Origin of the sequence: Mixta tenebrionis, from assembly GCF_006517625.1 — a bacterium.
Classification (GTDB): Bacteria; Pseudomonadota; Gammaproteobacteria; order Enterobacterales; family Enterobacteriaceae; genus Mixta; species Mixta tenebrionis.
Genome location: NZ_VHQI01000001.1, coordinates 114,601 through 172,271, shown reverse-complemented (window position 1 = coordinate 172,271; position 57,671 = coordinate 114,601). Strand labels below are relative to the sequence as shown.

At 57.3% G+C, this 57,671-nt stretch carries 49 protein-coding genes, 2 tRNA genes, 1 other RNA gene and 1 other annotated feature (1 of these 53 running past the window's edge); of the genes, 29 read left to right on the top strand and 23 right to left on the bottom strand.

All coding sequences use genetic code 11. The annotated features are described in order from the left end of the window. Window positions 1-243: 243 nt before the first annotated feature. Window positions 244-1,005 carry a DUF481 domain-containing protein gene (locus FKM52_RS00750; RefSeq protein WP_141174292.1) on the top strand — a complete coding sequence of 254 codons (762 nt, stop codon included), beginning with the start codon at window positions 244-246 and terminating at the stop codon, window positions 1,003-1,005. Window positions 1,006-1,047: 42 nt separating this feature from the next. On the opposite strand, the gene FKM52_RS00745 is transcribed toward FKM52_RS00750, so the two are convergent. The 5 genes from FKM52_RS00745 to fdhF all read right to left on the bottom strand — a co-directional run bounded on the left by FKM52_RS00745 (window position 1,048) and on the right by fdhF (window position 7,726). After that, window positions 1,048-1,764 carry a DUF554 domain-containing protein gene (locus FKM52_RS00745; RefSeq protein WP_141174291.1) on the bottom strand — a complete coding sequence of 239 codons (717 nt, stop codon included), beginning with the start codon at window positions 1,762-1,764 and terminating at the stop codon, window positions 1,048-1,050. A gap of 185 nt (window positions 1,765-1,949) precedes the next feature. Then, the gene (locus FKM52_RS00740) at window positions 1,950-2,903 is read right to left on the bottom strand and encodes a cytochrome d ubiquinol oxidase subunit II (protein ID WP_181407869.1); all 954 of its coding nucleotides are present in this window, start codon (window positions 2,901-2,903) and stop codon (window positions 1,950-1,952) included. Further along, window positions 2,900-4,276: a cytochrome ubiquinol oxidase subunit I gene (locus tag FKM52_RS00735; RefSeq protein WP_141174289.1), complete on the bottom strand. Its 1,377-nt coding sequence runs from the start codon at window positions 4,274-4,276 to the stop codon at window positions 2,900-2,902. The genes FKM52_RS00740 and FKM52_RS00735 overlap by 4 nt, the downstream gene beginning before the upstream one ends. Next, window positions 4,269-4,754, bottom strand: coding sequence for a helical membrane plugin domain-containing protein (locus FKM52_RS00730; RefSeq protein WP_141174288.1), 486 nt, complete (start codon window positions 4,752-4,754; stop codon window positions 4,269-4,271). The genes FKM52_RS00735 and FKM52_RS00730 overlap by 8 nt, the downstream gene beginning before the upstream one ends. Beyond that, on the bottom strand, window positions 4,754-7,726 hold the full coding sequence (gene fdhF, locus FKM52_RS00725) for a formate dehydrogenase subunit alpha (RefSeq protein WP_141174287.1): 2,973 nt from the start codon (window positions 7,724-7,726) through the stop codon (window positions 4,754-4,756). The genes FKM52_RS00730 and fdhF overlap by 1 nt, the downstream gene beginning before the upstream one ends. 209 nt (window positions 7,727-7,935) lie before the next feature. Between fdhF and FKM52_RS00720 the strand changes: the two genes are divergently transcribed. Together FKM52_RS00720 and FKM52_RS21600 are read left to right on the top strand one after the other, a co-directional pair. Beyond that, window positions 7,936-8,232 (top strand): hypothetical protein, encoded by a 297-nt coding sequence (locus FKM52_RS00720; RefSeq protein WP_141174286.1) that lies wholly within the window; start codon window positions 7,936-7,938, stop codon window positions 8,230-8,232. Further along, a complete protein-coding gene (locus FKM52_RS21600; RefSeq protein WP_160250321.1) occupies window positions 8,225-8,380 on the top strand; it encodes a hypothetical protein in 156 nt (51 codons plus the stop codon). Before FKM52_RS00720 ends, FKM52_RS21600 begins: the two co-directional genes overlap by 8 nt. Before the next feature lie 56 nt (window positions 8,381-8,436). Here FKM52_RS21600 and glgX read toward each other — a convergent pair whose 3' ends face one another. From glgX to treZ, 3 genes are all read right to left on the bottom strand, one after another. Next, on the bottom strand, window positions 8,437-10,512 hold the full coding sequence (glgX, locus tag FKM52_RS00715) for a glycogen debranching protein GlgX (RefSeq protein ID WP_141174285.1): 2,076 nt from the start codon (window positions 10,510-10,512) through the stop codon (window positions 8,437-8,439). Window positions 10,513-10,584: 72 nt separating this feature from the next. Then, on the bottom strand, window positions 10,585-13,119 hold the full coding sequence (gene treY, locus FKM52_RS00710) for a malto-oligosyltrehalose synthase (protein WP_141174284.1): 2,535 nt from the start codon (window positions 13,117-13,119) through the stop codon (window positions 10,585-10,587). Then, window positions 13,116-14,903 (bottom strand): malto-oligosyltrehalose trehalohydrolase, encoded by a 1,788-nt coding sequence (treZ, locus tag FKM52_RS00705; RefSeq protein ID WP_141174283.1) that lies wholly within the window; start codon window positions 14,901-14,903, stop codon window positions 13,116-13,118. Before treZ ends, treY begins: the two co-directional genes overlap by 4 nt. Window positions 14,904-15,776: 873 nt before the next feature. Between treZ and thrS the strand changes: the two genes are divergently transcribed. From thrS to FKM52_RS00640, 13 genes are all read left to right on the top strand, one after another. Further along, the gene (thrS, locus tag FKM52_RS00700) at window positions 15,777-17,705 is read left to right on the top strand and encodes a threonine--tRNA ligase (RefSeq protein WP_141174282.1); all 1,929 of its coding nucleotides are present in this window, start codon (window positions 15,777-15,779) and stop codon (window positions 17,703-17,705) included. 3 nt (window positions 17,706-17,708) lie between these two features. Continuing rightward, window positions 17,709-18,251 (top strand): translation initiation factor IF-3, encoded by a 543-nt coding sequence (gene infC, locus FKM52_RS00695; RefSeq protein ID WP_038626364.1) that lies wholly within the window; start codon window positions 17,709-17,711, stop codon window positions 18,249-18,251. Window positions 18,252-18,348: 97 nt separating this feature from the next. Further along, window positions 18,349-18,546, top strand: coding sequence for a 50S ribosomal protein L35 (gene rpmI / locus FKM52_RS00690; RefSeq protein ID WP_038626362.1), 198 nt, complete (start codon window positions 18,349-18,351; stop codon window positions 18,544-18,546). Between the two features lie 40 nt (window positions 18,547-18,586). Then, the gene (gene rplT, locus FKM52_RS00685) at window positions 18,587-18,943 is read left to right on the top strand and encodes a 50S ribosomal protein L20 (RefSeq protein ID WP_010616241.1); all 357 of its coding nucleotides are present in this window, start codon (window positions 18,587-18,589) and stop codon (window positions 18,941-18,943) included. Between the two features lie 112 nt (window positions 18,944-19,055). Then, window positions 19,056-19,182, top strand: a sequence feature (Phe leader region). A 73-nt stretch (window positions 19,183-19,255) separates the two neighbouring features. Beyond that, window positions 19,256-20,239 (top strand): phenylalanine--tRNA ligase subunit alpha, encoded by a 984-nt coding sequence (gene pheS, locus FKM52_RS00680; RefSeq protein ID WP_141174281.1) that lies wholly within the window; start codon window positions 19,256-19,258, stop codon window positions 20,237-20,239. A 14-nt stretch (window positions 20,240-20,253) separates the two neighbouring features. Then, window positions 20,254-22,641 carry a phenylalanine--tRNA ligase subunit beta gene (gene pheT / locus FKM52_RS00675; RefSeq protein WP_141174280.1) on the top strand — a complete coding sequence of 796 codons (2,388 nt, stop codon included), beginning with the start codon at window positions 20,254-20,256 and terminating at the stop codon, window positions 22,639-22,641. A gap of 4 nt (window positions 22,642-22,645) precedes the next feature. Then, the gene (gene ihfA, locus FKM52_RS00670) at window positions 22,646-22,945 is read left to right on the top strand and encodes an integration host factor subunit alpha (protein ID WP_038626354.1); all 300 of its coding nucleotides are present in this window, start codon (window positions 22,646-22,648) and stop codon (window positions 22,943-22,945) included. Window positions 22,946-23,254: 309 nt separating this feature from the next. Further along, the gene (btuC, locus tag FKM52_RS00665) at window positions 23,255-24,238 is read left to right on the top strand and encodes a vitamin B12 ABC transporter permease BtuC (protein ID WP_141174279.1); all 984 of its coding nucleotides are present in this window, start codon (window positions 23,255-23,257) and stop codon (window positions 24,236-24,238) included. 34 nt (window positions 24,239-24,272) lie between these two features. Next, the gene (locus FKM52_RS00660; protein WP_141174278.1) at window positions 24,273-24,818 is read left to right on the top strand and encodes a glutathione peroxidase; all 546 of its coding nucleotides are present in this window, start codon (window positions 24,273-24,275) and stop codon (window positions 24,816-24,818) included. A 2-nt stretch (window positions 24,819-24,820) separates the two neighbouring features. After that, window positions 24,821-25,570: a vitamin B12 ABC transporter ATP-binding protein BtuD gene (gene btuD, locus FKM52_RS00655; RefSeq protein WP_141174277.1), complete on the top strand. Its 750-nt coding sequence runs from the start codon at window positions 24,821-24,823 to the stop codon at window positions 25,568-25,570. 71 nt (window positions 25,571-25,641) lie between these two features. Further along, complete coding sequence (locus FKM52_RS00650) at window positions 25,642-26,103, top strand: C40 family peptidase (RefSeq protein ID WP_141174276.1); 462 nt, start codon at window positions 25,642-25,644, stop codon at window positions 26,101-26,103. A 370-nt stretch (window positions 26,104-26,473) separates the two neighbouring features. Continuing rightward, window positions 26,474-27,166, top strand: a complete 693-nt coding sequence (locus FKM52_RS00645; RefSeq protein ID WP_141174275.1) for an EAL domain-containing protein — start codon at window positions 26,474-26,476, stop codon at window positions 27,164-27,166. A 123-nt stretch (window positions 27,167-27,289) separates the two neighbouring features. Continuing rightward, window positions 27,290-28,729 carry a protein adenylyltransferase SelO gene (locus FKM52_RS00640; RefSeq protein ID WP_141174274.1) on the top strand — a complete coding sequence of 480 codons (1,440 nt, stop codon included), beginning with the start codon at window positions 27,290-27,292 and terminating at the stop codon, window positions 28,727-28,729. A gap of 65 nt (window positions 28,730-28,794) precedes the next feature. On the opposite strand, the gene FKM52_RS00635 is transcribed toward FKM52_RS00640, so the two are convergent. Further along, complete coding sequence (locus FKM52_RS00635) at window positions 28,795-29,841, bottom strand: 3-deoxy-7-phosphoheptulonate synthase (protein WP_141174273.1); 1,047 nt, start codon at window positions 29,839-29,841, stop codon at window positions 28,795-28,797. Window positions 29,842-29,987: 146 nt separating this feature from the next. Continuing rightward, window positions 29,988-30,821 carry a posphoenolpyruvate synthetase regulatory kinase/phosphorylase PpsR gene (gene ppsR, locus FKM52_RS00630; RefSeq protein ID WP_141174272.1) on the bottom strand — a complete coding sequence of 278 codons (834 nt, stop codon included), beginning with the start codon at window positions 30,819-30,821 and terminating at the stop codon, window positions 29,988-29,990. Between the two features lie 481 nt (window positions 30,822-31,302). Between ppsR and ppsA the strand changes: the two genes are divergently transcribed. Next, window positions 31,303-33,678, top strand: a complete 2,376-nt coding sequence (gene ppsA, locus FKM52_RS00625; RefSeq protein WP_141174271.1) for a phosphoenolpyruvate synthase — start codon at window positions 31,303-31,305, stop codon at window positions 33,676-33,678. A 68-nt stretch (window positions 33,679-33,746) separates the two neighbouring features. On the opposite strand, the gene rprA is transcribed toward ppsA, so the two are convergent. Further along, window positions 33,747-33,856, bottom strand: an RNA gene (rprA, locus tag FKM52_RS00620) — antisense sRNA RprA. Between the two features lie 246 nt (window positions 33,857-34,102). Next, window positions 34,103-35,233: an AI-2E family transporter YdiK gene (gene ydiK, locus FKM52_RS00615; protein ID WP_141174270.1), complete on the bottom strand. Its 1,131-nt coding sequence runs from the start codon at window positions 35,231-35,233 to the stop codon at window positions 34,103-34,105. Window positions 35,234-35,447: 214 nt separating this feature from the next. Here ydiK and ydiJ point away from each other — a divergent pair, with 214 nt between their 5' ends. Further along, on the top strand, window positions 35,448-38,501 hold the full coding sequence (gene ydiJ, locus FKM52_RS00610; protein ID WP_141174269.1) for a D-2-hydroxyglutarate dehydrogenase YdiJ: 3,054 nt from the start codon (window positions 35,448-35,450) through the stop codon (window positions 38,499-38,501). Next, on the top strand, window positions 38,501-38,932 hold the full coding sequence (locus FKM52_RS00605; protein WP_141174268.1) for a hotdog fold thioesterase: 432 nt from the start codon (window positions 38,501-38,503) through the stop codon (window positions 38,930-38,932). The genes ydiJ and FKM52_RS00605 overlap by 1 nt, the downstream gene beginning before the upstream one ends. A gap of 2 nt (window positions 38,933-38,934) precedes the next feature. Here the strand turns inward: FKM52_RS00605 and FKM52_RS00600 are convergent, their stop codons facing one another. Beyond that, window positions 38,935-39,339, bottom strand: coding sequence for a hypothetical protein (locus FKM52_RS00600; protein WP_141174267.1), 405 nt, complete (start codon window positions 39,337-39,339; stop codon window positions 38,935-38,937). 390 nt (window positions 39,340-39,729) lie between these two features. On the opposite strand from FKM52_RS00600, the gene sufA reads away from it, so the two are divergent. The 7 genes from sufA to FKM52_RS00565 all read left to right on the top strand — a co-directional run bounded on the left by sufA (window position 39,730) and on the right by FKM52_RS00565 (window position 46,422). Next, window positions 39,730-40,104 (top strand): Fe-S cluster assembly scaffold SufA, encoded by a 375-nt coding sequence (gene sufA / locus FKM52_RS00595; protein ID WP_141174266.1) that lies wholly within the window; start codon window positions 39,730-39,732, stop codon window positions 40,102-40,104. Window positions 40,105-40,111: 7 nt separating this feature from the next. Continuing rightward, complete coding sequence (gene sufB / locus FKM52_RS00590) at window positions 40,112-41,608, top strand: Fe-S cluster assembly protein SufB (protein ID WP_141174265.1); 1,497 nt, start codon at window positions 40,112-40,114, stop codon at window positions 41,606-41,608. Window positions 41,609-41,655: 47 nt separating this feature from the next. Continuing rightward, window positions 41,656-42,402, top strand: a complete 747-nt coding sequence (sufC, locus tag FKM52_RS00585) for a Fe-S cluster assembly ATPase SufC (RefSeq protein ID WP_141174264.1) — start codon at window positions 41,656-41,658, stop codon at window positions 42,400-42,402. Further along, the gene (gene sufD, locus FKM52_RS00580; RefSeq protein WP_141174263.1) at window positions 42,377-43,654 is read left to right on the top strand and encodes a Fe-S cluster assembly protein SufD; all 1,278 of its coding nucleotides are present in this window, start codon (window positions 42,377-42,379) and stop codon (window positions 43,652-43,654) included. The genes sufC and sufD overlap by 26 nt, the downstream gene beginning before the upstream one ends. Then, the gene (gene sufS, locus FKM52_RS00575) at window positions 43,654-44,877 is read left to right on the top strand and encodes a cysteine desulfurase SufS (protein ID WP_141174262.1); all 1,224 of its coding nucleotides are present in this window, start codon (window positions 43,654-43,656) and stop codon (window positions 44,875-44,877) included. Before sufD ends, sufS begins: the two co-directional genes overlap by 1 nt. Window positions 44,878-44,905: 28 nt before the next feature. Further along, the gene (gene sufE, locus FKM52_RS00570) at window positions 44,906-45,322 is read left to right on the top strand and encodes a cysteine desulfuration protein SufE (RefSeq protein WP_141174261.1); all 417 of its coding nucleotides are present in this window, start codon (window positions 44,906-44,908) and stop codon (window positions 45,320-45,322) included. Window positions 45,323-45,435: 113 nt separating this feature from the next. After that, the gene (locus FKM52_RS00565; protein ID WP_246085486.1) at window positions 45,436-46,422 is read left to right on the top strand and encodes a L,D-transpeptidase family protein; all 987 of its coding nucleotides are present in this window, start codon (window positions 45,436-45,438) and stop codon (window positions 46,420-46,422) included. Between the two features lie 88 nt (window positions 46,423-46,510). On the opposite strand, the gene FKM52_RS00560 is transcribed toward FKM52_RS00565, so the two are convergent. The 6 genes from FKM52_RS00560 to FKM52_RS00535 form a co-directional block, all read right to left on the bottom strand. After that, on the bottom strand, window positions 46,511-46,747 hold the full coding sequence (locus tag FKM52_RS00560; protein WP_002908860.1) for a major outer membrane lipoprotein: 237 nt from the start codon (window positions 46,745-46,747) through the stop codon (window positions 46,511-46,513). A gap of 299 nt (window positions 46,748-47,046) precedes the next feature. Next, window positions 47,047-48,459 (bottom strand): pyruvate kinase PykF, encoded by a 1,413-nt coding sequence (gene pykF / locus FKM52_RS00555; protein ID WP_141174259.1) that lies wholly within the window; start codon window positions 48,457-48,459, stop codon window positions 47,047-47,049. A 628-nt stretch (window positions 48,460-49,087) separates the two neighbouring features. Next, on the bottom strand, window positions 49,088-49,606 hold the full coding sequence (locus FKM52_RS00550) for a ClbS/DfsB family four-helix bundle protein (RefSeq protein WP_141174258.1): 519 nt from the start codon (window positions 49,604-49,606) through the stop codon (window positions 49,088-49,090). A 245-nt stretch (window positions 49,607-49,851) separates the two neighbouring features. Continuing rightward, window positions 49,852-49,928: transfer RNA gene (locus FKM52_RS00545), tRNA-Val, on the bottom strand. A 4-nt stretch (window positions 49,929-49,932) separates the two neighbouring features. Then, window positions 49,933-50,009 (bottom strand) — tRNA-Val (locus FKM52_RS00540). A gap of 138 nt (window positions 50,010-50,147) precedes the next feature. Continuing rightward, window positions 50,148-51,521 carry an MATE family efflux transporter gene (locus tag FKM52_RS00535; RefSeq protein ID WP_141174257.1) on the bottom strand — a complete coding sequence of 458 codons (1,374 nt, stop codon included), beginning with the start codon at window positions 51,519-51,521 and terminating at the stop codon, window positions 50,148-50,150. A 221-nt stretch (window positions 51,522-51,742) separates the two neighbouring features. Between FKM52_RS00535 and FKM52_RS00530 the strand changes: the two genes are divergently transcribed. Then, window positions 51,743-52,396, top strand: coding sequence for a riboflavin synthase subunit alpha (locus tag FKM52_RS00530; RefSeq protein WP_141174256.1), 654 nt, complete (start codon window positions 51,743-51,745; stop codon window positions 52,394-52,396). Window positions 52,397-52,455: 59 nt separating this feature from the next. Here the strand turns inward: FKM52_RS00530 and cfa are convergent, their stop codons facing one another. Both cfa and punC read right to left on the bottom strand, forming a co-directional pair. Then, window positions 52,456-53,604, bottom strand: coding sequence for a cyclopropane fatty acyl phospholipid synthase (gene cfa, locus FKM52_RS00525; protein WP_141174255.1), 1,149 nt, complete (start codon window positions 53,602-53,604; stop codon window positions 52,456-52,458). 288 nt (window positions 53,605-53,892) lie between these two features. Continuing rightward, on the bottom strand, window positions 53,893-55,092 hold the full coding sequence (gene punC / locus FKM52_RS00520) for a purine nucleoside transporter PunC (RefSeq protein WP_141174254.1): 1,200 nt from the start codon (window positions 55,090-55,092) through the stop codon (window positions 53,893-53,895). Between the two features lie 110 nt (window positions 55,093-55,202). Between punC and punR the strand changes: the two genes are divergently transcribed. Further along, complete coding sequence (punR, locus tag FKM52_RS00515) at window positions 55,203-56,138, top strand: DNA-binding transcriptional activator PunR (RefSeq protein ID WP_141174253.1); 936 nt, start codon at window positions 55,203-55,205, stop codon at window positions 56,136-56,138. Window positions 56,139-56,148: 10 nt separating this feature from the next. Here the strand turns inward: punR and purR are convergent, their stop codons facing one another. After that, the gene (gene purR, locus FKM52_RS00510) at window positions 56,149-57,174 is read right to left on the bottom strand and encodes an HTH-type transcriptional repressor PurR (protein ID WP_141174252.1); all 1,026 of its coding nucleotides are present in this window, start codon (window positions 57,172-57,174) and stop codon (window positions 56,149-56,151) included. 159 nt (window positions 57,175-57,333) lie between these two features. On the opposite strand from purR, the gene cydH reads away from it, so the two are divergent. Continuing rightward, complete coding sequence (cydH, locus tag FKM52_RS00505; protein WP_141174251.1) at window positions 57,334-57,549, top strand: cytochrome bd-I oxidase subunit CydH; 216 nt, start codon at window positions 57,334-57,336, stop codon at window positions 57,547-57,549. Window positions 57,550-57,608: 59 nt separating this feature from the next. On the opposite strand, the gene FKM52_RS00500 is transcribed toward cydH, so the two are convergent. After that, window positions 57,609-57,671, bottom strand: partial view of a C40 family peptidase gene (locus tag FKM52_RS00500; protein ID WP_141174250.1) — the final stretch only. 774 nt of this gene lie beyond the right edge of the window; 63 of the gene's 837 nt are visible here — the last part of the coding sequence; the start codon falls outside the window, past its right edge — the gene reads right to left on this strand; its stop codon occupies window positions 57,609-57,611.

Below are 57,671 nucleotides of genomic sequence, written 5' to 3'. Positions count from 1 at the left end.
TGTAGTGAGTGATTTATCCAGATAAAAATATTTATTGCCGCCTGGCTGTTAAGCAAGCTGGTACGCATTTATAATGCGCGCCGTTAATCAGAATAATCCTATTAAGCGCAATTTTTACCAGCGTGCTCAGGTATTAGGGCTTTTTAACGCCTGTTTACAATATTTACGCTAAATGACGTTGATCGGCGCGTAAAACGCTTCAGACTCTTCCTTTTTTAAAACTGTCGTACGGATCACACAATAATGAAAGTGCTTAATAAGCTGTCTGCCGCGCTGTTGCTTTCCGCCAGCGCATTTTGTCACCAGGCCTTAGCGGATAATAACGTTTTTACCGTCATGGACGATCCTTCTACGGCAAAAAAGCCGTTTGAGGGCAATGCGGCGGCAGGCTACCTGGCGCAAACCGGGAACACCACCAGCTCGTCGTTAACCGCCCAAACCAATATGACCTGGTATCAGCCCAATACCGCCTACAGTTTGTGGGGCAACGCGGCTAATACCTCATCCAACGATGAACGCTCTTCTGAAACCTACCAGATTGGCGGGCGCACGCGCTATAACATGAACGCCAGCGACTACCTGTTTGGTCAGGCAAGCTGGCTCAGCGATCGCTTTAACGGTTATGATTCACGCGATGTGCTGGCGGTGGGTTATGGGCGCCAGATCCTGAACGGCCCGGCGCACTCGCTGCGCGTGGAGCTGGGTCCGGGCGTGCGCTATGATGACTTCCACGACGGCGGCTCTGAAACCCAGGGGCTGGGCTACGGCGCGCTGAGCTACCAGTGGCAGCTGACCGACACCACCAAATTTATTCAGGGCGTCTCGGTGTTGAGCAGCTTCAACGATAACACCACCGTTAACTCCGAAACCGGCCTGCAGGTGGCGATCAATGCGCACTTCGCGCTGAAGCTGGCGTATAACGTCACCTGGAATAATAACCCGCCGGAATCGGCCTCGGAGCATACCGATACCAAAACGCAGATTCTGCTCTCCTACGCGATGTAAGCTGAGCGGGCCGCCAGCCGCGGCCCGTTTTTTCGGCGCCGGCTAACCGGGCAGCATAGCCCACAGGTAAGAGAAGGGCATTACCAGGAACAGGCCAGGCAGCATATTTACCACCGGAAACAGCCTGATGTTGCAGATGCGCAGGCCGGCCGCAATCATAATCAGGCCGCCCGCACAGGAGAAATCGCCCATCATCGCCGGCGAAATCAGCGGTAAGATGACCACGGCCAGCATCGCCAGCCCTACCTGAATCAACACCTGCGGAATGGCGATAGCGATCACCGCATAGCCGAGCATGGTGGCGAAAACCGCAGCGGTAAACAGATCGAGCACCGTTTTGATATACAGAATGGATGGATCGCCAGTCATTCCTTCATGCATCGCCCCGAAGATACCGGTTCCGCTGGCGCAAAACAGCACCAGAATCGCGACGAAATTTTCGGTAAAGTTCTCGGCGCCGATACCTTTCACCGGCGGCAGAAAGCGGTTAATCAGGCCGCGCGTCAACCCTGCGGCTTTACCGACGCCTTGTTCCAGCCACAGCAGCTCGCCGATCACCGCGCCAGTCACCATCGCTATCACCACGGCGGGCATAGCGTTTACCTTTATTACCAGGTTAATACCCAGGCCGATGGAGCAGAGACCAAAGGTCAGCGGCAGGGCGGTTTTCACGCGCTCCGGAATATGGCGGCCCAGGACGGCTCCGAGCAGTCCGCCAATAATTATCGCCGCGCCATTAACGTATGGGCCAATCAGCATACTTTTTCCTTAGTATTTTCAGCGGGCCCGTTGCTTTCATCCCGGCAGGGAAGCTCTGTCTGCCTGAAACGACAGAGCCTTAGTGCCACGCTGTCAGTGATTCTTCTCCCGCCGCCAGCGACGGAAGAAAGATTATGCCTCTCATAGCGTTAACATGCAGCATATTACATACAGCTTCGATAAAGCTAACGCACCCTGGCGCGAAATACCCAGAAGGCCCAGCTGTTATAGGCGAGGGTAACCGGCAGGATCAGCGCATAGCCGCCCAGCAGAAACAGCTGCGTCGCCGGCGCGGCTGCCGCCTGCTGAATCGTCAGCCTGCCCGGCAGCAGCCAGGGGTAGAGGCCGATAATCAGCAAGCCCCAACATAAGGTTATCAGACTTAATGACAGCATCAGCGCCAGCACGGGGCGCCGGCGCGCCATGGCGAACAGCAGGCCCGCCAACGTCAGCAGCATTAACAACAGCGCTATCCGGCCCGGCGGCCGCTGCCAGGCCTGCAGCAGAGCGCGGCTGTCCAGCAAATTAATCGCCGTCAGCAGCGACAGGCTGAGTACCAGAAACAGCCAGGCCAGATGATGCGCCAGCCGTATCTCCGGCCCTCTGACGCGCCACTGGATCCAGCAGCAGCCGCAGAGCAGATAAGCCGCAATCAGGCCGAAGCCGCACAGCGCCGGATAGAGCGTCAGCCAGGCAAAAGGTCCGGCCTGGGTCTGATTACCCACCACCAGACCAGCCAGCGCGCCCTGCATAAAAGCGGCAACCAGCGAGCTGAGCTGGTGAAGATTATCCAGCGTGCGATGCCAGCGCGGGGCGACATGACCGCGATACTCCAGCGCCACGGCGCGCAGCACCAGCGCCAGCAGCATAATAAACAGCGGCAGATAAATGGCGCTAAACAGCGAACTGTAAGCCAGCGGAAACAGCGCCAGCATGCCGCCCGCCAGCAGCACCAGCCAGGTTTCATTGGCGTCCCAAATGGGCAGGATAGTGGCGGTGAGGCGGCGACGCGAGTCGGCGTCGCGAAAGCAGAACAGCAGCATGCCGACGCCAAGATCGGTGCCGTCCAGCAGCAGATACAGCAACAGCGATACCGCCAGCGTGGCGGCAGAGATATCAGCCAGCGACAGGGCGATCACGATTTATCTCCTGCGGGGTCCATTTCCGGCGCCGGACCCGCTTCTCCGGCGCGCATGGCACGGTTAGCATCGCGCAGCAGGTAACGCAGGCCGATAAAAAAGACCAGCCCGTAGATCAGCAGAATGGCGCAGCCGGAGGCGATCACCAGCCGGGCATCAAGCGGCGAGACGCTGTCGGCGGTACGCAGCAGGCCGTAAACCGTCCAGGGCTGGCGGCCCAGTTCGGTAACCGCCCAGCCGGCCAGCATGGCGATAAAACCTGCCGGCCCCATCAGCACCAGCGTTTTCAACAGCCAGCGCGTTTGCCACAGACGCCCGCGCAGCCGCTGTACCAGCGCCGCGAGGCTGACGGCGATCATTAACATGCCCAGCCCGACCATCAGGCGAAAGGCGAAAAATAGCGGCGCGACCGGCGGGATATCCTGCGGCGGAAATTCGCTGAGGCTTTTTATCTGACCGCTTAAGTTATGGCGCAGATAGAGCGAGCCGATATCGGGAATCGCCAGCTCCCAGCGGTTGCGCTGCTGCTGCTGGTCGGGCAGGGCGAACAGGCGCAGCGGCTCGCCCTGGCCCGGCGGCGGGCGTTGCCAGTCGCCTTCGACGGCGGCAATTTTTGCTGGCTGGTAGCGCAGCGTGTTTTCACCGTGCAGATCGCCCACCAGCGCCTGCAACGGCGTCAGAAAAAGCAGCAGCCACAGGCACATCGAGACCATTAGCCTGCTGCGGCCGCTATCGCCGAAACGCAACAGCTGCCACGCGCCCACCGCCGCCACCATAAAAGCGGTGCCGATCAGCATCGCCAGCGTCATATGCGCCAGCCGCCAGGGAAAGGAAGGGGTAAAAATTATTGCCAGCCAGCTCTGCGGCTGAAAGCGCTGCTGCGCGTCCAGCACGAAGCCGGCGGGCGTCTGCATCCAGGCGTTGGCGGCCAGGATCCAGAACGCGCTAATCAGGGCGCCCAGCGCCACCAGCGCCGTTACCATAAAATGCAGGCGTGGGCCGATGCGATCCATGCCGAACATCATCACGCCCACCATACCCGCTTCCAGAAAGAAGGCGACCAGCACTTCGTAGAACATCAGCGGGCCGATCAGCCCGCCGACCCGCTCAATAAAGGGCGCCCAGTTGGTGCCGAACTGAAATTCCATCACCACGCCGGAAACCACGCCGACCGCCACGTTCAGCGCAAAAATCTTCAGCCAGAAGTTATAGACGTCGAGATAGCGCTGCTCTTTACGCCGCAGCCACAGCCCTTCCAGCACCGTCAGCCACAGCGCCAGGCCGAAGCTGAAGCCCGCCAGAATAATATGCAGGCCGATGGTTACCGCGAACTGAGCGCGGGAGAGCAGCAGCGTCAGCCCGGCATCAGGCATGGCTGTCTTTGCCGCTGAAGGCGCTAATCGGCTTCTCCGGCGCCGGCTGTTCCATCGCGCCGGCAAAAGCTTTCAGCCCGGCAACTAACGGCATGACCGCATGCCAGAGATCTTCATCATGCAGCAGCTTCCAGGTGCCGCTGACGCCCGGCGCCGCCTGCTGCTGCTGGGTTTGCGCATGGTGATTCACCGCGTTTAACGCGGCCTTAACGGCAGAAATCGTCTTATAAAACTCTCCCGGCGGAATATCCGCCAGCGCCATCAGCAGTGCCGACAGATTTTGCAGCGCATTTTGCGAACCCGGCTTATTCAGCCCGTCCACCAGCACTTTCGCAATCTGGGTATTGGCGCAGACCATATCATTGGCCAGACGTAAAAAGCCGTGGCGGTGCAGGCTGTGCAGCAGCTCGTGCAGCGCGTCATGCGCGTCGGGGGCGGTTTTGGGCGGCGGCACCTCGTAGCTCATTCGTTCAGCCATTAAAATTTCTCCGGGTGTTGGGTATGTTCCGGCGGCAGGGTATAGCCTTCCTGGCGCCACTTCTCTTCGACAGGCAGATGCGGCAGCGGCGTGCGGCTGCCGTGGCGGAAGTTTTGCTGCGGCAGCACCTCCGCCTGCGGCGGACGCGGCAGTTTCTGCATCTTCACGGCAATCTCTTTATAGGCCGGGGTGTTGACGTCGGGATCGTGATGATCGCCGGTCAGGCTGTTAATACCGGGTTTGCCGTGGTGGATCGGGATAAACAGTACGTTCCCCGCCGCGCGCGCAGTGATGGTGACCGGCACCTGCAGCGCGCCGCGCCGTGAGGCGATATTGACCCAGTCCCCTTCGCTGAGCTGGCGTTCGCGGGCGAGCTGCGGGCTGATTTCAACAAACCAGTTCGGCGAGAGATTAAACATGCGGCCTCCGCGGCCGCTCTGGTTGGTAGACTGGAAATGCTCCAGCATGCGCCCGTTGTTCAGCAGCAGGTCGTACTGTTCGTCCGGTTCTTCCTGCGGCGGCTGCCACTCAACAGGCCACAGCACCGCTTTGCCGTCGGGGAATTTAAAGCCGTCGGTATAGAGCAGCGGCGTGCTGCTGCCGTCCGCCTTTACCGGCCACAGCTGCGATTGCCAGCCGCTGAGACGCGCATAGCTGACCCCGGCGAAAAGCGTGGCGATGCTCGCCGCTTCGGCCATGATGTCGCCCGGATGATGGTAAGGCCAGGGATGTCCGAGGCGCGCCGCCAGCTCGGTCAGAATGCGCCAGTCCGGGCGGCTGTCGCCCAGCGGCGGCATCACTTCATAAAAGCGCTGAATGCGGCGCTCGGTGTTAACATAGCTGCCCTCTTTTTCCACGCTGGGGCAGCCGGGCAGCACCACGTCGGCAAATTCGGCGGTGCGGCTCATAAAGATATCCTGCACCACCATAAAATCGAGTTTGCTGAAGGCCTCATGCACTTTGCTGGAATCGGCATCGGAGAAGGCGGTTTCTTCGCCGATAATCATCATCGCCTTCAGCGAGCCTTCATGGGCCTGCTGCACCATCATAAAGTTATCGGCGCCGACCTTAGCGGAGAGCGCCGTCGGCTCAACGCCCCAGGCGCGCGCCCATTTTTCCCGTACCGCCGCGTCGGTGACTTTTTCATAGCCGGGATAGAGGTTGCTCAGGCAGCCGAAATCGCTGGCGCCCTGCACGTTGTTATGGCCGCGCATCGGATAGCCGCCGGTGCCGGGGCGGCCATAGTTGCCGGTCACCAGCAACAGGTTAGAGAGCGCGGTGCTGGTATCGGCGCCGTGGCTGTGCTGGGTGATGCCCATCGCCCAGAGCAGACAGACGCGCTGCGCCTGGCCGATCATTTCCGCCGCCTCGATCAGCTGCCCGACGGCGAGATCGGTGCGCTCGCTGGCGTAATGCAGGCTATAGGGCGCCAGCGAGGCGCGATACGCGGCTACCTGATTGACCCTGTCATTAAGAAAGGCGGCGTCGGCGTAGCCGTGATCGAACATATAGCGGGACATAGTACAGGCCCACAGGCTGTCGCTGCCGGGGCGGATACGCAGCCAGAGATCGGCGCGCTCCGCCATCTCGTTCATGCGCGGATCGACCACCAGCAGTTTCTGCCCCTTGTGCTTCTGCGCCGCCTTGATGCGCGAGGCGATCACCGGATGGTTCTCCGCCAGGTTGCTGCCGACGATGACGATCAGATCGGCCTGCTGTAAATCTTCCAGCGTGCCCGCATCGCCGCCGTAGCCCACGGTGCGGAACAGGCCCTGGGTGGCCGGGTTCTGACAGTAGCGCGATGAGTTATCGACGTTGTTGGTGCCGAAAATCAGCCGGGCGATTTTTTGCGTCAGGTAGGCTTCTTCATTGCTGCCCTTACTGGAGCCGATAAAACCGATGCTGTCGCCGCCGTGTTGCGCGGCGATCTCTTTTAGCCGCCGCGCCACCAGATCCAGCGCCTCATCCCAGCTGGCGGGGCGGAAGCGGCCCTGTTCGCGGATCAGCGGCGTGGTCAGGCGCTGCGGGCTGTTGACGAAATCCCAGCCGAATTTGCCTTTCAGACAGGTGGAAATGCCGTTGACCGGCGCATCGACCACCGGCTGTACCTTAAGAATATGCCGATCGCGCGTCCACATCTCAAAGCTGCAGCCGACGCCGCAGTAGGTGCAGACCGTTTTAGTTTTTTTGATCTCTTTCTGGCGCATCGCCATATCCATCAGCGACACGCCGGTAATCGGCGGCGCGCCGATGGTGTTTTCCAGCGCTTTCACCAGATCGATCATCGGCCGTTTCAGATCTTCCGGCATGGCGGTAAAAGGCCCGGCGTCAGGCTGCATGGTTTTTTCCAGCAGCGCGTTGCAGGGGCAGACGGTAACGCAGTGGCCGCAGCTGACGCAGCTGGAGCCGGCGATCTGCGTGCCGCCGTCCCACAGTACGCGCGGGTGATCGGCGCGGTAGTCGATAGAGAGCGTTTCATTGACCTCGACGTTCTGGCACGCCTCGACGCAGCGCCCGCACAGAATGCACTGATCGGGATCGTAGGTATAGAAGGGGTTGCTTTCATCCTTCTGATAAGGCTTGCGCTGGTAGGGATAGTACTGAATCGGAATATGCATATCGGCGACGGTGTTATGCAGCGTACAGTCGCCGGTGTTGTGTTCGCACAGCGTACAGTAAAGCTCATGGCGCGCCAGCAGGCGATCCATCCCTTCTTCCTGCGCCGCCAGCGCCTCTGGCTGACGGCTGGAGATGGTCAGCCCCTCTTCGCTGCGCAGCGTACAGCCGCGTACCAGCTCGCCCTGATGCTCAACCCAACAGACGTCGCAGGATTGCAGCGGAGGCAGCGCCGGGTGATAGCAGACGTGCGGCAATATTTTGCCCTGCGCCTGGAGAAAATCGATCAGCGGAATATTGGCTTCGCCGTGCAGCGGCTCACCGTTATAGATAATGGTGCAGGTGTGTTGGCTCATTAGGTGTTCTCATAACGACATGCGCGGTAGCCACTTCCTGTGCGTTATCCCTGTTTTGGTAAAGTTATGTCATTGAAGGTAGACCCTAACCGTCAACGCGGCAAAGCGAAGCGGCTAAATGGTTGTCAAATAAAATATTTTCAGAAGCCTTGCAGGGCGACGCTGGCCGCCTACGCTTTAAAGAAAAAGCGCGAGCGGAGGGCCTGACCATGAGCGAGATAATGTCGTTGTTGTCCGGGGGCTGGAGTTGGGTAGTGGGCGGGCTGGCGGTGATCGTCGGGCTTGCCGGCTCTTACTTCGGCGGAAAAAAGATCGGTAAAACACAGGAGAGGGCGAAGGCGGACGTGGCGGCGGCCCAGCGGCAAACGCGTCAGGCAGAAGCCGTTGCGCATAAACAGGCGGAAAATATTAAGGTGGCTAAAAATGTGGAAACGTCTAATGCTAATCTCAGCGACGCTGCTGCTCGCGACAAGCTGCGCCGGTCGAAATACAACGTCAATGATTGATCGCGCCAGCGTGGACTCCTCCTGTACGCTGTTTCAGCCGATTTATACGCACGGCAACGATGTGGAAGTGATGGATGCGCGCACGGTGCGGGCGATCAATACCCATAACGAATTGTGGGATCGGCTATGCAGCGATAAGCACCCTTAGCCGCTGGCGAGGAGCGCGCACGCCGCGGCGCGCGCGCTGTTTTACTACCCTGGCGCTTAAGGACGGCGGAACAGGGCGATACTGCGTCCTTCCAGTTCGAAATCCATCTCTTTGGTGATCACCAGCCCGCGTTTTGCCGTATCGGAGGTGGTGATTTCCAGCACCCAGCCGCCTTCGCCAAACTGCGGAATACGGAACGGCACATTGCCTTCAAACGGGTTAAACAGCATCAGCACATCATGCCAGATCCCTTCCTCCGGCTGCAGATCCGGGCGACCGAGATAGACGCCGAGCGTGGAGCCTTCATCCCACTGTTCCGGCTGCTGGAAACCGCCTCCGGCGTTAAACCATTTGATATCCATGCCGTCACGCCAGTTTTCCCGACGCAGCAGCGGCTGTTCGGCGCGTAATTTGATGACCTGGCGCGTAAACTCGCGCAGCGCCTCGCAGCTTTCCGGCAGATCGTCCCAGTGTACCCAGGAGATCTCGCTGTCCTGGCAGTAGCCGTTGTTGTTGCCCATCTGGCTGCGGCCGAACTCGTCGCCCGCCAGCAGCATCGGCGTGCCGTGGGAAAAGAGGATAGTGGCGAGGAAATTACGCTTCTGCCGCTCACGTACCGCGTTGATGCCTTCATCGTCGGTTGGCCCTTCGGCGCCGTAGTTACAGGAGCGGTTATCGTTATGGCCGTCGTTATTATCTTCGCCGTTGGCCTCATTATGCTTTTCGTTGTATGACACCAGGTCATTGAGGGTAAAGCCGTCATGGGCGGTGATAAAGTTGACGCTGGCCCAGGGGCGGCGTCCGCGCTGATCGTAAAGGTCGCCGGAGCCAAGCAGGCGCGCGGCGAAATCGGTAGAGACGTTATCGCCTTTCCAGTATTCGCGCACCGTATCGCGATATTTATCGTTCCATTCGGCCCAGCCCGGCGGAAAGCCGCCAACCTGATAGCCGCCGGGGCCGATATCCCAGGGTTCGCCGATCAGTTTCACCTTCGACAGTACCGGATCCTGCATCACCGCATCGAAGAAGCCGCCGCGCTGGTCAAAGCCTTCCGGCTCGCGGCCGAGGATAGTGCCGAGATCGAAGCGGAAGCCGTCGATATGCATCGATTCCGTCCAGTAGCGCAGCGAATCCATGATCATTTGCAGCACGCGCGGGTGCGAGGTGTTTACCGTGTTGCCGGTGCCGGTATCGTTAATGTAGTAGCGATGCTGGTCGGGCATGGTGCGGTAGTAGGAGAAGTTATCGATCCCCTTGAACGATAGCGTCGGGCCAAGCTCATTGCCTTCCGCCGTGTGGTTATACACCACGTCGAGAATGACTTCGATCCCGGCGTCATGGAACGAGCGCACCATATCGCGGAAGCCCTGAATGCCGTTCGGCCCGTAATAGCGCGTGGCCGGGGCGAAGAAGCCGAGCGAGTTATAACCCCAGAAATTTTTCAGCCCCTTATCCAGCAGATGCTGATCGTCCGGGAACCAGTGAACCGGCAGCAGCTCCACCGAGGTAATGCCGAGGCTTTTAATATAATCAACCGAAGCCTTATGGCCCATGCCTTCAAAAGTGCCGCGCAGCTCCGGCGGCAGGGCGGAGTTGAGCTGGGTAAAGCCCTTCACATGGGTTTCGTAAATCACCGAGCGCGGCCAGGCGATGGCGGGACGCTGGCTATCCTGCCAGTCGACGGCGTGGGGATCGATAACCCGGCATTTCGGGGTAAAAGGGGCGCTGTCGCGCGTATCGAAAGTCAGGTCTTTATCTTCATGCAGCAGATCGTAAGCGAAGTGCGCCTCGTTCCATGCGATATCGCCGGCCAGCTCGCGCGCGTAGGGATCGATTAACAGTTTGTTGGCGTTGAAACGATGGCCGTTTTCCGGATCGTAAGGGCCGTGAACGCGGTAGCCGTAGAGCGCGCCCGGTTTCAGGCCCGGCACGTAGCCGTGCCAGACTTCATGGGTATATTCCGGCAGATCGAAACGGGCGATTTCGTTTTGTCCGCTGGGATCGTAGAGGCAAAGCTCTACGCGCTCCGCATGGGCGGAGAAAATAGCGAAATTGACGCCTTCGCCATCAAAGTTGGCGCCGAGCAGGTGGCTGTACCCCGCCGTAATTTCAAAGGGCTTACCGTTTGACATGCATTCTTCTCCATTGAATGTACAGGTTGTCGCCGACAGCAGCGATGCATAACAAGGTTATTTTTTTCATCATTAAACGCTTAAAAACGAAACCGGCAGGCAGCGATCGAAAGTATCCAGCGCGATGCGATCGGTAACCGCGCGCTCTTCGCCGCTCAGCATGTCGCGATAGCGGCGGTTGGCGAGCCGTTCTGGCAGCGCCAGCTCGGTTCCCGCCCAGTGCGCGCTATGCGGCAGCGCCAGATTATCCGGCAGCAGGTGAAAGACCAGACGGGGAGCGATGACGATCAGCGCCGCCTCTTCGTCTACCCTGGCGAAAGCGATGACGTTCTCTTCATGCTCGCCGACGGCGTTAAGCGGCAGATAGTCGCCGCGGCGGAACAGCGCAGGCTGCTGCTGGCGCAGATGCAGCAGCCGGGCGACGATACGCTGTTTCAGCGCGCCGCTGCGCCAGCCTTCTTCGCCGGTGATGGCGGACATGTCGTCGTCGTCCAGCATCTGTTGCAGCGCGGGAAAATCGGGATCGCGTCGGTTATCGGGATCGACCAGGCTAAAATTAAGCGCCTCGCTGCCCTGATAGATATCCGGCACGCCCGGCGCCGTCAGCTTCAGGATGGTCTGGGTCAGGCTGTTGACCAGGCCGGCGCGAATAAACGGCTGCAGCGCGGCGGAAAAATCGTGCAGGAAGGGCGCGTTGTCGGGGGAGAGCAGATGACTGGCGTAGTCAAGCACCGCCTTCTCATAGCTGTCGTTGCTGTCGCCCCAGTTGGTGCGCTGCTTCGCCTCACGCAGCGCTTTTTCGGTAAATTCCAGCAGGCGTTCTTCCAGCGCCCGCAGGCCCGCGCGATCCTGCGGCTGTAGCATGGTAGGCCAGACGCCCGCCAGCGCCTGATACAGCATCCAGGCGACCGCCGGCTTCGGCGCCGCGCCATCCTCCAGCGTCACCACTTTTTGCTGATTCATCTGACGCCAGCGGGTTACGCATTCGGCCCACTGCTGCGGCGCTTCGGTCAGCGTGTAGAGCCGGGCGCGGGCATCCTCGCCGCGTTTGGTGTCATGGGTTGAGGTGCCGGACAGCGCATCCGGCTGCCGTTCAAGCCGCGTCTGCATCTCTTTATGGAAGCGGCTGATAGAGAAGGTGCGCGGCAGCGGCTCGGCGCCGACTTCATTCAGCGCCAGATCCATGTTCTGGCGGAAGAACAGCGTATCCTCAACCGATTTCGCCATCAGCGGGCCGGTTAATTGCTGGAAGCGGATGCGGAAGTTAGCGGCTTCAGCGGCGGCGTTCTCAGCGATATCTCCAGCCAGCAGCCGGGTAAGAAAATCGAGCGTCGCCGTATCGGGCGCGTTGCTGCCCGCTTTTATCTTGTCGGCCACGCTGCGCAGCATGGCGCGATCCGCCGGGCGCATCCCCGCCGCGGTGCCATAGGTGCGGTAAACCGGAAAGGCGATCAGCAGTTCGCGCAGCGCGGAGGCGACGGCATCCCGATCCAGAGCCGCATTTTCCGATTCGGCGACCGTCAGCGCGATATGCAGCAGCCGGCTAAATTCGCCTTCAAAGTTTTTATTCGCCATCAGCAGCTTGGCGGCGCGCAGCTCGGCCTTCATATCAACCCGCCTGCCGGTTACCTCATCCCAGGCCTTGCGCATGGCGCCGAGCCGATCGTTATCCACCAGCACGTCGGAAAGGGATTCGATAAATTCATAGCCGGTGGTGCCGGAGATCGGCCACTCTTCAGGGATTTGCTCGCCTTTGCCGAGAATTTTCTCTACCGTGATATAGCACTCCGGCCCGGCCTGCCGGCGCAGCTGTTCCAGATAGGCCTGCGGATCGGCCAGGCCGTCAACGTGATCGACGCGCAATCCATCCACCGCGCCGGAATGCACCAGTTCAAGGATCAGGTGATGGGTATCATCGAATACCGCCTTATCCTCAACCCGTACCCCCACCAGACCGGTGATTTCAAAGAAGCGGCGATAGGAGAGATCGCGCGGCGCGTCGCGCCACGACATCAAACGCCAGGGCTGCCGATCGTGTAGCTCAGTCAGCGCTCTGGCGTCAGTTAACGCTAAGACTTCCGCTTCGCGCCCCTGCCAGCTTTCCGGCGTCAGCGGGTAAAAGCTGTCGTAACAGGCAAAAGCGGGGCGACCGGTTTGCGGATCGCGCTGGACGCTGATTTCGCCGTTTTCCAGCACTTTTTCAAAGGTATCGCCGAGAAAGGGCAGCGTCAGGCGGCGCGTCCAGTCAATATCAAAATAGTGGGCGTAGCGGCTTTGCGATCCATGCTCTATCACATCGCGCCACCATGCGTTTTCCAGCGAGGCGGCCATATGGTTCGGCACGATATCCAGAATCAGCCCCAGCCCGGCCTGCCGGAGCGCCTTTACCATGCGGTCGAAGCCCGCGCGTCCGCCGATGGCGGGATCGATCTCATTGGCGTCGGTAACGTCATAGCCGTGCGTTGATCCCGCGGTGGCGGTAAAGATCGGTGAGGCATAAAGATGGCTGATGCCGAGCCGCTGCAGATAAGGAACCAGCGCGGCGGCGCGATCGAAGGTCATGCCGTTGCGAAACTGAATACGGTAGGTTGCGGTTGGAATATTCACGCTGCATCTCCTGAAGCAAGGCGGACGATAATGGCGTTTTGCGGCAGTTCAGCGCTCGCCTGCGGCCAGGCAAAAATGGTTGCGCCCGGCAGCGCCGGCAGCGGCTGGGCGGCTGCGCCGATATTGATCGCCATGGAAAGCGTCCCTTGCGGGAAACGCCAGCTTACGGCGACCAATCCCGCTGCGGTTTTCAGTACGCTGCCCGCATTGCCGCCGGCGGTAGCCAGCAGCGGTACGACATGCTGCTGGCGCAGGGCCAGCAGTTCACGCGTGAATGCCAGCCAGGCTTTGCCTTCCTCGCTTTCAGCTTTGTCCCAGTCGAGTTTTGAACGCTTAAAGGTCTCCGGCGCGTTAGGATCGGGCACGCTTTCGCCTTCATGTCCGGCGTGACCGGCAAACTCTTTTGCCCGACCTTCGCGCACCGCCTTAGCCAGATCGCCATGAAAATCGGTAAAGAACAGGAAGGGATTGGTTTCGCCATACTCTTCGCCCATAAACAGCAATGGAATATGCGGCGAGAAAAGCAGCATGGCGAGCAGGACTTTAGTGCGATCGGCGCCGGCCAGGGTAATCAGCCTGTCGCCCTGGGCGCGGTTGCCTACCTGATCGTGGTTCTGAATGAAATCGACAAAGGCGACCGGCGGCTGACCGCTGCTTTTGACGCCCTGCGGCTTGCCGGTTTGCGGGGAAACTTCACCCTGCCAGGCGAAGCCTTCCGTCAGGGTACGGGCCAGCAGTTTTTCCGGCGCGCTGGCGAAATCCTGATAGTAGGCGTGCGTTTCGCCGGTGGCGAAGACGTGCGCGGCATTGTGGAAATCGTCATTCCATTCGCCGGTAAACAGCGGCGCGTTGCCGTTCTCATCGCGCGGATGCAGAAAGATAACGTTACGGTTATCTTCGGTTGTGAGATGAATCGGACGGTCGGTAATCTCAGCGCGGATGCGCTCGGCAATCTCGATCAGTATGTGGCGATCGGAACTGTCTTCTATTTGATCGATAGCGTCGAAGCGCAGGCCGTCAAGGTTAAACTCCTGCAGCCAGTAAAGCGGCGCTTCAGCGATATAGCTGCGGGTAGCCGCCACATCATAGGCGATGCCCGCGCCCCACGGCGTCATGCGCTCTTTATGGAAGAAATCAGGCGCCAGCAGCGGCAGGTAATTGCCCTCCGGGCCGAAATGGTTGAGCACGATATCAAGCACAACCGAGAGGCCGTGATCGTGGGCGGCATCGACGAAAGCTTTAAAATCGTCCGGCGTGCCGTAGGCGGCGTGCGGCGCATACAGCAATACGCCGTCATAGCCCCAGCCGCGCTGGCCGCCGAATTGTGAAACCGGCATGACCTCAAGCATGGTTATCCCCAGTTCGGCAAGCCGGGGCAGCTGGTTAATCGCCGCCTGAAAGGTGCCTTCCGGGGTAAAGGTGCCGATATGCATCTCATAGACGACGGTCTCGCTCCAGGGGCGCCCTTGCCATTGAGTATTGCGCCACCGATAGCGGGTGGGATCGATAACCAGAGACGGGCCGTTGACCTCCGCCTTTTGGGCGCGTGACGCCGGATCCGGCACGCTCATACCGTCGGCCAGCACAAAATGATATTCCGCACCGGGCGCAACGTTAGCGACCTGTAGTTCAAACCATCCGTCACCGATCGGGTTCATCGCTTTTTCTTCGCCGGATAACCTGAGCGCTACCGTCTTTTGCCCGGTCGCCCAGAGGCGAAAGCGCACGCTACCGTCGGCCTGATATTCGGCACCCCAACTTTTTACAAATGATTTGGACTCCATTCAATTGCCTCTTTTATCCAGAAGTGAGCAATGGACGACATCGCGCGGGCTTTATTCCGCTGATGCGATTTTATCGCGTATAAATGTAAGCGCGGGCTGGAGGCGATCGGAAACGGCGCTGTAGCAGGAGCCATTTCAGGCGGCTGCCTGTTCAGCGTGGCGAAATGAAACGGCGTCCGATTGTCCCGGCTCCAGGCAGCGTACAGAGAACAATCATAGACCATTATGCGGGAGTTGAAGGGCGGCGGCGGGGCGTTATAGCGCCGCCTGGCGGGTGAGAAAAATATGTGATTATATTGCGCGCGGCAGCTGCGCTGCGCGACGTATTTGGCCGCTGCTTACGTCGCTTAACGCATTTACCACGCCGGTGAGCGCCATTATTATGGCGGCTATCAGATAATTCTTATCTCGCTTGCGGTAATAAAGCCAAAACAGCAACAGGCTAACCGCTATCGTCGGCTGATGATTGATAACGTTGAGAGCCTGTTTTCGCCAATTTTGCGTCCGGGCAGGAGCCTTTGTTATTCCAGCGCTGGCTGATAATCGGTTTATCAGCAAAGCGCATTATCGCCGCGTAGCGTTGTTCCCGGCCGCCGCCGTGAGGCGCGGCGGCATTAGAAAACAGCGGGCGGCGCGAAAGGGCGATGTTTTACGCCTCTGTTGGGCAAGCGGCTGTTTATCATCATCTCTTTAGCGTGTAAGATGGTCACTCTTTAGTAATCAACCGGTTTGGACACGTTAGAATGCGTGCCGGCCGCGCGCCAAACTGACAATTGTGGGTTGGTATTGGCCGATGACTTACTGAAAATTAACTCAAAATCAATTTTGCATGTAATCTTTCGTGTGGGTTACCACTGCATTTAAGGATATGAAATGCCTGTAATTACTCTTCCTGACGGCAGTCAGCGTAGCTACGATCGCGCCATTAGCGTAATGGAAATCGCGCAGGATATCGGACCGGGTCTGGCGAAAGCCTGCATCGCCGGTCGGGTTAACGGCGAGCTGGTGGATGCGGTCGATCCTATCTCTGAAGACGCCTCCGTGGCGATTATCACCGCTAAAGATGAGGCGGGGCTGGAAATTATTCGCCACTCCTGCGCGCATCTGCTGGGTCATGCGATGAAACAGCTGTGGCCAAACGCTAAGATGGCTATCGGCCCGGTGATCGATAACGGCTTCTATTACGATGTGGATCTCGATCATACCCTGACGCAGGAAGATCTCGAGCGGCTGGAAAAGCGCATGCACGAGCTGGCCGAAACCAACTATGACGTGGTGAAGAAAAAAGTTAGCTGGCAGGAAGCGCGCGACCTCTTCGCCGCACGCGGCGAAAGCTATAAAACGACCATTCTCGATGAGAACGTCAGCCACGACGATCGTCCCGGCCTTTATCACCACGAAGAATATATCGATATGTGCCGCGGGCCGCACGTACCGAATATGCGCTTCTGCCATCACTTTAAGCTGCAAAAAATCGCCGGCGCCTACTGGCGCGGCAACAGCGATAACAAAATGCTGCAGCGTATCTACGGCACAGCCTGGGCGGATAAGAAGCAGCTGAACGCCTATCTGCAACGTCTGGAAGAGGCGGCGAAGCGCGACCATCGTAAGATCGGCAAGCAGCTTGACCTCTACCATATGCAGGAAGAAGCGCCCGGCATGGTGTTCTGGCACAACGACGGCTGGACCATTTTCCGTGAACTGGAAACCTTTGTGCGTAGCAAGCTGAAAGAGTACCAGTATCAGGAAGTTAAAGGTCCGTTTATGATGGACCGCGTGCTGTGGGAAAAAACCGGCCACTGGGAAAACTACAAAGAGGCGATGTTTACCACCGCGTCTGAGAACCGTGAATACTGCATTAAGCCGATGAACTGCCCCGGTCACGTGCAGATTTTCAATCAGGGTCTAAAATCATACCGCGACCTGCCGCTGCGCATGGCGGAGTTCGGCAGCTGTCACCGCAACGAGCCTTCCGGTTCGCTGCACGGCCTGATGCGCGTGCGCGGCTTTACCCAGGATGACGCCCATATCTTCTGTACCGAAGAACAGGTGCGCGCTGAGGTAAACAGCTGCATCAGAATGGTGTATGACATGTACAGCACCTTCGGTTTTGAAAAAATCGTGGTGAAACTTTCTACCCGTCCTGAAAAACGTATCGGCAGCGATGAGTTGTGGGATCGCGCAGAGGCGGACCTGGCCGCCGCGCTGGAAGAGAACGCGATTCCGTTCGACTACCAGCCGGGCGAGGGCGCCTTCTACGGCCCGAAAATCGAATTTACCCTGCATGACTGCCTCGATCGCGCCTGGCAGTGCGGCACCGTTCAGCTCGACTTCTCTTTGCCGGGCCGTCTGAGTGCCTCCTATGTAGGTGAAAATAATGAACGTCAGGTGCCGGTAATGATTCACCGTGCTATTCTGGGTTCAATGGAACGCTTTATCGGTATTCTCACTGAAGAATACGCCGGTTTTTATCCAACCTGGCTGGCGCCGGTACAAGCAGTGGTGATGAATATCACCGACGGGCAGTCTGATTACGTCAACGAATTAACGCGAAAACTACAGAATGCGGGCATTCGTGTAAAAGCAGACTTGAGAAACGAGAAGATTGGCTTTAAAATCCGCGAGCACACATTGCGTCGCGTCCCCTATATGCTGGTCTGCGGTGATAAAGAGGTAGAAGCCGGTAAAGTGGCTGTACGTACCCGCCGCGGTAAAGACCTTGGGTCTATGGACGTGGATGTGCTGATCGAGAAGCTGCAGCAAGAAATACGCAGCCGCAATCTTCATCAATTGGAGGAATAAGGTATTAAAGGCGGAAAACGAGTTCAACCGACGCGTCCCAATCGTATTAACGGTGAAATCCGTGCTACCGAGGTGCGTCTGACTGGCGTCGAAGGCGAGCAGCTTGGTATTGTTAGTTTACGCGAAGCTATTGAAAAAGCTGAAGAAGCAGGTGTTGATTTAGTTGAAATCAGCCCTAACGCCGAACCGCCGGTTTGTCGTATAATGGATTACGGCAAGTTCCTCTATGAAAAGAGCAAGTCTTCTAAGGAACAGAAGAAGAAGCAGAAAGTTATCCAGGTTAAGGAAATTAAATTCCGTCCTGGTACCGACGAAGGCGACTATCAGGTCAAACTACGCAACCTGATTCGTTTTCTGGAAGAAGGCGATAAAGCTAAAATCACCCTGCGTTTTCGCGGACGTGAAATGGCGCACCAGCAGATCGGTATGGAAGTGCTTAACCGCGTGAAAGAAGATCTGAGTGAACTGGCAGTGGTCGAATCCTTCCCTTCGAAGATCGAAGGCCGCCAGATGATCATGGTGCTCGCACCCAAGAAGAAACAGTAGGCTTTCAAGTAACAATGCCGCGCAGCGTTCGCGCTGTGCGGCCGTTGTTCGCCTGCCTGATTCATTTTATTAACAATGCGAAGTGGATATTTTATAAATGCCTAAGATTAAAACTGTCCGTGGCGCGGCTAAACGCTTTAAAAAAACCGGTAAAGGTGGATTTAAGCACAAGCACGCTAACCTGCGTCATATCCTGACCAAAAAATCAACCAAGCGTAAACGTCACCTGCGCCCGAAAGCCATGGTGTCTAAAGGCGATCTGGGTCTGGTTATTGCCTGCCTGCCGTACGCATAAGTTAATTTTTTCCATCAGAATATAGAACAGGAGAGCTCACATGGCTCGTGTAAAACGTGGTGTCATTGCCCGCGCACGTCACAAAAAAATCTTAAAACAAGCTAAAGGCTACTACGGTGCACGTTCACGTGTTTACCGCGTTGCCTTCCAGGCTGTTATCAAAGCTGGTCAGTATGCTTACCGTGACCGTCGTCAACGTAAGCGTCAGTTCCGTCAGCTGTGGATTGCGCGTATCAACGCAGCAGCGCGTCAGAACGGCATCTCTTACAGCCGTTTCATCAATGGCCTGAAAAAAGCGTCCATTGAAATCGACCGTAAAATCCTGGCCGACATCGCCGTATTCGACAAAGTGGCATTCACCGCACTGGTTGAAAAAGCGAAATCAGCGCTGGCGTAAGTCAGATGAAAGAGGGAGCTTGCTCCCTCTTTTATTATCTGTAACCGTAGCAAAAGATTGACTTTTCCGCCTGCTGGCATTTCAATAGAGCCGTTAACGCAAGCGATAAGGTAAAACCAGATATGTACGCTATTTTTCGTTTCTTTTTTTACTTTAGCACCTGAATGTCGGGGGCTGCTGCGCAAAGAAAAGAAACGATAAATCGCGCTGAAAGCCTCCCTCGTGGAGGCTTTTTTGTTTTAAGGCGAATTGATATGGACTTCTGGTCCCCACCTGAAACCGCCCGGCCTTAGGCTGGAAGAAGAGGAAACAATGTCCCATCTCGCAGAGCTGGTTGCCAACGCCAGGGCAGCCATTGAACATGCGCAGGATGTTGCGGCGTTAGATAACGTCCGCGTTGAATACCTGGGCAAAAAAGGGCATCTGACGCTGCAGATGACTACCCTGCGCGACCTGCCGGCGGAAGAGCGCCCGGCAGCCGGCGCCGTGATCAACGAAGCCAAGCAGCAGGTACAGGAAGCGCTGAACGAACGCAAAAACACGCTGGAGTCGGCGGCGCTGAACGCACGCCTGGCGGCGGAGACCATCGACGTTTCTCTGCCGGGACGCCGCGTGGAGAACGGCGGCCTGCATCCGGTAACCCGCACCATTGACCGCATCGAAGCCTTCTTCGGCGAGCTGGGCTTTGCCGTGGTTACCGGGCCGGAAATTGAAGATGACTATCATAACTTCGACGCGCTGAATATTCCGGGACACCATCCGGCGCGCGCCGATCATGACACCTTCTGGTTTGATGCCACGCGTCTGCTGCGCACCCAGACTTCCGGCGTGCAGATCCGTACCATGAAACAGCAGCAGCCGCCGATTCGCATCATTGCGCCGGGCCGCGTCTATCGTAACGATTACGATCAGACTCATACGCCGATGTTCCATCAGATGGAGGGTCTGATTGTCGATAAAGATATCAGCTTTACCAATCTGAAAGGCACGCTGCACGATTTCCTGCGCAACTTTTTTGAGGAAGATCTGCAAATCCGTTTCCGTCCTTCCTACTTCCCGTTTACCGAGCCCTCCGCTGAGGTGGATGTAATGGGTAAAAACGGCAGGTGGCTGGAGGTGCTCGGCTGCGGCATGGTGCATCCGAACGTGCTGCGCAACGTCGGCATCGATCCGGAAGTTTACTCCGGTTTCGCCTTCGGTATGGGCATGGAGCGTCTCACCATGCTGCGCTACGGCGTGACCGATCTGCGCGCTTTCTTCGAAAACGATCTCCGTTTCCTCAAACAGTTTAAATAAGGGCAGGTTATCCAATGAAATTCAGTGAACTCTGGTTACGCGAATGGGTAAACCCGGCCCTTGACAGCGCCGCGCTGGCGGATCAAATCACCATGGCCGGGCTGGAAGTGGACGGTATTGAACCCGTTGCGGGCGCTTTTCACGGCGTGGTAGTGGGGGAAGTTGTGGAGTGCGGTCAGCACCCGAACGCCGATAAGCTGCGCGTAACGAAAGTTAACGTCGGCGGCGATCGCCTGCTGGATATCGTTTGCGGCGCGCCCAACTGTCGTCAGGGCCTGAAAGTAGCGGTGGCGACCGTTGGCGCGCTGCTGCCGGGCGATTTCAAAATCAAAGCGGCTAAGCTGCGCGGCGAGCCTTCGGAAGGGATGCTCTGTTCCTTCTCCGAGCTGGGCATTAGCGACGATCATAACGGTATTATCGAACTGCCGGCGGATGCGCCGATCGGCGCCGATCTGCGTGACTATTTGCAGCTGGACGACAACAGCATCGAAATCAGCGTGACGCCGAACCGTGCCGACTGCTTCGGCATTATCGGCGTGGCGCGCGATGTGGCGGTGCTGAACGGTCTGACGCTGAACGCGCCGGACATGGCGGCGGTTGCCGCTACCATCAACGATACGCTGCCGGTACGCGTTGATGCGACTGACGCCTGCCCGCGCTATCTGAGCCGCGTGGTGAAAAACATCAACGTTAAGGCCGCCACGCCGCTGTGGATGAAAGAGAAACTGCGCCGCTGCGGCATCCGCTCTATCGATCCGGTGGTGGACGTCACTAACTACGTACTGCTGGAGCTGGGCCAGCCGATGCATGCGTTCGATCTGGATCGTATCGACGGCGGCATCGTGGTACGTATGGCGCAGCAGAATGAAACGCTGACGCTGCTCGACGGTAATGAAGTGAAGCTCGACAGCGACACGCTGGTGATCGCCGATCATCACAAGGCGCTGGCGATGGGCGGTATTTTCGGCGGCGAACATTCCGGCGTGAATGACGAGACGTGCAACGTGCTGCTGGAGTGCGCCTGGTTTGCGCCGCTGGCGATTACCGGACGCGCGCGTCGTCATGGCCTGCACACCGATGCCTCCCATCGCTATGAGCGCGGCGTCGATCCGGCGTTGCAGCATCAGGCCATGGAGCGCGCCACGCGTCTGCTGCTCGATATCTGCGGCGGCGAAGCTGGCCCGGTGGTGGATAACAGCGTGCCGGAAAAACTGCCGGTGCGCGCCGAGATTACGCTACGCCGTGAAAAGCTGGATCGCCTGATTGGTCATCATATTGAAGACCGTCGCGTGACGGAAATCTTGCAGCTGCTCGGCTGTGAAGTCAGCGTCGGCGAAGGCGGATGGCGCGCCGTCGCGCCGGGCTGGCGCTTCGACATGGCGATCGAAGAAGATTTAGTGGAAGAGGTCGCTCGCGTTTACGGCTATAACAATATCCCTGACGTGCCGGTAAAAGCTGAACTGGTGATGACCCAACACCGTGAGGCGGATCTGTCGCTGAAGCGCGTCAAAGCGATGCTGGTGGATAAAGGCTATCAGGAAGCGATCACCTACAGCTTCGTCGATCCGAAAGTGCAGTCGCTGCTGCATCCGGGCGAAGAGGCGCTGATTCTGCCCAGCCCGATCTCCAGCGATATGTCGGCGATGCGCCTTTCCCTGTGGACCGGCCTGCTGTCTGCGGTGGTTTATAACCAGAACCGCCAGCAGAACCGTGTACGCCTGTTTGAAAGCGGCCTGCGCTTTGTGCCGGATACGCAAGCGGATCTGGGGATCCGTCAGGATGTTATGCTGGCCGGCGTGCTGAGCGGCAACCGCTTTGAAGAGCACTGGGATCTGGCGCGTCAGACCGTCGACTTCTATGATTTAAAAGGTGATTTAGAGTCGGTGCTGGAGCTGACCGGCAAGCTCGACGCCATTGAGTTCCGCGCTGAGGCGAATCCGGCCCTGCATCCGGGGCAGAGCGCGGCAATTTATTTGCAGGGCGAACGCATCGGATTTATCGGCGTGGTGCATCCGGAGCTGGAGCGTAAGCTTGCTCTCAACGGCCGCACCTTAGTGTTTGAACTGCTTTGGAATAAGGTTGCAGACCGCGTCCTGCCTGATGCGCGCGAGGTTTCGCGCTTCCCGGCGAACCGTCGTGATATTGCCGTTGTGGTCGCTGAAAATGTCCCGGCAGCAGATATCATCGCAGAGTGTAAGAAAGTTGGCGCAAATCAGATAGTTGGCGTAAACTTGTTTGACGTGTACCGTGGTAAGGGTGTAAACGAAGGGTTTAAGAGCCTTGCGATTAGCCTGATTTTGCAAGATACCAGCCGGACACTCGAAGAAGACGAGATTGCCGCAACCGTCGCCAACTGCGTTGCGGCATTAAAAGAGCGATTCCAGGCAACCTTGAGGGATTGAACCTATGGCGCTTACAAAAGCTGATATGTCGGAATACCTGTTTGAAAAGCTGGGGCTGAGTAAACGGGATGCCAAAGAGCTGGTTGAACTGTTTTTTGAAGAGGTCAGAAGAGCTTTAGAGAACGGTGAGCAGGTCAAACTGTCTGGATTTGGCAATTTTGATCTTCGCGATAAAAATCAACGTCCGGGACGCAATCCAAAAACCGGCGAAGATATTCCTATCACCGCGCGTCGCGTGGTGACTTTTCGCCCAGGACAAAAGCTGAAAAGTCGCGTCGAAAACGCTTCCCCGAAAAACAGCTGACTGACTGTCAGGCAAAAGGCCGCTCCCCGGAGCGGCTTTTTTATGGCCCTTAACCAGCGGCGGCCGTGTGGATTTCATTATTGCTGCACAATGTAAGCGACCGGAAAATAAGGTGGAAATCGTCCTTAGCCGCTAGTGACCAGCCGGCGCCGGCGCTATAAAAGCGGGTAACGCACCATAAGGTTATCCTGATGAAAAGTAACAGGGTGAACGAGACGCCGCTCGTCCGCTTGTTCCTCACCTTAGCGCTTTCTTTTTTCCCGTCAGCCACTACAATCAAATCTCTGTTTTTCTTATAAAACCAGGACTATGTCGCTGTTAAATGACCTTTCGCGCCGGGCGGATCGCCGCGCCCGGCGCTGGCTGCTCTGCCTGGCTGCTATAGCGACGCTGATGACGCTAATTGCGCTGTGTGCCGGTGAGACGTGGATTTCGCCCGCCCGCTGGTTCACCCCGCAAGGCGAGCTGTTTGTCTGGCAGCTGCGGCTGCCGCGCACGCTTAGCGTATTGCTGGTTGGCGCCGCGCTGGCGATGGCGGGCTGCGTAATGCAGGCGCTGTTTGAAAATCCGCTGGCGGAGCCGGGGCTGCTGGGCGTATCGAACGGCGCCGGCGTCGGGCTGGTGCTCTGCGTGCTGTTGGGCAACGGAGATTTTTGGGCGTTTAGCCTGGCGGCAATTGCCGGAGCGCTGCTGGTGACCAGCATACTGCTCTGCTTCGCCCGGCGCCATCTCTCTAACAGTCGTCTTCTGCTGGCGGGCGTGGCGTTAGGCATCATCTGCAGCGCGGTAATGACCTGGGTAGTCTACTTCAGCAGCAACCTTGATTTACGTCAGCTGATGTACTGGATGATGGGCGGCTTTAGCGGCATCGACTGGCGCTATCGCTGGCTGATGCTGGCTTTGCTGCCGGCGCTCTGCTGGCTGGGCGCGCAGGCAAAGGTGTTAAACCTGCTGGCGCTGGGCGAAACCAGCGCGCGTCAGCTGGGGCTGGCGGTTTTTCTCTGGCGCAACCTGCTGGTGGTGGCTATCGGCTGGCTGGTGGGCGTGAGCGTGGCGTTGGCCGGTGCGATTGGCTTTATCGGGCTGGTGGTGCCGCATTTGCTGCGTCTCAACGGCCTGACCGACTACCGTACGCTGTTGCCAGCCAGCGCGTTAGCCGGCAGCAGCGTGTTGCTGGCCGCCGATATTATTGCCAGGCTGTTACTCAGCGCAGCGGAATTGCCGATTGGCGTGGTGACCGCCACGCTGGGCGCGCCGCTGTTTATTTGGCTACTTCTCACGCAGCATCGCTAAGCGGGCTGCACTACCCTCAGGAGAGAGATCGCAGATGAGTATTTATGATACCGAACTGGTTATGCTGGATGGCACCCGGACAACGCTGGGGCAGTGGCAGGGCGATGTGCTGCTGATCGTTAACGTCGCTTCAGAGTGCGGCCTGACGCCGCAATATCAGGAGCTGGAAAACCTTCAGCGAGCCTGGCATTCCTCAGGCTTTACCGTGCTGGGCTTTCCCTGCAACGCTTTTCTGGGGCAGGAGCCGGGCAGCAATGAAGAGATCCAGCAATTTTGCTCCTCGCGTTACGGCGTAACCTTTCCCATGTTCAGCAAGATTGAGGTTAACGGCCCGCAGCGCCATCCGCTTTATCAACAGCTGATCGCGGCGCGTCCGGAGGCGGTAGAGCCGGAAAATAGCGGCTTCTATGAGCGTATGGCCAGCAAAGGGCGCGCGCCGAAAGAGAAGGGCGATATTTTATGGAATTTTGAAAAATTCCTGGTAGGACGCGATGGCGAGGTGGTGCAGCGTTTCGCTCCGGATATGACGCCGGAAGATCCTATCGTAATGGAAAGCATTAAGCTCGCGCTGGCGAAATAGCGATGCTGTCGCTGGAACAGGCGGCGGTAGCCGGACGCCTGCATCCCTGCAGCGCTCAGGCCCGCGCTGGCGAAATCATCCATCTGCTCGGTCCTAACGGCGCCGGAAAAAGCACGCTGCTGGCGCGTGCTGCCGGATTGCTGTCGGGACAGGGCGAGGTGCGGCTGGATGGGCGCTTGCTGAAACAGTGGGCGCCCAAAGCGCTGGCGCGGCGGCGGGCATGGCTGCCGCAGCAACAGCCGCCGCCGGGAGAGATGGCCGTCTGGCATTATCTGCAGCAGCATCTTGCCGTCTCCCCGACGTCGGAGCCGTTACTGCCGCCGCTGCTGCGCGCTTTTCAGCTGGAAAACAAGCTGGCGCGCTCGGTGCTGCGGCTCTCCGGCGGCGAATGGCAGCGGGTCAGGCTGATGGCGGTACTGCTTCAGGTATGGCCGCAGGATGGTCAGCCGCCCGGAGTGCTGCTGCTTGATGAACCCTACGGCGGGCTGGATGTGGCCCAGCAGCGCGCGCTGGACAATCAGCTCGGCGCTTTCCGCGCGGCTGGCGGCACGGTAATGCTCAGCGGACACGATCTCAACCATAGTCTGCGCCACGCGCAGCGTGTCTGGCTGATGCGCCGCGGCAAGCTCATTTATCAGGGCGAGGTGGAAACCGTAATGCAGCCCGCGACGCTGAACGTTGTTTATGGGCTCTCTTTTCGTCGGCTGGAAGCCGACGGCGAAAGCTGGTTAATTACTGAGGAGAGCGGCTGAAGCCGTTGCCAGCGCTGCGCTTTTACCGTTACATTTAGCCCGTTGCGTTCATATCAGGAAGGACTCAGGTTATGCGAATCGGCGTGTTGCTGTTGCTTGGTTTTCTTATGGCGGGCTGTAGCCATCGCGCGCCGCCGCCTGATAGCCGCCTTGCCGATTCGATTACCGTGATTGCAGAACTCAACGATCAGCTAAGCCGCTGGCACGGAACGCCTTATCGCTATGGCGGCCTCAGCCGGCGCGGCGTCGACTGCTCAGGCTTTGTTTATTTAACCTTTCGCGAGCGGTTTAATCTTCAGCTGCCGCGCACTACGCGCGCGCAAACCGATATCGGCACGCGCATCGATAAAGATCAGCTGCTGCCGGGCGATCTGCTGTTTTTTAAAACCGGACGTGGCGATAACGGTCTGCACGTGGGTATTTATGACAGCGATAATCAGTTTATTCATGCCTCCACCAGTCAGGGCGTAATCCGCTCCTCGCTGGATAACCGTTACTGGCAGAAAGTTTTTTGGCAGGCGCGTCGCATTTAAACCCCCGCGCTTAATACGGCTGGTGAATCAGATTAAGCATATTTAACCCGCGCCGGAAACGTAGAAAATAGCCTTTTCAGCCGGCAGCGGCAGCGCAGAGAAAAACGCTTTTTATTAGCGCCGCCTGTATTGGCGCTTAAGTAAGATGCGCCCCGCATCGCATAAAAACATCATTTATTCTTATATTTTTGCTGCTGTCAGCGCGGGCTCAGTAGCACGTTTTATACTAAACGTGCCTTATCCTACTGTTTTTCAGTATGTTGCACCTTCAGGGGCGCGGGTTCGTTACCAGGGTAACATTAGTTAAGCTATTGATGGCGCTAAGTGCTTAGTATAGGATGCGCAAACTGCCACTTTTTATGGCTAAAAAATGACGCGCAAAAATTTTGCTGATTATGCTATCCATACGGCTTTCAACCCCATTTATGCTTTAAATGGACGGCTGATCGCCGTGGAGCTGCTGTCCAGTTTTCTCTATTCCGTCCAGCAGGTAACCGTGCCGCAGGATATTCTGCTGAGGCAGTTCAGTGAGCAACAGCGTTTGCAAACCCTGCAAAAGCAGATTGTCATTATTGAGCGTTATCACGATTTCTTACAGCGAAATAGCATCGCGGTACTACTGCACCTTGATGGTTATCTGGCGCGCCTGATTTTATCCAGCGACTTTCTGCGGCGAAAATTACGCTCGCTGCCGGCGCTGGAATTAGCACTGAGCGAAAGCTTCCCCGATTTTAAAGCGGGCAGGGATAACCCGGAATTACGCGCGCTAAGCGCGGATTTTAAATTAACCCTGAATAATTTCGGTTCCGGCAAAGCGCCGGCCAAAGCGGTTTACGATAATCTGTTTACCCGTATTAAGCTGGATCGCGGTTTGTTACAGCAGTTGCTGCAGCGCGATTCTTTTCCTTCGCTGCTGAAGGCGCTTATTGAACAGCTGAGCGATCACTGCCGGCAGTTTATTGCCCAGGGAGTGGACAGCGTCGATATGCTGGAAAAAATATCCTCCTTTGCCTTCAGCGGCCTCAGGGGACGCTGTTTCCACCGGCGCCGGAGAGGCAGCTGATGACGTTAACCGAGCCGCCAGGCGTTTTTTTCGGCGGGCGCTGCTGAGAAAGCGCCGCCTTTCCCTGTTTACCGCATCACTTCAGGTTTACACTTACACCTTAATGCGGTAACCGGAGGAAGCATGAATTTTAACAATACCTGGCATGATGAACTGGGCGGGTTCTATACCGCGTTGCATCCCACCCCGCTTAGCAATGCGCGCCTGCTCTATCACAACGCGGCGCTGGCTGAAGATCTGGGGCTGGATGAAAGCTGGTTTACGCCGGAAAAATCCGCCGTCTGGCGCGGTGAAACCGTGCTGCCGGGCATGCAGCCGCTGGCGCAGGTTTACAGCGGACACCAGTTTGGCGTCTGGGCCGGTCAGCTGGGAGACGGACGCGGTATTCTGCTGGGCGAACAGCAGCTGGCGGATGGGCGGAAATTTGACTGGCATCTGAAAGGCGCCGGCCTGACGCCATACTCGCGCATGGGCGACGGACGCGCGGTGCTGCGATCCACTATTCGGGAGTTTCTCGCCTCTGAAGCGATCTTTCATCTGGGCATCCCCGGCAGCCGCGCTTTAACCATTGTCACCAGCGACGAACCGGTTTACCGCGAAACGAAAGAGCATGGCGCGATGCTGCTGCGCGTGGCGGAAAGCCATGCGCGCTTTGGTCATTTCGAACACTTTTTCTATCAGGGCCAGCCGGAAAAGGTGCAACAGCTGGCGGATTACCTGATTCGTCATCACTGGCCGGAGCTGGAGCAGGAGAGCGATCGCTATCTGCTGTGGTTCAGTGACGTGGTGGAGCGCACCGCACGGCTTATCGCCGCCTGGCAAAGCGTCGGTTTTGCGCATGGCGTGATGAATACCGACAATATGTCGTTGCTGGGGCTGACGCTGGATTACGGTCCCTACGGTTTTCTTGACGACTACCAACCGGGTTATATCTGTAATCACTCTGACTATCAGGGACGCTACGCTTTTGATAATCAGCCGATGATTGGCCTGTGGAACCTTAACCGACTGGCGCACGCCTTATCGCATCTGCTGAGCGCCGATCGGCTGCGTCAGGCGCTGAGCGGCTATGAGCCGGCGCTGCTGGCCGCCTGGGGCGAAAAAATGCGCGCCAAACTGGGGTTCCTGACGCCGCAAAAAGAGGATAACGACCTGCTGACCGGGCTGCTGGCGTTAATGAGCCAGGAGGGCAGCGACTATACCCGTACCTTCCGTATGCTCAGCGAGGTACAGCAGCAGGAGCATCGCTCGCCGCTGCGCGATGAGTTTATCGATCGCGCCGCTTTTGACGACTGGTATCAGCGCTACCAGCAGCGTTTGTTAAAAGATGAGCGCAGCGACGAAGAACGTCAGCGGCTGATGAAGAGCGCAAACCCGGCGGTGATCCTGCGCAACTATCTGGCGCAGCAGGCGATTGACGGCGCGGAGCAGGGCGATATCTCCATGCTGCAACATCTGCACCGGGCGCTCAGCGATCCTTTCAGCGACGCGCCTGAATTTGCCGAGTTAACGCGGCGCCCGCCGGACTGGGGTAAAAAAATCGCCGTCAGCTGCTCCAGCTAACCGCTGCTGAGGTATAAAAAAGCCGGTCGGCGACCGGCTTGCTAACTTCCGCTGCTGCCTGCGCCTCAGAAACGGCTTGCGACCGCCTGCGCCAGCAGCGCCAGCACCGCTTCGCTCTGCTCCCAGCTCAGGCAGGGATCGGTAATCGACTGGCCATAATTCAGCGGCTGACCGCTGACCACCGGCTGGTTGCCTTCCTGGATAAAGCTCTCAATCATCACCCCGGCGATGGCGCGCGATCCATCGCGGATCTGCTGCGCCACCGATTCAGCCACCTCGCACTGACGGCGATGCTGCTTCAGACAGTTGCCGTGGCTGAAATCGACCACCAGTCGCTCAGGCAGATCGAATTCACGCAGGCTGGCCGCCGCCTGGGCGATATCCTGCGGGTGATAGTTGGGCGCCTTGCCGCCGCGCATAATAATGTGCCCGGAGGGATTGCCGCTGGTTTGATAAATCGTCATCTGCCCGTGCTTGTCGGGCGAGAGAAACATATGGCTGACCCTGGCGGCGCGAATGGCGTCAATCGCAATACGCGTATTGCCGTCGGTGCCGTTTTTAAAGCCGACCGGGCAGGAGAGCGCCGAGGCCATTTCGCGATGGATCTGGCTTTCGGTGGTGCGGGCGCCAATAGCTCCCCAGCTGATCAGATCGGCAATAAACTGTCCGATCACCATATCCAGAAATTCGGTGGCGGTAGGCAGCCCCAGCGCGTTAATATCCAGCAGCAGCTTGCGCGCTATGCCCAGCCCTTCGTTAACGCGAAACGAGCCGTCGAGGCCGGGATCGGAAATCAGCCCCTTCCAGCCCACGACGGTGCGGGGCTTCTCAAAATAGGTGCGCATCACGATTTCCAGCCGGTCCTGATAGCGGTCGCGCAGGGCTTTCAGCCGGGCGGCGTAGTCGAGCGCGGCACGCGGATCGTGGAGCGAACAGGGGCCGATAATCACCAACAGTCGCGCATCGTCGCCGTTGAGAATGCGCGCGATGCGCTGTCGGGCGGCCGTTACGTCGGCGGCAATACTCTGCGTAATCGGATACTGTTGCGCCAGCGTCGCGGGCGTCACCAGGCTATCGATGCGCGCGGTACGCAGTTCATCAGTTTTGTTCATTGCAATCTCGAAATAGTGTCTTCGCAGCGGCTGAAGTGCCGGGAAGTGATGGGGATCACAATAAACCAATCCACTATAAATTCAACCGTCTGTAAGGGGTAGAAACCTGCGCCGCATCAACCGACAGTGGCTTTGCGGCGCTGCGCTCAGTACATGCGGCGCGTCAGCCCCATAATATCGAGAATTTTGGTGGCGATCTCTTCTACCGAGTAGTTGGTACTGTTGAGGTAGCGAATTTGATGGGAGCGAAACAGCGCTTCAACTTCGCCCACTTCAAGACGGCACTGGCGCATTGAGGCGTAGCGGGTATTTTCCGCGCGTTCCTGACGAATGGCCGCCAGCCGTTCGGGATCGATAGTCAGGCCGAACAGTTTATGCTGGTGGGGTTTCAGCGCCGGAGGCAGCTTCAGGTTATCCATGTCGTCGGCGATAAACGGATAGTTGGCGGCGCGTACGCCAAACTGCATCGCCAGATAGAGGCTGGTCGGCGTTTTGCCGCAGCGCGAGACGCCGAGTAAAATCACCTGCGCCTCATCCAGCCCGCGCAGCGAGATGCCGTCGTCATGCGCCAGGGTATAATCGATCGCCGCGATGCGCGCGTCATATTTTCCCAGGTTGCTGGCGGTCAGGCCGTGAGTGCGATGCACCACCGGCGCGGGGGCGATCCCCAGCTCCTGTTGCAAAGGGGCCACCAGCATCTGAACGATATCCTGGCAAAACCCTTCGCTTTGTAAAATTACGGCACGCACTTCCGGCTGCACGACAGAGAAAAAGACCAGCGGGCGCAGGCCGCTTTGCTGGAAGATGGCGTTGATCTGCGCTTTTACCGCCTGCGCGCGCTGGACGTTCTCCACGAAGGGCAGAGTAAAGCTGCTGGTGGTGACCGGAAACTGCGACATTACCGCGTGTCCCAGCACCTCAGCGGTGATGGCGGTGCCGTCGGAGATATAAAAAACGCTGCGTTCTGCTGTCATCATCATTCCCTCTTATGCCGGATGGGTTGAGCCTGGCGGATAATTTAGCGGAAGGCAATCGACAATTGTTCGCTATTAATAAAATAAAAATTCCGCCTCAATTAAATATGAATTTTTCATTTTAATTTATTCAATTAATAACGCTATCCGATAAATAAATGAAATAGCGTTTCCATTAATTTATTTTTTTTCTGCGTAACGCTGCGTCGCTTCGTAAAAGAATTTATCTGCAACTTGCGCAACAGAATAAAGCGGTAAAACGCTTACATAAATCTATCTCTCTGATTTATAAAATTTTGTATAAATATGATTCTGTTGCGCAAACGCGCCAAATTGAGCGGAGTTTTCTTAAAATATCTTTTTTTTGCAGCTTGAACGATTCAACAATTTCGCTTTTGCTATGCGCTGTGCCAGGCTAAATAAGCGCAAAAAAGCTATTTTTTTGTTCCTTGTGCCCCCCTTAAATCATCATAAAAGGATTGTCTCAATGTCCAATACAGGCGAAATGCCGCTAGTGCTCTGGTATAGCCAGTTAGGCATGCATGATGTCGATCGCGTGGGAGGCAAAAATGCCTCTCTCGGTGAAATGATTACTAATCTGTCGTCGCTCGGCGTATCCGTCCCGGACGGTTTTGCGACCACCGCTGAAGCATTCAATCTATTTCTCGATCAGAGCGGCGTTAACCAGCGTATCTATACGCTGCTGGACCAAACCGATATTGATGATGTCGATGAGCTGGCGAAAGCGGGCAAGCAGATTCGTCAGTGGATCGTGGAAACGCCTTTTCAGCCGGAGCTGGAAGAGGCGATTCGTCAAGCCTATCAGCAGCTGTCGGCGGATGATGCCGAGGCCTCTTTCGCGGTGCGCTCGTCGGCCACTGCGGAGGATATGCCCGACGCTTCGTTTGCCGGACAGCAGGAAACCTTCCTTAACGTGCAGGGCATTGATGCGGTGATGGTGGCGGTGAAGCATGTTTACGCCTCGCTGTTTAACGATCGCGCTATCTCCTATCGCGTCCATCAGGGCTACGATCACCGCGGCGTGGCGCTCTCCGCTGGCGTACAGCGTATGGTGCGTTCCGATCGCGCCTCTTCCGGCGTTATGTTTACCATTGATACCGAGTCAGGCTTTGACCAGGTGGTGTTTATCACCGCCGCCTGGGGGCTGGGCGAAATGGTGGTGCAGGGCGCGGTCAACCCCGATGAGTTCTATGTGCACAAGCCGACGCTGCAGGCCAATCGTCCGGCGATAGTGCGCCGCAATATGGGTTCGAAAAAGATTCGCATGGTATACGCCGATTCGCAGGCGCACGGCGAGCAGGTGAAAATTGAGGATGTGCCGGAAGCCGATCGCGATCGCTTCTGTCTCAGCGATGATGAGGTGCAGGCGCTGGCGCGTCAGGCGATCCTGATTGAACAGCACTATCAGCGTCCGATGGATATCGAATGGGCTAAAGATGGGCATACCGGTAAGCTCTATATCGTGCAGGCGCGTCCTGAAACCGTCCGCTCCAACGGTCAGGTGATGGAGCGCTATACGCTGCACGGCAAAGGCAAAATCGTTACTGAAGGCCGGGCGATCGGCCACCGCATCGGCGCCGGCGAAGTGAAGGTGATTCATGATATCAGCGAGATGAACCGCATCCAGAAAGGGGATGTGCTGGTTACCGATATGACCGATCCCGACTGGGAGCCGATTATGAAAAAGGCGGCGGCGATCGTGACCAACCGCGGCGGACGTACCTGCCACGCGGCGATTATCGCGCGCGAGCTGGGCATTCCGGCGGTCGTCGGCTGCGGCGACGCCACCGAGCGTTTACAGGATGGCCACAAGGTCACGGTATCCTGTGCCGAAGGCGACACCGGCTATGTTTATGACGATCTGCTCGATTTTGAAGTGAAGAGCTCGCAGGTTGATGAAATGCCCGCGCTGCCATTGAAAATTATGATGAACGTCGGCAATCCCGATCGCGCCTTTGATTTCGCCTGCCTGCCTAACGAGGGCGTGGGGCTGGCGCGCCTTGAGTTTATTATTAACCGTATGATCGGCGTGCATCCTAAAGCGCTGCTGGAGTTCGACCAACAGACGCCGGAACTGCAGCAGCAGATGCGCGATCTGATGAAGGGGTTTGACGATCCGGTAGAGTTCTATATCGCGCGCCTGACGGAAGGCATCGCCACGCTGGGCGCGGCGTTTGCTCCGAAGCGCGTTATCGTGCGTCTTTCCGATTTTAAATCCAACGAGTACGCCAACCTGGTCGGCGGCGAGCGCTACGAGCCGGAAGAAGAGAACCCGATGCTGGGCTTCCGCGGCGCCGGACGCTACGTGGCGGATCGCTTCCGCGACTGTTTTGCGCTGGAGTGCGAGGCGGTGAAGCGCGTGCGTAATGAGATGGGCCTGACCAACGTCGAGATCATGATTCCTTTTGTACGCACCGTGGCGCAGGCGGAAGCGGTGATCGACGAGCTGGCGCGTCAGGGGCTGAAACGCGGCGAGAACGGGCTGAAGGTGATTATGATGTGTGAAATCCCTTCCAACGCGCTGCTGGCGGAGCAGTTTCTGCACTATTTCGACGGCTTTTCCATCGGCTCTAACGATATGACGCAGCTGACGCTGGGGCTGGATCGCGACTCCGGCGTGGTATCCGAGCTGTTTGACGAGCGTAACGAGGCGGTTAAGGCGCTGCTCTCCATGGCGATTCGCGCGGCGAAGCAGCAGGGCAAATATGTCGGCATCTGCGGGCAGGGGCCGTCCGATCATCAGGATTTTGCCGCCTGGCTGATGGCGGAAGGCATCGACAGTCTGTCGCTGAATCCCGACACCGTCGTTCAGACCTGGTTAAGTCTGGCAGAAATAAAGTAAAACATTCCTTAAGGATGCAACTTAAGTTTACCGGCCAGAAATTCTGGCCTTTTTTAGCGGCGAAAAAACAAAAAAAAAGCCCATCACATGGGATGGGCAAAGACTACACACAGCAATTCTTCACTTTACTCAGGGGAAAAAGGTTGTTTAAAAATCATAGGTTTGATCCTAAACATGGCTCTCATAGTATTCAGCAACGCGGGCGTCGTCTCTAAGAATCCTCTTATTAGTTAACGATTCATAATATTTAGTGAGACGTGATCTGTTAATCAGGGGGTAAAACTGTGATGAAGGTAATCAGTTTCGGCGTGGTACTACCTCAAAAGATGTAAAAGAGCGGTTATGGATAAATTTCATTAATGGAAATAAATAGCTGCGGCCGGAGGGAACCGCGCCGGACGGCAGGCGCCGCCCGGCGGCAGGATTAATTAGCGCTGTCGGCCTGCTTCACTTCTTCCTCGTGTTCGGCCAGTTCCTCCACCACTTCTTGAGGATCTTCATGCGGCATCGGCGCTTCGTGCATCCAGACTGAGACCAGACGATAAGAGACTGCCAGCACTACCGGGCCGATAAACAGGCCAATCATGCCGAAGGCGACCAGCCCGCCGATAACGCCGGAGAGAATCAGGATCATCGGCAAATCGGCGCCCATACGGATCAATACCGGACGCAGTACGTTATCCAGCGTGCCGACCACGCAGCTCCAGACCAGCAGCACGGTGCCCCAGGTGGTATCGCCGCTCCAGTAAAGCCAGATTACCGCCGGCACCAGCACCGGCAGCGGTCCGGCCTGCACCAGGCAGAACAGAATCATCAGCACCGTCAGCAGGGTAGCGTAGGGTATGCCGGAAAGCGCCAGCCCGATGCCGCCCAGCACGCCCTGCACCAGCGCGGTCACCACCACGCCCAGCGCTACCGCGCGGATCGCCTGACCTGCCAGCAGCACCGCCGCATCTCCCCGCCGCGCCGCAAGACGAAACGCAAAATGGCGAATGCCGTTGCCCACCTGCTCGCCGCGCCAGAAGAGCAGCACGCTGAACAGCAGCATCAGGCCGAGGTGCAGCAGAAAGCGACCGAAATGTCCCGCCTGAGAAACAAAAAAGCCGGTGGTGCGGCCGACATAGGGCTGCACCCTGGCGAGGAGCGCGCTGCCGCCGCCGTTAAGCAGCATGTGGTAGCTGGCGTAGAGCTTATCGCCGATCAACGGCACGTCGGCCAGCCAGCGCAGCTGCGGCGGATGCACGTCGCCTGAGGTGGCCCAGGCGACGGCCGGCCCGATATTGTCAATCAGGCTGTTAACCAGCAGCGCAACCGGGATAATAAACAGCAGCAGCAGGATCAGCGTCATGGCGATAATCGCCAGCGTGCGCCGCCCCCAGAGCAGCGCCTGTAGCTTAATCATCAGCGGCCAGGTAGCGATAACCACCATTGAAGCCCACGCGAATCCCAAAATGAAGGGCTGAACTACCCAGAAACAGGCGACGATCATCAGCAGAATAAACATTAAAGAGAAAAGGATCTGGGTTAAATCCATATCCTGTTGCAGTTTTCTCATACAAAAAAAGATCCTTAATTTTTGCCTTACGACATCAACGGCCCTGTGCCGCCATGATGCTAATAATGCGGTATTTCTTCAGGTTGCGACAGTGTTAAGCAGGTTAAGTTTTTCCGCTTCCTGAAAAAACAGCGGTTCATAAAAAAATGTGATACAACGAGAATCAGTAAACAAAACAGCAAGCGCAAACGATACACAACATGGTCACCCGATAATGATCCCACAGATTTCTCAGGCGCCGGGCCTTGTACAGCTGGTGCTTTCATTTCTGGATACGCTGCAGCAACGTGGTTTCACCGGCGATATCGCCACCAGCTACGCCGACCGGCTGGCGCTCTCTACCGATAATAGTATTTATCAGCTGTTGCCGGATGCGGCGCTTTTCCCTCGATCTACCGCAGATGTGGCGTTAATCGCCAGCGTCGCCGCCGCGCCGGCGTTTACCCGCCTGACCTTTACCCCACGCGGCGGCGGCACCGGCACCAACGGCCAGTCGCTTAACCAGGGCATTGTGGTGGATATGTCACGCTATATGAACCGCATTCTTGAGATTAATCCTGAGCAGGGCTGGGTGCGGGTAGAAGCGGGGGTGATAAAGGATCAGCTGAACGCCTGTCTGAAACCTTACGGCTACTTCTTTTCACCGGAGCTTTCAACCAGCAACCGGGCAACGCTGGGCGGGATGATCAATACCGATGCGTCCGGTCAGGGCTCGCTGGTGTACGGCAAGACTTCCGATCATGTGCTGGGGCTGCGCGCGGTGCTGCTGGGCGGCGATATTATCGATACCCGCGCCATGCCGGTTGCGCTGGCGGAGCAGCTGGCCCGTGAACAGACGCCGGAAGGGCGCATCTATCACACCGTGCTGACGCGCTGTCGCGAACAGCGCGACCTGATCGTCGAAAAGTTTCCGGCGCTGAACCGCTTTCTTACCGGCTACGATTTACGCCACGTGCTGAGCGACGATTTGCAAACTTTCGATCTTACCCGCATCCTCTGCGGCGCCGAGGGCACGCTCGCTTTTATCAGCGAGGCGCGGCTGAATATTACGCCGCTGCCGGCGGTGCGGCGGCTGATCAATATCAAGTATGACGCTTTCGATTCGGCGCTGCGCAATGCGCCGCTGATGGTGGAAGCGAAGGCGTTGTCGGTGGAAACCGTCGATTCAAAAGTGCTGAATCTGGCGCGTGAGGATATCGTCTGGCACTCGGTGCGCGAGCTGATTGCCGACGTGCCGGGCCGGCAGATGTTGGGCATTAATATCGTCGAGTTTGCCGGCGACGATCGCCAGCTGATTGACGATCGCGTAGCGGCGCTCTGCCGGCAGCTTGACGCGCTGATGGCGCAGCAGCAGGGCGGTATTATCGGCTATCAGCTCTGTGATGATATCGACGCCATTGAGCGCATCTATAATATGCGGAAAAAAGCGGTCGGGCTGCTGGGCAACGCGAAAGGGCGCGCCAGACCGATTCCCTTCGTCGAGGATACGGCGGTGCCGCCGGCGCATCTGGCGGACTATATCGCGGAGTTTCGCGCGCTGCTCGACAGTCACGGGCTGAACTACGGCATGTTCGGCCATGTGGATGCCGGGGTGCTGCACGTGCGGCCGGCGCTGGACATGTGCGATCCGCAGCAGGAAATGCTGATGAAGCAGATCTCCGACGAGGTCGTGGCGCTGACGGCGCGCTATGGCGGCCTGCTGTGGGGCGAGCATGGCAAAGGGTTTCGCGCCCAGTACAGCCCGGCGTTTTTTGGCGAAACGCTCTATAGCGAGCTGCGTCGCATCAAGGCGGCCTTCGATCCCGACAATCGCCTTAATCCCGGAAAAATTTGTACGCCGTTCGGCGTGGATGAGCCGATGATGCAGGTAGACGGCGTGAAGCGCGGCTACTATGACCGACAGATCCCGCTCAGCGTGCGCAACGAGTGGCGCGGCGCGCTGGAGTGCAACGGCAACGGCCTCTGCTTTAATTTCGACGTGCGCAGCCCGATGTGTCCGTCGATGAAAATCACCCGCAACCGTATCCATTCGCCAAAAGGCCGCGCCTCGCTGACGCGCGAATGGCTGCGCCTGCTGGCGGAGAAAGGCGTCGATCCGCTGGCGCTGGAGCGGCAGCTGCCTGAAACGGCGATCAGCCTGCGCGGACTGATCGCGCGTACCCGCAACAGCTGGTATGCGCGTAAAGGGGAATATGATTTCTCGCACGAAGTGAAAGAGGCGATGTCCGGCTGCCTCGCCTGCAAAGCCTGCGCCACCCAGTGTCCGATAAAAATTGACGTACCGGCGTTCCGTTCGCGTTTTTTGCAGCTCTATCACACCCGCTATCTGCGCCCGGTTAGCGATCATCTGGTAGCGGCGGTAGAAAGCTATGCGCCGGTAATGGCGCGCGCGCCGCGCGTGTTTAACTTTTTTCTTAAGCAGCCCTGGCTGCGTAATCTGAGCCAGCGCCATATCGGCATGGTCGATCTGCCGCTGCTCTCCACCCCGACGCTGAAGCAGCAGCTGGCGGGCCATCCGGCTGCCTCGGTGACGCTGGAGCAGCTGGAGCGGTTTGACGCCGCCCGTCGGGAAAAAACGGTGCTGGTGGTGCAAGATCCTTTTACCAGCTATTACGAAGCGCAGGTGGTGGCCGATTTTGTGCGGCTGATTGAGAAACTGGGCTATCAGCCGGTGCTGCTGCCGTTTTCGCCGAACGGCAAGGCGCAGCATATTAAAGGTTTCCTGAAGCGATTCGCCCGTACCGCGCAGAAAACGGCGGATATGCTGAACCGGCTGGCACGGCTGGAAATGCCGATGGTCGGCGTCGATCCGGCGCTGGTGCTCTGCTACCGCGATGAATATCAACAGGCGCTGGGCGACAGGCGCGGCGATTTTCAGGTGTTGCAGGTACATGAATGGCTGCATCAGGCGCTGGCGGAACGCGCTGTTCAGCCACAGACCGGCGAAGCCTGGTATCTGTTCGCCCACTGCACGGAAGTTACCGCGCTGCCGGCGACCCCGGAACAGTGGCGCGCCATTTTCGCCCGCTTTGGCGCACGCCTCGAAAATATCAATGCCGGCTGCTGCGGCATGGCTGGCACCTATGGGCATGAAACGAAAAACCTCGCTAACTCGCTCGGTATCTATGAGCTTTCCTGGCATCCACAGCTGCAAAAGCTGCCGCGTCAGCGCTGTCTGGCGACCGGCTACTCCTGCCGCAGCCAGGTGAAGCGTATTGAAGGCAATGGAATGCGCCATCCTCTGCAGGCGCTATTGGAGATGATGTAATGACAATCTGGAAACGACAGGCTACGCTTGCGCAGATTAACGCGTTCGGCGCGGATACCATGGTGGCGCATTTAGGCATTCGCGTAACGGCGCTGCACGATGACGGGCTGGAGGCGACCATGCCGGTGGATGCGCGTACGCGTCAGCCGTTTGGGCTGCTGCACGGCGGCGCCTCTGCGGCGCTGGCGGAGACGCTGGGATCGATAGCCGGCTATCTCTGTACCGAAGGCGAGGAGACGCTGGTGGGGCTGGAAATTAATGCCAACCACCTGCGCGCCGTGGGTAAGGGAGAAGTCAGAGGGCGCTGCCGGGCGCTGCATCTGGGGCGCACGCACCAGGTGTGGCAGATCGATATTTTCGACAGCGACGATCGCCTCTGCTGCAGTTCGCGCCTGACCGCCGCGGTGCTCCGTCCCGCCGTGCGCGGCTGAGCTTACCAAATCCACGCGGCGTGTTTAACGAAGTCGCTTTGCAGCGCGGCGGCCTTTTCCCAGTCGCCGCCCATTGCCAGCTGATGGCACAGCTTGCTCAGCGACTGGCGCGCCAGCTGGCATGCCTGGATGCGAAACAGCCGCTCCCGCTGGCCGTTATTCATCTCCTGCATCAAACGATGATGCAGCTTGCCCAGCGCGTGCAGATAACTCTGCTCATCGCCGTTGAGCTGGCACAGTTCGGCCATATCTAAACAGGTGTCATTGAAATGACGCAGCCGATCGAGCGGGCAGTCGGCGCGATTCAGTCTGGCCTGCGCCAGATAAAAATCTACCGTCATATCGCGCACGGCGAACCGGTACTCATCGATTTTATTCTGCAGCCAGGCATTAACGGAGAGGCGCATACATCACCTGTGTTATGTGAATGATAATCATTATCATAATAAATTCGCCGCAGGTTGCAATGCTGCAACGGGAGAATTTATCGATTAATGCTGCCTGTCGATAAAATCGGCAATAACAATCCTCTTTAGCCGCCGGAAGCGTAAAATGGCAAACTGGGTGATTTAATGCCGCGATCGCTTTTTAACCTGCTGTTTTTGCAATATTATTCATTCTGTTACGCCGCGGCGGCGCTGCAAACGCAAACTGCTTTGCAGCGACTATCCTTACTAAACCGGCGGCAAAAAACGTCTTTTACGCTTATCCCTGCAAAACAAGAGGTTGAAGCATTTAACATTATCACTACCATAGTGGGATAAGCCTGCCAGGCATCGCATGCGAGGTAATAAACTATGCAATCTGCAAATCCGGCATCTTTTTCTCCAGATGATTTTGTCTGGAAGGGGCTGACCTTAACCGACAGCGCGGCGCAGCAAATCAAAACGCTGGCCGCCAACGATCCGCACGTTAAAGGGCTACGACTGGGCGTTAAACAGTCGGGCTGCGCGGGCTTCGGCTATACCATGGACCTGGTAAAAGAACCGGCGGCTGACGATCTGCCGTTCACCCATCAGGGCGCAACGCTGTACGTTCCGCTTCAGGCGATGCCGTTTATCGACGGTACGCAGGTCGATTTCGTACGCGAAGGTCTGAATCAGGTTTTCAAATTCAATAACCCTAAAGCTCAGCACGCCTGTGGTTGCGGTGAGAGCTTTGGCGTCGAGTAATATTGCTATGTCCCGAAACAGTGAAGCATCAGATGACGTACAAATCTGGGAAGGCGGTCAACAAAAATATAAAGAAGGCTTCTTTACCCAACTGCAAACCGATGAGCTGGCGCACGGCATCAGCGAAGAGGTAGTGCGCGCGATTTCCGCCAAACGTAACGAGCCGGAATGGATGCTGGCGTTTCGGCTAAAGGCCTATGAGGCCTGGCTGCAGATGGAAGAGCCGCACTGGCTGAAGGCCCACTATGACAAGCTGGACTATCAGGATTACAGCTACTACTCGGCGCCGTCCTGCGGCAACTGCGACGACAGCTGCGCCTCAGAGCCGGGCGCGCTGCAATCCTCCGGCGCGCAGACGGCGAGCAGCTATCTGACCCAGGAAGTGGAAAAAGCGTTCGATCAGCTGGGCGTGCCGGTGCGTGAAGGGAAAGAGGTGGCGGTAGACGCCATTTTCGACTCCGTTTCCGTCGCCACCACCTATCGTCACAAGCTGGCGGAGCAGGGCATTATTTTTTGCTCGTTTGGCGAAGCGATTCAGGAACATCCGGAGCTGGTGCAGAAATACCTCGGCACCGTGGTGCCGCACAACGATAACTTTTTCGCCGCGCTCAACTCGGCGGTCGCCTCTGACGGCACCTTTGTCTATATCCCGAAAGGGGTGCGTTGTCCGATGGAGCTGTCCACCTATTTTCGCATCAACGCGGCGAAAACCGGGCAGTTCGAGCGCACCATCCTGATCGCTGATGAAGACAGCTACGTCAGCTATATCGAAGGCTGCTCGGCGCCGGTACGCGACAGCTATCAGCTGCACGCGGCGGTGGTGGAGGTCATCATCCACAAAAACGCCGAGGTGAAGTATTCCACGGTGCAGAACTGGTTCCCCGGCGGCGAAGGCGAGGGCGGCATTCTTAACTTCGTGACCAAGCGCGCGCTGTGCGAGGGCGAAAACAGCAAAATGTCCTGGACGCAGTCGGAGACCGGCTCGGCGATCACCTGGAAATATCCCAGCGTGATCCTGCGTGGCGATAACTCTATCGGTGAGTTCTACTCGGTGGCGCTGACCAGCGGGCGTCAGCAGGCCGATACCGGCACCAAAATGATCCATATCGGCAAAAACACTAAGTCGACCATTATTTCAAAAGGGATCTCCGCCGGCAAAAGCCAGAATACCTATCGCGGCCTGGTGAAAATCATGCCGACGGCGACCAACGCCCGCAACTTTACCCAGTGCGACTCGATGCTGATCGGCCCGGACTGCGGCGCGCATACCTTCCCCTACGTGGAGACGCGCAACAACAGCGCGCAGCTGGAGCATGAAGCGACCACCTCGCGTATTGGCGAAGATCAGCTGTTCTACTGTCTGCAGCGCGGCATCAGCGAAGAAGATGCGATCTCGATGATCGTAAACGGCTTCTGTAAGGATGTCTTCTCTGAGCTGCCGCTTGAGTTCGCCGTTGAGGCGCAGAAGCTGCTGGCCATCAGTCTGGAACACAGCGTCGGCTAAGGCCGGGCTGTCTGCATCGTTGCCTGCGGGCAAGCGAAGGATAAAACATGTTAAGCATTAAAGATTTACAGGTAAACATTGAAGATAAATCTATCCTGCGTGGGCTGGATTTAGAGATTAAGCCGGGCGAAGTGCACGCCATCATGGGTCCTAACGGCTCCGGTAAAAGTACGCTTTCCGCCACGCTGGCCGGACGCGAAGAGTATGAGATCGTCGGCGGATCCGTGCAGTTTAAAGGTAAAGATCTGCTGGAGCTGGCGCCGGAAGAGCGCGCCGGCGAAGGTATCTTTATGGCGTTTCAGTATCCGGTCGAAATTCCGGGCGTCAGTAATCAGTTCTTCCTGCAGACCGCGGTTAACGCGGTGCGCAAATATCGCGGCCAGAGCGAACTGGACCGCTTCGATTTTCAGGACTTTATTGAAGAGAAAATAGAACTGTTGAAAATGCCGGAAGATTTGCTGACGCGCTCCGTTAACGTCGGTTTTTCCGGCGGCGAGAAAAAACGTAACGACATTCTGCAAATGGCGGCGCTGGAGCCGGATCTCTGCATTCTCGATGAAACCGACTCCGGTCTGGATATCGACGCGCTGAAAATCGTCTCTAACGGCGTTAACTCGCTGCGTGACGGCAAGCGCGCCTTTATTATCGTGACCCACTATCAGCGCATCCTCGACTACATCAAGCCGGACTATGTGCATGTGCTCTATCAGGGCAAGATCGTGAAATCTGGCGACTTTACGCTGGTGAAACAGCTGGAGGAGCAAGGCTATGGCTGGCTTACCGACCAGGAGTGAAAACGCGCTGCAGCAGTGGCATCATCTGTTTGAATCGCACAGCGATAATCGGTCGTTACAGGCGCAGCAGCACTGGCAGCAGCTGATGCGGCTGGGGTTGCCGACGCGCAAGCATGAAAACTGGAAATATACGCCGCTGGACGAGCTGTTCAGCCAGCGCTTTGTGCTGCCCGCTGAAGCGGAGCTGACGGCAGAGGCGCTTAATACGCTGGCGCTGCCGCTGGATGCGGTGCGTCTGGTATTTGTTGACGGGCGCTTTAACGCCAGCCTCAGCGATGCCGGTTTCGCGCCGTTTGAGCTGCAGATCGCCAGCGCGGCGGAGCGCCGTGACCTGGCGCCGCCGGTGCAGCCGGAGGTGTTTCTCCATCTGACCGAAAGCCTGGCGGAGCAGGCGATCACGCTGCATCTGCCGCGCGGTCAGACGGCGCCACGTCCGCTCTATCTGCTGCATATCAGCAGCGGACGTGCGGAAGAGGCGCTGAATACCCTGCACTATCGTCACCACCTGCAGATTGATGCGGGCGCGGCGGCGCAGGTAATCGAACACTACGTCAGCCTGAACCATCGGCCGCACTTTACCGGCGCGCGCCTGACCCTCTCGGTAGGCGATAACGCACAGCTGACCCATACCAAACTGTCGTTTGAAAACGCGGGCAGCTATCATTTCGCCCATAACGATATCCTCGTTGGGCGTGACGCTAACGTCAGCAGCCACAGCTTCCTGCTGGGGGCAGGATTAAGCCGTCATAACACCAGCGCGCAGCTTAACGGCGAGAACAGCAACCTGGTTATCAACAGCCTGGCGCTGCCGGTAGATAAAGAAGTATGCGATAGCCGTAGCTATCTGGAGCATAACAAAGGTTACTGCCAGAGCCGCCAGCTGCACAAAACCATCGTGCGCGATCGGGCGCGCGCCGTGTTTAACGGCATGATTAAAGTCGCGCCGCACGCGCTGAAAACCGACGGCCAGATGACCAACAACAACCTGCTGCTGGACCGCCTGGCGGAAGTGGATACCAAACCGCAGCTGGAAATCTACGCCGACGATGTTAAATGCAGCCACGGCGCGACCGTCGGCCGCGTTGATGAAGAGCAGATGTTCTACCTGCGCGCGCGCGGCATTAGCGAAGAAGCGGCGCAGCGGATGATCGTGTACGCCTTCGCCGCCGAGCTGACCGAAGCGATTCAGGATGAGACGCTGAAGCAGGCGGTGCTGGCGCGTATCGAACAGCGTTTTCCCGGAGGCATGTAATGAGTTTTGATCTCGCACGCGTCAGAGCGGATTTCCCCATCCTGGCGCGCGAGGTCAACGGGCAGCCGTTGGCCTATCTTGACAGCGCGGCCAGCGCGCAAAAACCGCTGGCGGTGATTAACGCGGAAAGCCACTTCAGCCAGCACGGCTATGCGGCGGTGCATCGCGGCATCCACACCCTGAGCGCCGCCGCCACCACCGATATGGAGAACGTACGCGCCCAAGCGGCGCGTTTCCTCAATGCCGCCTCGCCGGAGGAGATTGTTTTCGTCAAGGGCACCACCGAGGGGATTAACCTGGTGGCCAACAGCTGGGGCGGCAGTCAGCTGCGTCAGGGCGACAACATCATTATCACCGAGATGGAGCACCACGCGAACATCGTCCCCTGGCAGATGGTGGCCGCCCGTACCGGCGCTACTATTCGCGTACTGCCGCTGACGGCGGAAGGCGAGCTGGACAGCGCGCGCCTGGCGTCGCTGATCGACGATCGTACCCGCCTGTTCGCCGTTACCCACGTCTCCAACGTGCTGGGCACCGTTAACCCGGTAAAAGCGCTGGTGGCGCAGGCAAAAGCCGCCGGTGTGGTGACGCTGGTAGATGGCGCGCAGGCGGTGATGCACCAGCGGGTTGACGTACAGGATATCGGCTGCGATTTTTACGCCTTCTCCGGCCATAAAATCTACGGCCCTACCGGCATTGGCATTCTGTATGGACGTCAGGCGCTGCTCTCAACGCTGCCGCCGTGGGAAGGCGGCGGCTCGATGATTGAAACGGTGCGGCTGCCGGAAGGCACCACTTACGCTAAAACGCCGTGGAGCCTGGAAGCGGGGACGCCGAACACCGTGGGCATTATCGGTCTTGGCGCGGCGCTGGCCTATGTGGAATCGCTGGGTCTGGCGAATATTCAGGCCAGGGAACGGTCGCTGATGCGCTATGCGCTCGATAAGCTGGCCTCGGTGCCCGATCTGCAGATTTACGGACCCCCGGCGCGGGCGGGGGTCATCGCCTTTAATCTCGGCAAGCATCACGCCTATGATGTGGGCAGCTTCCTTGACCAGTACGGCATTGCGATTCGTACCGGTCATCACTGCGCTATGCCGTTGATGAACTACTACGGCGTGCCGGCCATGTGCCGCGCTTCGTTCGCTATGTATAATAGCGAGGAAGAGGCCGATCGGCTTGCCGCAGGGCTGACACGTATACACCGCCTGCTGGGAGGCTAACGCCGCCCGGTCGGTAAGGGAGGAATGAATGGCGACACTGCCAGAAAAAGAGAAGCTGATACGCAACTTTAACCGCTGCGCCAACTGGGAAGAGAAATATCTGTATGTAATTGAGCTGGGAGGGCGCTTGCCAGAATTATCTGAATCCTGCCATCAGCCGCAATACAGCGTTTCAGGCTGTCAGAGCCAGGTCTGGATTGTGATGGAGCAGGCGGCGGATGGGACCATAGAGCTACAGGGCGACAGCGACGCCGCCATCGTCAAGGGCCTGATTGCAATAGTATTTAGCCTTTACCAGGGCATGACGCCGCAGCAAATCGTCGAGTTTGACGTTCGTCCGTGGTTTGAGCAGCTGGCCTTAACCCAGCACCTTACGCCGTCCCGCTCGCAGGGGCTGGAAGCGATGATCCGCACCATCCGCGCCCGCGCACAGGCGCTCTGCTAAGCTAAACTTCTCTCACGCCCCGTTACGTTTCGCGGGGCGCTTTTTATTGTCGGAGAGAAGCCCTCATGAAAGCACTTTTCCCTGTCGCCTGCGGGCTGATATGCGCAGCGCTGATGATGCCAGCGCCGGCCAGCGCCAGTGAATATCCGCTGCCGGCCGCAAACAGCCGTTTGATTGGTGAAAACACTATCGCCGTCGTGCCTGCTGATAAGCGCCCGCTGGAGGCGATCGCCGCCCGCTACAGTGTCGGCCTGCTGAATATGCTGGAAGCGAACCCCGGCACCGATCCCTGGCTGCCGAAGGCGGGAAGCGAGCTGGTTATTCCGCAGCAGATGCTGCTGCCCGATACCAAACGCGAGGGGATCGTAGTGAATCTGGCAGAGCTGCGCCTGTACTACTACCCGCCGGGCGAGAAGAAGGTCATTGTCTATCCGGTAGGCATTGGTCAGCTCGGCGCGATGACGCCGTCGATGGTAACGCGCATTACGCAAAAGATCCCTAATCCCAGCTGGACGCCCACGCCGAATATCCGCAAGCGCTATGCCAAAGAGGGCATTACATTGCCCGGCGTGGTGCCTGCCGGGCCGGATAACCCGATGGGGCGGTTTGCGCTGCGGCTGGCCTACGGCAGCGGCCACTATTTGATCCACGGCACCAACGCCGATTTCGGCATCGGCATGCGCGTCAGCTCCGGCTGTATTCGCCTGCGCCCGGACGATATCGCCGCGCTGTTTAACAGCGTGTCGGCAGGGACGCGCGTGCAAATCGTCAACCAGCCGGTGAAGTATGCCGTCGAGCCGGACGGCAAGCGCTATATCGAGGTGCATCAGCCGTTGTCGCGTAGCGCACAGGACGATCCGCAATCCATGCGGCTGCCGCTGACTAAGGCGCTGAAAGGTTTTATGGATGACAAAGAGAGCGACGGCGCACAGATCGATGCGGCGCTGCAGCGGCGTTCCGGGATGCCGATTTTGGTCAGCCCTGGCGAAGCCGCGGGCGAAAGCGTAGCGCAACCGGCGGAAAACAGCGCTCAGCGCCACGCAGGGGAGATAAAAGCAGGAAAACAGGCTAAGGCAAGGAGTACGGCAGAAAAGGCGTAACGGGAGGTTCAGGCGGTTACAGGGCAGGGAGGCTAAAAGAGATAAAAAAATGGCGTCCAGCGGACGCCATTTTCTGTCACCAGAACTCTTACTTACGGTAAGAGTGAGCCTGGTTGTCCAGACGCTGGTTAGCACGAGCTGCGTCGTCTTTAGCAGCCTGTACGTCAGAGCGCATTGCGTTCACGTCGTTGCTCAGCTGGTCAACTTTCGCGTTCAGAGTCTGAACGTCGCTTGACAGCTGGTCGATTTTAGCATTGCTGGAGCAACCAGCCAGCAGAGTTGAACCCAGAATTACCGCGCCCAGTACCAGTTTAGTACGATTCATTATTTATACCCTCTAGATTGAGTTAATCTCCATGTAGCGTTACAAGTATTACACAAAGTTTTTTGGTATGAGAATAATTTTTTGATGAGAACATGCTTAATTTTGCTCGTTCGCTCAAAGAAACATCTGTTATGGCGACGGCTATAAAAAAACAAATGAAAACAGGCAGATTTAATTGATTTTATCTTTACTGATATGCAGATTTTATCGTTATTATCAATTGGAATTTTTGGGAATAACGATTACCGCAGAATAAAAAAAAGCGCCATCAAGGCGCTTTTTAATCGGGCTGTAATTATTTACAGTACGTGTACGGAAGCGGTATTGGTGGTGCCGCTCGGGACCAGCGCACCGGAAACCATTACCACCACGTCGCCTTTCTGAGCGTAGCCGCTTTCCAGCGCCAGCGCTTTACCAATGCGGTAGAAATCGTCGGTAGAGGCGATTTCATTAACAACGCGCGCTTCAATGCCCTTGCTTAACAGCAGCTGACGCGCGGTGATCGGATTGGTGGTCAGCGCCAGGATGGTGGCGTCCGGGAAATATTTACGTACCGATTTCGCGGACTTGCCGCCTTCGGTCGCTACCACGATAACCGGCGCTTCCAGTTTTTCCGCCGTTTCTACCGCGCCGCGGCAGACCGCTTCGGTGATGCGCAGCTTACGGCTGTCGTTCAGCGTATCGATGCGTGATTTCATTACGCGATCGGTACGTTCACAGATGGTAGCCATAATGCTGACGGATTCCAGCGGATATTTGCCTTTGGCGCTTTCGCCGGAGAGCATTACCGCATCGGTGCCGTCCAGGATGGCGTTGGCAACGTCGCCAGCTTCCGCACGGGTCGGGCGCGGGTTTTTGATCATCGAATCCAGCATTTGAGTCGCGGTAATCACAACCTTACGTGCTTTATTACATTTTTTGATCATCATCTTCTGCGCGAAAATCACTTCTTCTACCGGGATCTCTACGCCGAGGTCGCCGCGCGCTACCATGATGCCGTCGGAAGCGTCGAGGATTTCATCAAAGTTGTTGAGGCCTTCCTGGTTTTCAATCTTGGAGATGATCTGGATATGCTCGCCGCCGTGTTTTTTCAGATGCTCACGGATTTCCAGCACGTCGGAACGTTTACGAATAAAGGAAGCGGCAACGAAGTCCACGCCCTGTTCGCAACCGAATACCAGGTCATGCTTATCTTTTTCCGCCAGCGCCGGCAGCTGAATGGAAACGCCCGGCAGGTTAACGCCTTTGTTTTCGCCCAGGTCGCCGTTGTTCAGCACTTTACAAACCACTGTATTTTCAGTGACTTCAGTCACTTCCATACCGATCAGACCATCATCAACCAGCACGGTATTGCCGATTTTCAGGTCGGCTGCAAAGCCGGCGTAGGTCACTGCCACACGTTCGTTGTTGCCAATCACGGACTGATCGGTGGTGAAGGTAAAGGTCTGGCCCGCTTTCAGCGATACGTCGTTACCGCCTTCCAGCTTCATGGTGCGGATTTCCGGACCTTTAGTATCCAGCAGGATCGCAGCCTGACGGCCGGTTTTCTCCATAACCGCGCGAATGTTGGCGATACGACGACCATGTTCTTCGTAATCACCATGAGAAAAATTAAGACGCATAACGTTCATGCCTGCTTCCAGCAGGTTAGTCAGCATCTCTTCAGATTCAGTTTTCGGTCCGATGGTACAAACGATCTTGGTCTTTTTCATGACAAGTTATCTGTAAGTTGTGATGGATGATAGAGGTTTGAGGTCGATGCCTGGCGCATCGAAGCAATATTCATGCTCTGTGAGCGGACTACAATACAAACTAAGAATAGGTGACAGATATAAAGCGTGCAGAGGAAGTTGTGCGATGATGTTCCATGAGCCATGGAGGCCGGTTGCGCAACCTGTTTTTGATGGAGGTAAGGGCACGTCAATGAGCTGAAACCATTCAAGTGGAACACCGGGCCTAGTATAGACGCTAAGTATTCGAAAACCAATCGAAAAGCGCTTTATCAGCCGGGGTGAGATCAAGGAAAGTGATGTTGCGGCAACGTGGTTTTGCTTGCAGCGGCAACCTGCAGCTCTGTCAAGCCGCTACCTCTTTCTTATTAGCCGCGACCGCTGATTTTTTCACCCGCAAAAAGCAGCGGCGATAAAATCTGGCGCGGCGTCAGGGCCGGCTATGCTGCCGGTAGCCAAAAATTTACCGCAGGTAAAGAAACAATAAATGCGTAGCGCTGGCAAAGGACAATTAAAATGGCGCAGCGGGCAACTATAAATAGCGCGGCGTTCTTTTTTGGCGATCTTCGTTGCCGCCGGGAGTGAGAAAGGTCCTATAATATAAGGGAAATTACTTTAACTTAACGTTATTTTCTTTCGCCCATTTTCTTAATCTGCCGCAGGCATTAGCATAGGGCGATGAAGTATTAAAAGAAATCATTCTTCCCATACTCCATTTACCATACCAACATTTTCCGTATAGCTCCTCATCGGTGCGTCGATCGATAAGCCCGACGATCTCATCTTTTACCTGCCGCAGCTGCTTTATTTGCTGCGGGTAGCTCAGTGCGCCATAGTCGGCGTAAAATTTCCCGGCAAGCAGCCCAAGCTGATTCCATTTATAACCGCTTTCCGGGTAATCAACCGTCAGCCCCTGAGCGTCGCGCGTAATCCATTTGACCACCAGCGCATTCCAGCCCAGCAGGTAAGAGACCAGATCGCTGACGCTTATCGTCGTGCCGCGCGCATGGCCCTCCATGCCCCTGGCGGCAGCCAGCGCAGGAGGAATGGCCTGCAGATAGCCGATCAGCTGCGTAAAATTTTTCTCTATCGCCGCCAACAGCTCGGCTTTGGTTTGCGGTACGCCCATAGAAAATCCTTTTTATGGCGGCAGCGGGCCGCGTACAGGAACGATAAAAGATTTTTACAATAAGCGGGCCAGCCTGACGGGGCAACAGGTTTTTCCTGACGATCGGCCTGAGCAGGCGCTGCGACGCAAATAGCGAAAAAGACGATATTGCTGCCGGCATCGGCGCGGGCAAACGGACTAAAGGAAAATAACAGAATGATATAATGCGGGAAAAGCTATTGAAAAGGCCAGATTAACAGTAAATCTGGTGCGTCCGAGTGGACTCGAACCACCGACCCCCACCATGTCAAGGTGGTGCTCTAACCAACTGAGCTACGGACGCAATTTGGTGCGTTCTAATGGACTCGAACCATCGACCCCCACCATGTCAAGGTGGTGCTCTAACCAACTGAGCTAAGAACGCATCTGCCGTCTTGGCTGACAACGGGGACGAATATTAACGGCACAGATTAGCGCTGGCAAGTAGAAACATGTAATTTTCTGCGCGACTGCCCAACAACTGCACGACCCGCCGTTTTTTTAAGCGCGGCGGGCCTTTACCTTAGCGTGCCGCGTGTTTAAGGATCCTTTCCGGCGGTAATTTTTGCAGCCGGCGGATGCGCCAGATCATCATGATCGCCGCAGAGGTCAGCCCCAGAATAAAGCCGCACCAGAATCCCGCCGGTCCCATCGCCGGCACCAGCCAGTCAGTTAACGCCAGCAGATAGCCGCTCGGCAGGCCAATGACCCAGTAGGCGACCAGCGTAATAAAAAAGATTGAGCGGGTATCCTTATAGCCGCGCAGAATGCCGCTGCCGATAACCTGGACCGAGTCGGAAAACTGGTAAATCGCCGCCAGCAGCATCAGCTGAGCCGCCAGCGCCACCACCTGCGGATTATCGTTATACAGCAGGGCGATCTGCTCGCGGAAGGCGACGGTAAACAGCGCGGTACAGGCGGCCATCATGATGCCTACGCCCTGGCCGGTCCAGGCGGCGATTTTCGCTGCTTCGACGGAGCCCTGGCCCAGACGAAAGCCGACCCGGATAGTGGTGGCGACGCCGAGCGACAGCGGCAGGACGAACATCAGGGAACTGAAATTAAGCGCGATTTGGTGGCCGGCGACGTTAACGATGCCCAGCGGCGAGACCAGCAGCGCCACCACGGCGAACAGCGTAACTTCAAAGAACAGCGCCAGCGCAACCGGCAGGCCCAGCAGCATCAGCCGCTTCAGCACCCTCCAGTCTGGCGCGCTGAAGTAGCCGGGCAGGGTAATGTCGCGCATTGAGCGCGCCCGCTTAATCCACAGACGCATCACGATAAAAATAACCCAGTAGACGGATGCCGTCGCTACGCCGCAGCCGACGCCGCCCAGCGCCGGAGCGCCAAAGTGACCATAGATAAAAATATAGTTAACCGGAATGTTAACCAGCAGGCCGATAAAGCCCATTACCATACCGGGCTTGGTTTTTGACAGCCCTTCGCACTGGTTGCGCGCCACCTGGAAAAAGAGGTAGCCGGGAGCACCCCACAGCAGCGCGCGCAGATAGCCTACCGCTTTGTCGGTCAGCGCCGGATCGATATTGTGCATTGCGCGAATCATATAACCGGCATTCCACAGCACCACCATAATCAGCACCGCTACCAGCCCGGCAAGCCAGTAGGCCTGACGCACCTGATGCGCAATGCGGCCGCGCTGTCCGGAGCCGTTAAGCTGGGCGACAACCGGCGTCAGGGCCAGGATCAGGCCGTGCCCGAAGAGAATGGCGGGCAGCCAGACAGAAGTACCCACCGCTACGGCGGCCATATCCGTGGCGCTAACGGCGCCGGCCATAATAGTATCAACAAAGCCCATGGCCGTTTGCGCCACCTGCGCCAGGATAACGGGAATGGCCAGCGCTAATAATTGACGCGCTTCTGTCAGGTACTTCTGCACGTAAACACCTTTTTATGTTTATAGGAAAGAATTATTCGCCCGAGGGGCAAGATCGTAAAGAACAGATGAATCCACGGGCGGACAGCAGAGGATCATAGCGGCAACCCGTTGGTAAGGAAACCGCATTTTATTCACCGCTCCGGAGGTTGTTCGCGCTTTTACCCGCCTCGTCAGCGGCGGAGAGTATGGTAATATCAGCAAAAACAGACTGAGGCTAAGCTATGTTTACCGGAATTGTACAGGGCACCGCAGAAGTGGTGGCCATTGAAGAGAAAACCAACTTTCGCACCCACACGATTAAAATGCCGCCGGAGCTGCTGTCCGGTCTGGAGACCGGGGCGTCGGTAGCGCATAACGGCTGCTGCCTGACGGTTACCCGGATCGACGGCGATCGGATCAGTTTCGATCTGATGAAAGAGACGCTGCGTATTACTAACCTTGGCGAACTACGGCCGGGCGATGTGGTTAATGTCGAACGCGCCGCAAAATTCGGCGATGAGATCGGCGGGCACCTGATGTCCGGTCATATTATGACCACGGCGGAAGTCTGCAAAATTATCAATGCGGAAAATAACCGTGAAATCTGGTTTAAACCGCAGGACAGCGCGCTGATGAAATATATCCTGCATAAAGGTTTTATCGGTATCGACGGCATCAGCCTTACCGTTGGCGACGTCACTAAAACTAAATTCTGCGTCCACCTGATTCCCGAAACCCTGGTGCGCACTACGCTGGGCGTGAAGAAGCTGGGGCAGCGGATTAATATTGAAATCGATCCGCATACGCAGGCGGTAGTGGATACGGTAGAGCGCGTGCTGGCGCAGCGGGAAGCGGCGCTGGCGGCGAGCATGGCCGCGATAGAAAGCGACCGGTAACAGCCATAAAAAAACAGGCGCCCCGGCTGCCTGTTTTTAAATTACGCTACAAAAGCCGATTAATGCGGTACGCGCAGGCCGCCTTCCACGCCGCGGCTGAAAACTACCTGCCAGAGCTGAATATCGCGTGCGCGGAAGGCGCCGGCGCAGGCGTTCAGATAGTAGGAGAACATGCGCTTAAAGCGCTCGCCATATTTTTCCTCCAGCTGCGGCCAGGCCTGTAAAAAGCGCTCATACCACGCCATCAGCGTCGTATCATAATCAGCCCCGAAATTATGCCAGTCTTCCATAATGAAATGGGGTTCGCTGGCCTGAGCGATATGGCGTACTGAAGGCAGACAGCCGTTGGGGAAAATATATTTATCGATCCAGGGATCGACATTCATATCGGTTTTGATCGCGCCGATAGTATGCAGCAGGAACAGCCCGTCAGGCTTAAGGTTTCGGTCGGCAACTTCGAAGTAGGTGGGGTAATTTTTAGGGCCGACGTGTTCAAACATGCCGACAGAAACGATGCGGTCATACTGATCGTTTAAATCGCGGTAATCCTGCAGCAGGATGGTCACGTCCAGGCCCGTACAACGCTGCTGCGCCAGCTTCTGCTGTTCAGCGGAGATGGTCACGCCATGGACGGAGGCGCCATAGTGACGCGCGGCGAATTCTGCCAGCCCGCCCCAGCCGCAGCCGATATCGAGCAGGCGCATACCCGGTTTAAGTTGCAGCTTCTCGCAAATCATTTTTAGCTTAGCCTGTTGCGCCTCTTCCAGCGTTTTAGCTTCTTTCCAGTAGCCGCAGGAGTATTGCATAAAGGGATCAAGCATAAGCGAAAAAAGATCGTTGCCCAGATCGTAATGCTCCTTGCCGACCATCCACGCGCGCTTTTTGGACTGTAAATTGGTCAGGCGGGCCGCGGCGATGCGCAGGGTATCTTTGATATGGTGAGGAAGCTGCTGATCCAGCTTATTTTTCAGCACGCGATGGAAAAACATATCGAGCCGTTCGCATTCCCACCAGCCATCCATATAGCTCTCGCCCAGGCCGAGGGAGCCTTCCTGTAACACGCGTTTAAAAAAATCAGGGTTTTTTACCTGAATATCCCAGGGGCGCTTGCCGTTGATATCGATATCGGCCCTTTCCAGCATTTCATGGGCGATACGATACCAATGGTTTTCCTCCAGGTTCACTTCTTCTATGCACGATGAACTCATAGCTTCTCCATCACCTGTGTGATACGAACCTGAGAAACAGAATAGTCAATTTCTGCAGGGTTGTGAGAAATCTCACGGAAAAACCGGTGTCAGATATCCGACGTAATACAGAGGATTGAAACTGAATGAATAACCGGCGCGATCAACGGCAATAAAACCGCGGTTGGTCGCCCGGAAAAAAGCGCATTAGCCATTATAGATCAAGGCCTGACAGCGAGTATATGCTCCCGTCAGGGAATATACAACGGCTAACAATTAGCAAGCTAACTAATAGCTGCGGACAGAAACTTATTTATTCCGATGGGCTGGCGTGGTGCCGGCCGCTTCGACTGCGCCGTTACCCTGAGTCAATTGCAAAATATAGCCCAGCACGGCAAGCAGCACGGTAAACAGCATTACCGAGCAGGTAGTCAGCAGCGGCTGGCTAAGCCAGCCGGAGACCGCCAGGCTGGCGAAAAAACAGAGGCCCAGCTGCAGGCAGTTTTGCAGCGCCGCGGCTTTACCCGTATCGTGCGGGAAAGGCAGCAGCGCATTCGCCACCACGATGGGATAGATGGCGCCGTTAGCCAGCGCCATGCCGCAGAACGGCGCCAGCAGCCCCCACAGCGTGACATGTCCGCTTATCGCCACCATAAACAGCGCGATAACGCTGACGGCAAAAAAGCCCAGCAGGAAAGGCAGCAGGATTTTGCCGCTGCGTCGTTGCAGGGCAGCGCGACAGCCAAATCCGCCGGTCAGAAAGGCGATAGTCTGCGGGATATAGCTCAGCCCGATATCGGCCGGGCTCAGCCCCAGATCGTGCAGGATAAACGGCGAGCCGGTTAGCCAGGCGAAAAAACTGGAGGAGCAGGCGGCGTAAATCAGTACGTTGCCGCTAAAGACACGGGAGGTCAGCAGCCGGAAAAAGCCGACGCGCGGCTGCGCGGCGCGCGCGGGCGGCGTTTTCTTCAGCATCGCGGTAGCGTACAGCAGCGGCAGAGTGATCAGCAGCAGCACCAGAAAAATAATGCGCCAGGAAAAATGGTTTAGCACCCACGCGCCCAACAGCGGCGCCAGCGCCGGCGACAGGGCCACCAGCGGCATAATAGTAGCGAAAACGCGGTTGGCCTGGGCGCCGCGATAGCGGTCGACTACCAGCGCCTGCCAGCTCACCGTCGCCGAGCAAACGCCTACCGCCTGGATAAAACGCAGGGCCAGCATCTGCCAGGTGTTGCTGGCCCACAGCATACCCGCGCAGCCGAGTGCGAACAGCGCCAGGCCGAACAGCAGTACCGGCTTGCGTCCGAAGCGATCGGAAAGCGGCCCCCATATCAACTGAGCGCAGGCAAAACCGCCGAGAAATACTGTCAGGCTGGCGCTGATGGCGCCCGCCGAGGTGTTAAAACTCGCCTGCATGGCGCTGAAGGCGGGCAGGTACATATCGGTAGCCAGGAAGCCAAGCGTGCTGAGCAGCGCCAGGTAGAGCATAAATCCTTTTGAACCAGACATTTCTTTCTCATCATTAGCAGGTAAACAGACGGCGCGAGGTTAAAGGATGTTTTCTTTAATGTGAAACGCTAATATTTGCCGGGTGCTATCAAAATTTTTGCAGGCAGAATATGTGGTCAGAATATGCGCTTGAAGTAGTGGACGCCGTAGCGCGCACCGGTAGCTTTTCCGCCGCCGCCGATGAACTGCACCGTGTTCCTTCCGCCATCAGCTATACGGTACGGCAGCTGGAGGCCTGGCTGGCGGTGCCGCTGTTTGAACGGCGACGCCGCGAGGTAGTATTAACGGAGGCGGGCGAGCTTTTTATCCGCGAGGGACGGGCTGTTATCAAAAAAATGCTTGCCACGCGCCGCCAGTGCCAGCAGGTGGCCAACGGCTGGCGCGGGCAGCTGAGTATCGCCGTCGATCGCATTGTTAAGCCGCAGCGTACCCGTCAGCTGGTGCTTGATTTTTACCGACACTTTCCCGATATGGAACTCCTTATTACGACGGAAGTCTTTAACGGCGTCTGGGATGCGCTGGCGGATGGAAGGGTAGACGTAGCGATCGGCGCGACCCAGGCCGTTCCGGTTGGCGGACGCTTTGCCTTTCGCGATATGGGCGCGCTGAACTGGCGCTGCGTGGTCAGCGCCGCGCATCCGCTGGCGGAAAAAGCGGGCCGCCTGCAGGATGAGGATATTCGTCCCTGGCCCTCGCTGGTGCTGGAGGATACCTCGCGCGCCTTGCCGCGCCGCACCACCTGGACGCTGGACAACCAACGGCGGCTGGTGGTGCCCGACTGGGAAAGCGCCTTCGACTGTTTACGCGCCGGCCTGTGCGTTGGCATGGTGCCCGGACATTTTGCCGCGCCGCTGCTGGCGTCAGGCCAGCTAAAGGAGATTTCGCTGCCCGCTCCTTTTCCACACAGCCACTGCTGCGTCAGCTGGGCGGAGCAAAGCAGTTCGCCAGCGCTGCGCTGGCTGCTGGACTATCTGGGCGACAGCGAGACGCTGAACCGGGAATGGCTGCGGGAAGAGCAGGAAACTCAGGAGAGCGCGCTCTCCTGAGCGGGAAGGATTAACGGCGATAGTCGCGGAACGGGCCGTCGATCACCGAGCGGCGCTCGATCAGCGTAGGATGCACTTCGATGGTGTGCGATACTTCGCGCTTGTTGACAATACGATCCAGCAGCATATCAAAGGCGGCCTCGCCGAGCTGCTCTTTCGGCTGGTGCACGGTGGTCAGCGCCGGCGTAAAATAGCGGGCGTTGCGCACGTTATCGTAGCCGATTACTGAGATATCCTGCGGCACGCGCAGGCCCATCTCATCCGCTGCGCAAATTGCGCCCATCGCCATGATATCGCCGCCGCAGAAGACCGCGGTAGGGCGCTGCTTCTGCGCCAGAATTTGCTGCATGGCGCGATAGCCCGATTCCGGTTCAAAGTCGCCCTGTACAATCCACTCGTCACGCACGCTAATAGCGGCCTCGTTCAGCGCCTTCATAAAGCCGGCCAGCCGTCCGCCGCCGGTATTGCGCTCCATCTGGCCTGGAATGACGCCGATATCGCGATGGCCGCGCTCGATCAGGTAGCGCCCGGCGATATAGCCGCCTTCAAAAGCGTTATCCAGCACGGTATCGGTAAAATCGCCGCGTGATTCGCCCCAGTCCATCACCACCATCGGAATGTTGCGGTTCTCTTCAAGCATTTTTAACAGCGCTTCAGGGTATTCGGAGCACATGACCAGCAGACCATCCACGCGCTTTTGCGCCATCATCGACAGGTAGGCCTGTTGTTTTTGCAGATCGTTATGGGCGTTGCCTAAAATCAGGGTATAGCCCTGGGCGAAGCAGCGCGTCTCTATCGTCTCGATGATTTCGGCAAAATAGGGCGCTTCGCTGGAGGTCGCCAGCAGACCGATCGATTTGGTGTGGTTAACCTTCAGGCTGCGCGCTACCGCGCTCGGTGAATAGTGCAATTCTTTGATTGCTGCCCATACCGCTTCACGGGTCTCTTCCGCCACGAAGCGGGTCTTGTTGATGACGTGTGACACCGTCGTGGTAGAAACGCCGGCACGCTTCGCGACATCTTTGATTGTTGCCATTAAAAAGTAACTCCTGCGCCTATCGTAATGGGTTGATAAGCCTGATGTTAAACGTTTGCGTCTCCATAGCGTGGTTCAGCGTACCTGGCGATTGTCATTATGCGGGCTGAGGTACGTCTGGCAGGCGGGACGTCTTTATAAAAGGATTAACAGCGGCAGTTGACCGATGTTGCGCAACGCAAAGCGGGGATTCTATCAAGCCGGCGTAAAGAAAACGAGATTTTTACCGGTGAGTGTGGGAAAATCTATCCCTCATTTTTTGTGTGGTTAATAAGGGAGGGCGGATTGAGCACGGATTTCAAGCTGGCATTATGTACCGCCGCCGCAGCGCTGTCGTTGATTCTGGCGTTCAGCCTCACTGCTGCAACGCATTAGAAGTAAGCCTCAGCAACAAAAAAGCCTGTCTTTGACAGGCTTTTTTGTTGCGCAAACGCTTAGCGCACGGTTCTCGGAGTCATTACCCGACGCGCGCCGACGTAGTGCCGCTGCCAGTAATC

Coding starts and splice junctions, on each gene's coding strand:
- FKM52_RS00750 (WP_141174292.1), top strand. CDS start 244: ATGAAAGTGCTTAATAAGCTGTCTGCCGCGCTGTTGCTTTCCGCCAGC.
- FKM52_RS00745 (WP_141174291.1), bottom strand. CDS start 1,764: ATGCTGATTGGCCCATACGTTAATGGCGCGGCGATAATTATTGGCGGA.
- FKM52_RS00735 (WP_141174289.1), bottom strand. CDS start 4,276: ATGCCTGATGCCGGGCTGACGCTGCTGCTCTCCCGCGCTCAGTTCGCG.
- FKM52_RS00730 (WP_141174288.1), bottom strand. CDS start 4,754: ATGGCTGAACGAATGAGCTACGAGGTGCCGCCGCCCAAAACCGCCCCC.
- fdhF (WP_141174287.1), bottom strand. CDS start 7,726: ATGAGCCAACACACCTGCACCATTATCTATAACGGTGAGCCGCTGCAC.
- FKM52_RS00720 (WP_141174286.1), top strand. CDS start 7,936: ATGAGCGAGATAATGTCGTTGTTGTCCGGGGGCTGGAGTTGGGTAGTG.
- FKM52_RS21600 (WP_160250321.1), top strand. CDS start 8,225: ATGATTGATCGCGCCAGCGTGGACTCCTCCTGTACGCTGTTTCAGCCG.
- glgX (WP_141174285.1), bottom strand. CDS start 10,512: ATGTCAAACGGTAAGCCCTTTGAAATTACGGCGGGGTACAGCCACCTG.
- treZ (WP_141174283.1), bottom strand. CDS start 14,903: ATGGAGTCCAAATCATTTGTAAAAAGTTGGGGTGCCGAATATCAGGCC.
- thrS (WP_141174282.1), top strand. CDS start 15,777: ATGCCTGTAATTACTCTTCCTGACGGCAGTCAGCGTAGCTACGATCGC.
- rpmI (WP_038626362.1), top strand. CDS start 18,349: ATGCCTAAGATTAAAACTGTCCGTGGCGCGGCTAAACGCTTTAAAAAA.
- rplT (WP_010616241.1), top strand. CDS start 18,587: ATGGCTCGTGTAAAACGTGGTGTCATTGCCCGCGCACGTCACAAAAAA.
- pheS (WP_141174281.1), top strand. CDS start 19,256: ATGTCCCATCTCGCAGAGCTGGTTGCCAACGCCAGGGCAGCCATTGAA.
- pheT (WP_141174280.1), top strand. CDS start 20,254: ATGAAATTCAGTGAACTCTGGTTACGCGAATGGGTAAACCCGGCCCTT.
- ihfA (WP_038626354.1), top strand. CDS start 22,646: ATGGCGCTTACAAAAGCTGATATGTCGGAATACCTGTTTGAAAAGCTG.
- btuC (WP_141174279.1), top strand. CDS start 23,255: ATGTCGCTGTTAAATGACCTTTCGCGCCGGGCGGATCGCCGCGCCCGG.
- FKM52_RS00660 (WP_141174278.1), top strand. CDS start 24,273: ATGAGTATTTATGATACCGAACTGGTTATGCTGGATGGCACCCGGACA.
- btuD (WP_141174277.1), top strand. CDS start 24,821: ATGCTGTCGCTGGAACAGGCGGCGGTAGCCGGACGCCTGCATCCCTGC.
- FKM52_RS00650 (WP_141174276.1), top strand. CDS start 25,642: ATGCGAATCGGCGTGTTGCTGTTGCTTGGTTTTCTTATGGCGGGCTGT.
- FKM52_RS00645 (WP_141174275.1), top strand. CDS start 26,474: ATGACGCGCAAAAATTTTGCTGATTATGCTATCCATACGGCTTTCAAC.
- FKM52_RS00640 (WP_141174274.1), top strand. CDS start 27,290: ATGAATTTTAACAATACCTGGCATGATGAACTGGGCGGGTTCTATACC.
- FKM52_RS00635 (WP_141174273.1), bottom strand. CDS start 29,841: ATGAACAAAACTGATGAACTGCGTACCGCGCGCATCGATAGCCTGGTG.
- ppsR (WP_141174272.1), bottom strand. CDS start 30,821: ATGATGATGACAGCAGAACGCAGCGTTTTTTATATCTCCGACGGCACC.
- ppsA (WP_141174271.1), top strand. CDS start 31,303: ATGTCCAATACAGGCGAAATGCCGCTAGTGCTCTGGTATAGCCAGTTA.
- ydiK (WP_141174270.1), bottom strand. CDS start 35,233: ATGAGAAAACTGCAACAGGATATGGATTTAACCCAGATCCTTTTCTCT.
- ydiJ (WP_141174269.1), top strand. CDS start 35,448: ATGATCCCACAGATTTCTCAGGCGCCGGGCCTTGTACAGCTGGTGCTT.
- FKM52_RS00605 (WP_141174268.1), top strand. CDS start 38,501: ATGACAATCTGGAAACGACAGGCTACGCTTGCGCAGATTAACGCGTTC.
- FKM52_RS00600 (WP_141174267.1), bottom strand. CDS start 39,339: ATGCGCCTCTCCGTTAATGCCTGGCTGCAGAATAAAATCGATGAGTAC.
- sufA (WP_141174266.1), top strand. CDS start 39,730: ATGCAATCTGCAAATCCGGCATCTTTTTCTCCAGATGATTTTGTCTGG.
- sufB (WP_141174265.1), top strand. CDS start 40,112: ATGTCCCGAAACAGTGAAGCATCAGATGACGTACAAATCTGGGAAGGC.
- sufC (WP_141174264.1), top strand. CDS start 41,656: ATGTTAAGCATTAAAGATTTACAGGTAAACATTGAAGATAAATCTATC.
- sufD (WP_141174263.1), top strand. CDS start 42,377: ATGGCTGGCTTACCGACCAGGAGTGAAAACGCGCTGCAGCAGTGGCAT.
- sufS (WP_141174262.1), top strand. CDS start 43,654: ATGAGTTTTGATCTCGCACGCGTCAGAGCGGATTTCCCCATCCTGGCG.
- sufE (WP_141174261.1), top strand. CDS start 44,906: ATGGCGACACTGCCAGAAAAAGAGAAGCTGATACGCAACTTTAACCGC.
- FKM52_RS00565 (WP_246085486.1), top strand. CDS start 45,436: ATGATGCCAGCGCCGGCCAGCGCCAGTGAATATCCGCTGCCGGCCGCA.
- FKM52_RS00560 (WP_002908860.1), bottom strand. CDS start 46,747: ATGAATCGTACTAAACTGGTACTGGGCGCGGTAATTCTGGGTTCAACT.
- pykF (WP_141174259.1), bottom strand. CDS start 48,459: ATGAAAAAGACCAAGATCGTTTGTACCATCGGACCGAAAACTGAATCT.
- FKM52_RS00550 (WP_141174258.1), bottom strand. CDS start 49,606: ATGGGCGTACCGCAAACCAAAGCCGAGCTGTTGGCGGCGATAGAGAAA.
- FKM52_RS00530 (WP_141174256.1), top strand. CDS start 51,743: ATGTTTACCGGAATTGTACAGGGCACCGCAGAAGTGGTGGCCATTGAA.
- cfa (WP_141174255.1), bottom strand. CDS start 53,604: ATGAGTTCATCGTGCATAGAAGAAGTGAACCTGGAGGAAAACCATTGG.
- punC (WP_141174254.1), bottom strand. CDS start 55,092: ATGTCTGGTTCAAAAGGATTTATGCTCTACCTGGCGCTGCTCAGCACG.
- punR (WP_141174253.1), top strand. CDS start 55,203: ATGTGGTCAGAATATGCGCTTGAAGTAGTGGACGCCGTAGCGCGCACC.
- purR (WP_141174252.1), bottom strand. CDS start 57,174: ATGGCAACAATCAAAGATGTCGCGAAGCGTGCCGGCGTTTCTACCACG.